Genomic DNA, 56,292 nt, shown 5'->3' with positions numbered 1-56,292 from the left:
ACGCGGTCGGCGGCTTCTTCCTGCACGCACAGCACGCGCAGGGCGGAGCAGCGCTGGCCGGCGCTGTCAAAGGCGGACGACACGGCATCGCCCACCACTTGTTCGGCCAGGGCGGACGAGTCCACGATCATCGCGTTTTGCCCGCCGGTTTCGGCAATCAGCGGAATGGGGCGGCCTGCGGCGTCGAGCCGACCCGCCACGGCGCGCTGCAGGATGCGCGCCACTTCGGTGGAGCCGGTGAACATCACGCCCATCACGCGCTCATCGCCAATCAAACGCGCGCCCACGGTTTCGCCCTGGCCGGGCAGCAGTTGCACTGCCGCGCGCGGCACGCCAGCCTGCCACAGCAGGCGCACGGCCTCGGCGGCGATCAGCGGGGTTTGTTCGGCGGGCTTGGCCAGCACGGGGTTGCCTGCGGCCAGCGCGGCAGCCACCTGGCCCATGAAGATGGCGAGCGGGAAGTTCCAGGGGCTGATGCAGGCCACCGGGCCCAGCGGGAGGTGGGTGGCGTTGTCGAAGGTGCTTTGCACCTGGGCGGCGTAGTAGCGCAAGAAGTCCACGGCTTCGCGCACTTCGGCCACGGCGTTGCTGGCGCTTTTGCCCGCTTCACGCATCAGCAGGCCCAGCAGGGGCTGCATGCGCTCTTCCAGCAGGTCGGCGGTGCGCAGCAGGGCCGCTGCGCGCTCGGCGGGCAGCGTGGCGGCCCAGGGGGCGGCGGCGGCCTGGGCGTGGGCCAGGGCCTGGTCCACGTCGGCGGTGGTGGCCTCTTGCACCTGGCCCACCACATAGCTGTGGTCGGCGGGGTTGCGCACGGGCTGGGTGAGGCCTGCGGGTGCATCGGCGCCCAGCAGGGGCGCTGCCGTCCAGGCGTGGCCAGCCGTGGCTTGCAGGGCAGCGGTCAGTGCGGTCAGCGTGTTTTCGTTCGATAGGTCCAGCCCGCGTGAATTGGTGCGGTGCGTGCCATACAGGCCCTGGGGCGTGGCAATGCGGGGGTGGGGCAGGCCAGCGGTGCCTTCCAGCGCAGCTTGCTGGTCCACCACTTGCACGGGGCTCTTTACCAGCTCATCCAGTGCAATCGTCTCGTCGGCAATGCGGTTCACGAACGAGGTGTTGGCGCCGTTTTCCAGCAGGCGGCGCACCAGATAGGCCAGCAGGGTTTCGTGCGTGCCCACGGGGGCGTAGATGCGGCACGGGCGCCCCAATTTACCGGCGGTGATGGCGCCCACCACCTGCTCATACAGGGGTTCGCCCATGCCGTGCAGGCACTGGAACTCGTACTGACCCGCGTAGTAGTTGCTGCCCGCCAGTTGGTAGATGGTGGCCACCGTCTCGGCGTTGTGCGTGGCGAACTGGGGGTACACGGCCTCGGGCGCGGCTAGCAGTTTCTTGGCGCAGGTGATGTACGAAATGTCGGTGTGCACCTTGCGGGTGTAGACGGGGTAGTCCTCCAGGCCTTCGACCTGGGCGCGCTTGATTTCGCTGTCCCAGTAGGCGCCCTTGACCAGGCGCACCATCAGGCGGCGCTGGGTGCGGCGGGCCAGGTCGACCACGTAGTCGATGACGAACGGGCAGCGCTTTTGGTAGGCCTGGATGACAAAGCCAATGCCGTTCCAGCCCGCCAGGGTGGGCTCGTGGCACAGGCGCTCCAGCAGGTCCAGCGACAGCTCCAGGCGGTCGGTTTCTTCGGCGTCGATGTTCAGGCCAATGTCGTACTGCTTGGCCAGGGCCGTGAGGCGCAACACCAGCGGGTACAGCTCGTCCATCACGCGGCCAAACTGTGCGCGGCTGTAGCGCGGGTGCAGGGCCGAGAGCTTGATGGAGATGCCCGGCCCTTCGTAGATGCCGCGCCCGGCAGAGGCCTTGCCAATCGCGTGGATGGCCTGCTCGTACGAGGCGTAGTAGTGCTTGGCGTCTTCGCTGGTCAGCGCGGCTTCGCCCAGCATGTCGTACGAATAGCGAAAGCCCTCGGCTTCCATCGTGCGGGCGTTGCGCAGGGCTTCGTCAATGGTCTCGCCTGTCACAAACTGCTCGCCCATCATGCGCATCGCCATGTCCACGCCCTTGCGGATCAGGGGCTCGCCGCCCTTGCCGATCAGGCGGCCCAGCGATGCCCCCAGGCTGCCCTCGCTGTGCGTGGCCACCAGCTTGCCGGTGATGAGCAGGCCCCAGGTGGCGGCGTTGACGAAGAGCGAGGGGCTCTTGCCCAGGTGGGCATCCCACTGGCCGTGGCTGATCTTGTCGCGGATGAGCGCATCGCGCGTGGCCTTGTCGGGGATGCGCAGCAGTGCCTCGGCCAGGCACATCAGCGCCACGCCTTCTTGCGACGACAGCGAGAACTCCTGCAGCAAGCCCTGCACCAGGCCAGCCCGGCCGGCGCTGGCCTTGCGCTCGCGCAGAGCCCTGGCAATGCGCAGCGCCAGTTGCTGCGACGCCGTGGCCAGCTCTTGCGGCAGGCGGGCCTGGGCCAGCAGGGGGGCCAGGGCCTCGGGCTCGGGGCGGCGGTAGGCGGCGGTGATGGCTGCGCGCAGCGGGTTGCTCAGCGGCGTGCGGGGCGCGAAGTCGGCAAATGGAGCGGAGGGCTGGGCGTTGGTCTGCTGCGTCATGGCGGTGTCTTTCGGTGGTTTGGAGGGCCAAACAAGGGGTTCGGCGCGTTACTGGCGATGATCCTTGGGTTGTTGATGAATAAATGGTCGAAAATTGGCCTTATCAACGAATAAATTACTAATCAAAATGCAAACAGAACCCGATCTGGGCCGCATTGACCGCAAGATCCTGTCAATCCTGCAGGAGGACGGGCGCATTGCCAATCTCAAGCTGGCCGAGGCAGTAGCCCTGTCGCCCACGGCCGTGCTGGCGCGGGTGCAGCGCCTCACGCGCGATGGCTTCATCCTGGGCTACGAGGCGCGGCTCAACCCCCTGAAGCTGGGCGCGGGCATGCTGGTGTTTGTGGAGGTGCTGCTGGACCGCACCACGCCCAATGTGTTCGACCAGTTCAAGGCCGCCGTGCAGGTGCACCCCGAGATCATGGAATGCCACATGGTGGCAGGTGGGTTCGACTACCTGCTCAAGACGCGATCTGCCGACATGAACGCCTACCGCGTGTTTGCGGGCAATGTGCTGTGGCAACTGCCGGGTGTGCGCGAGACGCGCACCTATGCGGTGATGGAGGAGGTCAAGCACACCAACCACCTGCACCTGCGGTGATGTTGGGATGCCGGGTGGGCGTTGACTGAGGGGCATCGCCGCATAATGGCTGCACATTCCAGCCAGAGCGAGGAGAAGACCATGTCCATGTTGCCCTATGCCGCCATTGCCTTGGCGGGCGCCTTTGCCAGCCAGTCTGCGGCAGCCGCCTGCTATCGGGTGTATGCCCCCAATCAGGAGATTGTTTACCGGGCGTCCACGCCGCCGGTGGACATGTCGCGCGAAATCCATGAAACCCTGCCCCGGGTGGCTCCGGGCGGCACGCTGGTTTTCTCTTTGGATGAGCAGGGCTGCGAAATCACCATCAACAAGCTGCCGCTGACCGCTGTGTCAGCGCCCGGTGGCATGCGGCCCGCGCGCGCGGACCGGGGCTGATCCGCACGCGCTCTGCGCCGGCATGGTCGGTGGGCGTGCCGCGCCTGAGACAATCGGGGGATGAGCGAACCGAAAGAACTATCCCCCTCGTTTGAACCGACCGAGCAAAACTCCCAAGGCGATCTGCCCGAGGGCTGGCTGCAGGTGCAGTCCATGGACCTCGACGCCCAGGGCGTGGCCCGCAAGCCCGACGGCAAGGTCGTTTTCATCGACGGTGCCCTGCCATTCGAGCTGGTCACCGCCAACACCCACCGCAAAAAGAACAACTGGGAGCAGGCCAGCCTGGTGGCGATCCACCGCGAATCGTCGCAACGCGTGCGCCCCGGCTGCCCGCACTTTGGCTTGCATGCCGGCGCCTGCGGCGGCTGCAAGATGCAGCACCTGCACATCGGCGCCCAGGTGGCCGTCAAGCAGCGGGTGCTCGAAGACAACCTCTGGCACCTGGGCAAGGTCAAGGCCGAGACGGTTCTGCGCCCCATCGAAGGCCCGGCCTGGGGCTACCGTTATCGTGCCCGGCTGTCGGTGCGCCATGTGATCAAGAAGGGCCAGGTGCTGATTGGTTTTCATGAGCGCAAGAGCCGCTATGTGGCCGACATGCAGCAATGCCCCGTGCTGCCGCCCCATGTGGACGCCATGCTGATGCCCTTGCGCGCGCTGATTGCCGGCATGGATGCGCGCGATACCTGCCCGCAGATCGAGCTGGCCTGCGGCGACACCGTGACCGCCCTGGTGCTGCGCCACCTGGAGCCCCTGAGCGCGGGCGACATCGCCCAGCTGCGCGCCTTTGCGGCCGAGCACCATGTGCAATGGTGGCTGCAGCCCAAGGGGCCTGACACCGTGAAGCTGCTGGATGAAGGTGGTGAGCAGTTGTCGTACGCACTGCCCGATTTCGGCATCACCATGCCCTTCAAGCCCACCGACTTCACCCAGGTGAACCCGCACATCAACCGCGTGCTGGTGTCGCGCGCGCTGCGCCTGCTGGACGTGCAGCCGCACGAGCGCGTGATCGACTGGTTCTGCGGCCTGGGCAACTTCACGCTGCCCCTGGCCACGCAGGCGCGCGAGGTGCTGGGCATTGAGGGCAGCGAGGCGCTGGTAGCCCGTTCGCGCGAGAACTATGCATTGAATCAGGCTGTAGCGCATGACCATAAAGCGCTTGCAGCTACAAATTTTGTAGTGCGTAATCTGTTCGAAATGACCCCTGAGATGCTGGTGGCCGACGGCGCGGCCGACAAGTGGCTGGTCGATCCGCCCCGCGAAGGCGCTTTTGCGCTGGCCAAGGCACTGGCCGACATCGAGCAGTCGCGCATCGGCGCCGAAGGTGCGGGCCCCTTGCCTGCAGGGGCCGAAGGCTGGACGCCGCCGAAACGCATCGTGTACGTGAGCTGCAACCCCGCCACGCTGGCGCGCGATGCCGGGCTGCTGGTGCATCTGGCCGGCTACCGGTGCACGGCGGCTGGCATGGTGAACATGTTTCCCCACACGGCGCATGTGGAGAGCATGGCGGTATTTGAGCGGGATTGAGGCACGGCGCGGGCTGGAGGGCTTGCCATCCCCTGGCCGGCTTTTGCTGCGCTGCAGCCGGGCGTCAGCTGCGGCTGCGGCCGGTAGCGGCGTCGCTGGGTTCGGTTTCGATGTCGGTGGCGCGTTCGCTGCGTTCCGGCTTGTCTATCTTGCCGAGCACCGAGGGCGTGCCCTCGATCTTGTTTTCGCGCATGTAGCCGTCCATGTCCTTCCAGCCGGCAAACACCGAGGCCTTGGCGGCCTTGGGGTTGAGCGTGTAGCAGTCTTCCAGCCCCCGCAGCGCATGGCGGCAGGCGCCGCCGATGGCTTGGGCCTCGGCTTCGCGCTGGGCAATGCGCGGGTCAGGGCCCAGGCCGGGAATCTCGCAACCGGCCAGCAGCAAAACGGCTGAAGCAGCAAGCAGGCGCAGTGTGGTGGAAGAGGGGAATGGATGCATGTACTTGCATTATCGACACGCCCGCCGCGCAATGGAGGGTTGATCTCGGTAACCAGGCAAGAAAAAAGGCTCCCTGGGGGCTGATCGCTTACACGCTGCGGAGGCGATGGATGCGTCTGATGGCCGAGCATGAAGGGTTGCGCCGACCCGCCAACGAAAAAATGCCAGTCAGTGGGTTAACTGACTGGCATTGGCCCTTGGGCGCGTTTTTCTGGATCCGCCGGCGTTCAAGGCGGATGCCGCTACGGCCTTTTTATTCCACCTTGGCCTTGGCGCGCAGATCTTCCTGGAACTTCGCCAGCTTCTGCTGCTGCAACTGTTGCGCCACCTGGGGCTTGACCTCGTCCAGCTTGGGCAACTGGGCCTGGCGCGTATCGTCCAGACGGATCACATGCCAGCCAAACTGGCTTTTCACGGGGGTGTCGGTCATCTTGCCCTTGCTGAGCTTGATCAGGGCTTCGGTGAATTCGCTCACGTAGCTGGCGGGGTTGGCCCAGTCCAGATCGCCACCCTTGGCGCCAGAGCCAGGGTCCTTGGATTGCTTCCTGGCGATATCTTCAAACTTGGCGCCCTTCTTGATGGACGCGATGATGGCCTTGGCATCGGCTTCCTTGTCTACCAGGATGTGGCTGGCCTTGTATTCCTTGCCGCTGTTGGCTGCCGCGAATTTGTCGTATTCGGCCTGGATTTCGGCGTCGGTAACGGGGTTTTTCTTCTGGAAGTCGGCGAACAGTTCGCGGATCAGAATGGTCTGGCGGGCCAGTTCCATTTGCGCCTTGTATTCGGCCGAGGCTTCGAGGCCGCGCTTTTGTGCTTCTTGCAGGAAGATTTCGCGGGCGATCACTTCTTCCTTGATCTGACCTTCCATTTCGGGCGTCACGGGGCGACCGGACCGCTCTACCTGCTGGCGCAGGACTTCGGCGCGCTCTTTGGGCACGGCCTTGCCATTCACGATGGCAATGTTCTGGGCGGATACGGGCAGGGCCATCGTGCCCAGCACGGCAGCGGCCACGAGGCCGGACAGGAGCTGTTTCTTCATGCGGAATCCAAAAAATGAGAAGGTGGTTGCTGGCTGAAGGCCAGCAACCCGAAAGATGGTGGCGGGCTCAGAGAACTTCAATGGCGATGGCGTGAACGCCCTGGTCAATAAATTCTTGCAGCGCATCATACACAAGGCGATGTTGCGCCACGCGGCTGCGGCCGGTAAACAAAGGTGACGCAATGCGCACCCGGAAATGGGTGCCGAAACCCGTGCCGTTGGCCCCGGCATGGCCCGCATGGGCGGCGCTTTCGTCGATGACATCCAGGGCGGTGGGCGTAAGCCGGTCCGCCAGGGCTTGGTGCATTTGCTGCGCGAGGGTGGTCATGGAGGGTGTTCCTTCAGGCCGCGGGCTCGTCGCCTTTGAGGTGCGGCGCCACATAGATACCCTGGCCGACCAGGAAGACCAGCGGGAAGATATAGCCCCAGAGCTTGAAATCCATCCAGGCCTCGGTGCTGAAGTTGACGACGACATACGCGTTGACGGCCGACATGAGGGCGCAATAGACGATCCAGGCGACGTTCAGGCGGTGCCACACGCCCTCTGGCAGGGTCATCTGGCTGCCCAGCAGCATCTTGAGGAAATTTTTCTTCAGGGCCCACACCGCCACGGCGAGGGCGATAGACATGGCGCCATACAGCACGGTGGGTTTCCACTTGATGAAGCGATCGTCCTGCAGCACCAGCGTGAGTGTGCCAAACAGAAGTATCAGTGCCAGGGTGAGCTTGTGCAGGGTCTGCAGGCGCCGGTCGATGGCGTAGATCAGGGCCATCTGCACGACCGTGGCTCCCATGAGCACGGCCGTGCCCACATAGATGCCGTACAGCTTGTAGGCCCCGAAGAACAGCAGGATGGGGAAGAAGTCGATGAGAATTTTCATGGGTTCCGTCGCGGGTCGCGGGTCGCGGGTCTCGGGGCGCGAAGTTCAGTCCTTGCCGGATTCGAAATCGAGCGATGCCGAATTCATGCAGTAGCGCAGGCCTGTCGGGGCCGGGCCATCTTCGAACACATGGCCCAGATGTGCCCCGCATTGTGCACATACGGTTTCGGTGCGCACCATGCCATGGCTGCGATCGACGATTTCAGCAATGGCGCCGGGCTCTGCCTGCGAGAAGCTGGGCCAGCCGCAGCCGGCATCGAATTTGGTGACCGCATCAAACAACTTGGCACCGCAGCAGATGCAGTGGTAGCTGCCGTCGGCCCAGTGGGCTTCGTATTTGCCGGTAAAGGGGCGCTCGGTGGCCGCATGGCGCGTGACCTGCAAGGCCCCCGGTTCGGCGCCCTTTTCCTGGAGCAGCGCTTGCCATTCGGCGTCGGTTTTCTGGATGGGGAAGCTCATGATGAACAGCTGATTTCTATGGAAGAAGCCCAGTCGGGCGGAAAGTCGGCCCAGGCGTCGTGGCCGGGATGTTCGTCAAACGGATGCTCCAGCAGGCGCTGCAGGGTTTGGAGTTCGGAGAAATCGCCCTGCTTCGCGGCCCGTATGGCCTGCTCGCCCAGGTGGTTGCGCAGCACATACTTGGGATTGATTTTTAGCATCAAATGTGCCGATAGCGCTTTATCGGTAAGCGCAAGCAGCTCTGAATAAGATAGCAACCACTGGTCCCAGCCAGCCCGGTCAGCAAACAGGTCGCGCACGGCTTCGAAGTGGTTTTGCGCCACGGCGTGCGACAGGCGCCGCCAGAAGATGGTGTAGTCCACGCCGTTTTGGGCTAGCAGCCGCAAGATGGCGTCGATCAACTCGGCGTCGCCGGCACGCTCGGTGGTCAGACCCAGCTTGGCGCGCATGCGGGCCATGAAGTCATCGGAGAAAACACTTTTGTACGACGCGAGCGCCGCCTGGGCCAGTTCTTCGTCACCGATCAGCGGCAGCAGCGCCTGGGCCAGGCAAAACAGGTTCCAGTACGCCACATTGGGCTGGCGGTTGTAGGCGTATCGGCCCTGGGTGTCGCTGTGGTTGCAAACATGGCCGGGCACAAACGCATCCAGGAACTGGAAGGGGCCATAGTCGATCGTCAGGCCCAGGATGCTCATGTTGTCGGTGTTCATCACGCCGTGGCAAAAACCCACGGCCTGCCAGTGGGCCATCAGCGTGGCGGTGCGCTCGCTCACGGCCTGCAGCAAGGCGGCGTAGGCGTTGCCGCCGGGTTGCGGTGTGGTGCGGCAGGCGGGGTAATAACGGTCGATCACATAGTCGGCCAGCGTGCGCAGCTCGTCCAGTTGGCCGCGCGCAGCGAAATGCTCAAAATGGCCGAAACGGACGAAGCTTTGCGCCACCCGGGTCACCACGGCGGCGGTTTCTATTGCTTCGCGGCGCACGGGGGCTGGCGATCCGGTAACGCACAGGGCCCGCGAGGTGGGGACGCCCAGCGCGTGCATGGCTTCGCTGCACAGAAATTCGCGGATGCTTGAGCGCAGCACCGCGCGCCCATCGCCCATGCGTGAATACGGGGTGCGGCCGCTGCCTTTGAGCTGCACTTCCAGCCCGCCCGTGGTTTCGCCCAGCAAGATGGCCCGCCCGTCGCCCAGCTGCCCGGCCCACACGCCAAACTGGTGGCCGCTGTAAACACTGGCCAGGGGGCTGCTGCCCGGCAAACGGGCGTTGCCGGTGAAAACCTGCAGCGCTTCGTCAGAAGCCATCCAGCCGGCATCCAGGGCCAGCAAATCCGCCACGTTGGTGCTGGTCCCGATCCAGTGCGGCTGGGGCAGGGGGGTGGGTTGCAACGCAGTAAAGAATGCGGGGCCCAGGTTTGCGAATCCCCCCTGACCAGTCAGATCCAGAGGCGAGGCGGTAGCAGTGCGGGCGGCAAGCGGGTTCATCGCTGCATTGTCTCGCAGCCGCGATGCCCCGGCGCCCGCAGGGCCTTGCCTGCGCTGGCCTTTGGGGCAGTGTGGCTCCGCCCTTTTGTTGGGCCCTGCGGTTGGGGGCGGCTGCATCGGCCGTTGGGGTCAGCCGGTATCTGGCGCGGCATTGCCGGCAGCATTGTTTGACCCCTGTGGACGGCCGCCAGAGGGTGATGAAACCCTCTGCCCCTGTCAGGCGCGCGACACGGGGTGGGCACGTTGGTGGGCGCCGTGGCACGCCGCGCGGGGCGCGGGGCGCACGCAGGCTCGCATCCCGGCGGGTTGGCCCTATGTGCGGTGGTGGCAGGGGATCGGTCGCCGGGCCGGGCCGCAAGACCGGTTGCCTGGCCCCTGCCACGGTAGGATAAGAACTCCAACCAACACAATATTCAAGGAGCGCACATGCTGGGTCTGATGCAAAGTCAACCACTGCTGATTTCTACGCTGATCGAGTTTGCCGAGCGGCACCACGGCGATGCAGAAATCGTTTCCCGCAGGGTGGAGGGAGACATCCATCGCTACACCTACCGCGACCTTGCCCGGCGTGCCAGGCAGCTGGCCAATGTGCTGGACGGCATGAAGCTGCAGTTCAGCGACCGCGTGGCCACGCTGGCCTGGAACGGCTACCGCCACATGGAGATGTACTTTGGCGTAAGCGGATCGGGCCGCGTGCTGCACACCGTCAACCCGCGCCTGCACCCCGATCAGATTGCCTGGATCGTCAACCATGCAGAGGACCAGGTGATGTGCTTTGACATCACCTTCCTGCCGCTGGTGCAGGCGGTGCATGCGCGCTGCCCCACGGTCCAGAAGTGGGTGGCCCTGTGCGATGCCGACAAGCTGCCGGAGGACACGGGCATTCCGGGGCTGGTGAGCTACGAGGCGTGGATTGGCGGCGCCTCCAGCGACTACGCCTGGCCCGTGTTTGACGAAAACTCGGCATCGAGCATGTGCTACACGAGCGGCACCACCGGCAACCCCAAGGCGGCGCTCTACAGCCATCGCTCGACCACCTTGCATGCTTATGCGGCCGCATTGCCCGATGTGATGAACCTCTCGGCGCGCGACGCGGTGCTGCCCGTGGTGCCAATGTTCCACGTCAATGCCTGGGGCATTCCTTATTCGGCGCCGCTCACCGGTTGCAAGCTGGTGTTTCCGGGGCCGGCGCTCGATGGCAAGTCGGTGTATGAGCTGATCGAATCGGAAGGGGTGACTTTTGCCGCCGGTGTGCCCACGGTCTGGCAGATGCTGCTGAACCACGCCAAGGCTGGCGGCCTGAAATTCAGCACCCTCAATCGCACGGTGATTGGCGGCTCGGCATGCCCGCCCGCCATGATCCATGCCTTTCAGGATGAGTTTGGCGTGTCGGTCCTGCACGCCTGGGGCATGACCGAAATGAGCCCGCTGGGCACGCTGTGCACACTCAAGAACAAGCACCTGGCCTTGCCGCGCGACGAGCAGATGAAGATTCTGCAAAAGCAGGGGCGCGCCATCTGCGGGGTGGACATGAAGATCGTGGACAGCGCCGGTGCCGAGCTGCCCTGGGATGGCAAGACCTACGGCGACCTGCTGGTGAAAGGGCCATGGATCGTGGCCGATTACTACAAGAGCGAAGGCGGCAGCCCCCTGGTTGCGGACGCACAGGGACGCGGCTGGTTTCCCACGGGGGATGTGGCAACGATCGACACCGATGGCTACATGCAGATCACCGACCGCAGCAAGGACGTCATCAAGTCCGGCGGCGAGTGGATCAGCTCGATCGACATCGAGAACATCGCCATGGCGCATCCAGCCGTTGCCATGGCGGCCTGCATCGGCATGCCGCACCCCAAATGGGACGAGCGACCGATCGTTGCGGTGGCGCTCAAACCCGGCGCCCAAGTGAGCCGCGAAGAGTTGCTGTCTTTCTACGAAGGCAAGACTGCCAAGTGGCAGATTCCCGATGATGTGGTGTTTGTTGATGCCATTCCCATCGGTGCCACGGGCAAGATGCTCAAAGCCAAGCTGCGCGAGCAGCTCAAGGACTACCGGCTTCCCGGCCTCTGATCCGGGGCGGATGCGGCGCGGGGGCGCGCCGCATCCATGCCATGCCAGTCGCGCACCAGTCGCCTGCGCGATAGCTGCTAGGGGCAATCCCTGAGCGATGGCTTGTTGCAACGCGGTACGCTGCATCCGGTTGATACAACAGGAGACAAGAGATTATGAAATTTGCTATCAAAGCAGTAGCTGCATCCGCCCTTCTGGTAAGCGCTGGCGGCGTATTTGCCCAAAATGGCGAGATCGTCAAGATCGCCTGGCTGGATCCGCTCTCGGGTCTCATGGCCGCAGTCGGAACGAACCAGCTCAAGAGCTTTCAGTTTCTGGCCGAGGAGTTCAGCAAGAAGAATGCCGCCGGTGTCAAATTTGAAATCATCGGCATCGACAACAAGCTCAGCCCGCAGGAAACCACCAGTGCACTGCGCTCGGCGATGGACCAGGGGGCCCGCTATGTGGTGCAGGGCAACGGCTCAGGCCCCGCGCTGGCCATCATCGATGCGCTGGAAAAGCACAACGCCCGCAACCCCGGCAAGGAAGTGCTGTTCCTCAACTACGCCGCGGTGGACCCCGACCTCACCAACAGCAAGTGCAGCTACTGGCATTTCCGTCTGGATGCCGATACCTCCATGAAGATGGAAGCGCTGACCACCTACATGAAGGATCTTCCTGAGGTCAAGAAGGTCTATCTGATCAACCAGAACTATTCGCACGGCCACCAGGTTTCCAAGTTCGCCAAGGAAATGATGAAGCGCAAGCGCCCCGATGTGCAGTTTGTCGGCGACGACCTGCACCCGCTGGCCCAGGTGCGTGACTTCTCGCCCTACATCGCCAAAATCAAGGCCTCGGGCGCCGACAGCGTGATCACCGGCAACTGGGGCTCCGACCTGGCGCTGCTCATCAAGGCAGCCAACGATTCGGGCCTGAACAACGTCAACTTCTACACCTACTACGGCTCCGTCACCGGCAGCCCCACTGCCATGGGCGCCGCCGCAGCGGGTCGTGTGTACATGGCGGCATACGCTCACATGAACCTGCCGGGCCCGCTGAACCAGATCGTTGTGGACTACAAGAAGAAGTTCAACGACGACATGTACACCGGCGCCGTGTACCACGCCTTCTCGATGTTGTCCGAAGGCTTTGTCAAGGCCAAGTCAACTGACCCCGTCAAGGTGGCTACCGTGCTCGAAGGCATGAAGTTCAAGAGCTTCAACGGCGAGGTCGAGATGCGCAAGACCGATCACCAGCTGCAGCAAGGCCTGTTCATCTCGAAGTGGGAAAAGGCCGGCGGCAAATATCCGATCGATTCCGAGAGCACTGGCTACACATTCGTTCCGGTGAAGTACTACGAGCCCTATGTGGCCAGCACGCCCACCTCGTGCCAGATGAAGCGTCCGTAACCTCGCCTCCATCGCTTTGAGGCCCGACCCACTCGGGCCTTTTTTTACCCAGCAATGAAAAATTCCCATGAATCCTGAGTTTTTCGTGATCTCTTTGCTCAACGGCGTCAGCTACGGGCTGCTGCTGTTCATGCTGAGTTCAGGCCTCACGCTCATCTTCAGCATGATGGGTGTGCTCAACTTTGCGCACACCAGCTTTTACATGCTGGGGGCCTACTTTGCCTACACCATCTCCAACGTGGTGGGGTTCTGGCCCGCGCTGGTGCTTGCTCCGTTGGCGGTTGGCGCACTGGGGGCCGTTTTTGAACGCTACAGCCTGCGTCGTGTGCACAAGTTCGGCCATGTGCCAGAGTTGCTGGTGACCTTCGGGCTGTCCTATCTGATCCTGGAGCTGGTGCAACTGGTGTGGGGGCGCTCCACCGTTCCCTATGGCCTGCCTGCGCAGCTGCAGGGGCCGCTGTTCACGCTGTATGGCACGCAGTTTCCCAAGTCGCGCTCGTTTGTGATGCTGGTGGCGTTGCTGATGCTGGTGTCGGTGTGGCTGCTGCTCACGCGCACCCGCATTGGGCTGGTCATTCAGGCGGCCCTCAAGCACCCTGAGATGGTGGAAGCCCTGGGCCATAACGTGCCTCGCGTTTTCATGCTGGTGTTTGGGGGGGGATGCGCACTGGCGGGCCTGGCCGGGGTGATTGGCGGCAATACCTATGTCACCGAGCCTGCCATGGCCGGCTCGGTGGGCTCCATCATCTTCGTGGTGGTGGTGGTCGGCGGCATGGGTTCGCTGGCCGGGGCTTTTCTGGCGTCGCTGCTGATCGGCCTGGTGCAGACCTTTGCCGTGGCCATCGATTACTCGCTGGCGTCAGCGCTGCAAGGCATGGGCGTGGCAGTGTCAGAGGCCACCTTCGGCTGGCCTTTGCTCAAGCTCACGGTCTCGCAGGTGGCGCCCATCCTGCCGTATCTTTTTTTGGTTCTGATTTTGATTTTCCGTCCCAAGGGCCTGCTGGGTACACGGGAAGACTGACGCCATGAAGTCCACCACATCATCTGTTTCTCCGGCCACGCAGTACTACCGGTTCAAGCCCTGGAACGTGGGCCGTCTGGTCGTCTGGAGCCTGTTTGCGGTCATGCTCATCGTGGCGCCCATGCTGTTTCGCAGCAGCCTGGCGCTGACCATGCTTTCGCAGATCGGCTATCTCATCATCATCTGCCTGTCCTACAACATGCTGCTGGGGCAGGGCGGTATGCTGAGCTTTGGACATGCGGTGTACACGGGCCTGGGCTCGTTCATCGCCATCCATGCGATGAATCTGGCTGGCAAAGGCGCGCTGTCTGTGCCGCTGGTGCTGATTCCCCTGGTGGGCGGCCTGGCCGGCATGTTCTTCGCCATCCTTCTGGGGTTCGTGACGACCAAGAAATCGGGCACGACGTTTGCCATGATCACGCTGGGTATTGGCGAGCTGGTCGCCTCGATGGCGCTGATGTTTCCCGAGTTTTTTGGCGGGGAGGGCGGCATCACCACCGACCGTGTGTATGGCCAGTCGTTCTTGGGCATCACGTTCGGCCCGGCTATTCAGGTGTATTACCTGATCGCGGTGTACTGTTTCATCTGCACCGCGGCCATGTTCGCCTTCACGGGCACGCCGCTCGGCCGTATTCTCAATGCCGTGCGCGATAACCCTGAACGCGTCGAATTCATCGGCTACAACACCCAGCGCGTGCGCTATTTCGCCTTCATCATTGCCGGCTTCTTTGCCGGCATCGGGGGCGGGCTGGCGGCGATCAATTTCGAAATCGTCACGGGCGCTGACAGCGTGAACGTGCTGCGCTCGGGGAGCTATCTGCTGTTCACCTTTCTGGGCGGCGCCACCTTCTTTTTCGGGCCCATCATCGGCGCGGTCTTGCTGGTACTGGCGTCGGTGCTGCTGTCCGAGCTGTCCAAGGCCTGGCTGCTGTATCTGGGGCTCGTCTTCCTGTTCATGGTGATGTATGCGCCCGGCGGCATTGCCAGCCTGATCATGATGAATCTGCGCCTGGCGAAGTTTGGCAAGCTGCGCACCCTGTTGCCTTCCTACATGGCGCTGGGCGGCACGGCGCTGGTGGCCGTGCTGGGGGCGGCCGCCATGGTGGAGATGACCTACCACCTCCAGCTCAATGCGGCCCTGGGGCCACAACTGAGTTTTCTGGGGGCCACTTTGCAGGCCAACTCGGTGGGCAGCTGGTTTGGCGCGGGGTTCGTGCTGGTCACAGGGCTGGGGCTGTTCGAGTTGTGCCGGCGCCAGTTTGTGCGCCAGTGGGGATTGATTCAGGAAGAGATCGAACACGAAATCAAGCGGGGGGAAGCGCTGTGACCATGGCGACAAACGCACTTTGTGCGCTCGAACTGCGTGATCTGCGCAAGAGTTTTGGCAAGACGGAAATCATCCGTGGAGTGAACCTGGCCGTGCAGCCCGGCGAACGGGTGGCCATCATCGGCCCCAATGGCGCGGGCAAGTCCACGCTGTTCAACCTGATCAGCGGGCGCTTTGGTCCCACCAGCGGCGAAGTGCTGCTCAATGGCCAGCGCATCGATGGCAAGGCGCCCTACGAGATCAATCGCATGGGGTTGTCACGCAGCTTTCAGATCACCAACATCTTTCCCAAGCTGAGCGTGTTCGAAAACCTGCGCTGCGGCGTGCTCTGGAGCATGGGCTACAAGTACACTTTCCTGCGTTTTCTTTCGAGCCTGGACGACGCTAACGAGCGCGCCAAGCAGCTCATGGAAATGATCCAGCTCGACAAGAAACGCGACACGCTGGCCGTGAACCTGACCTATGCCGAGCAGCGTGCGCTGGAGATCGGCGTCACCATTGCCGGCGGGGCCAATGTGGTTCTGCTGGACGAACCCACGGCCGGCATGAGCCGCAGCGAAACCACGCGCTTCATCCATCTCATCAAGGAAGTGACCGAAGGGCGCACCTTGCTCACGGTGGAGCACGACATGGGCGTGGTGTTCGGCCTGGCCGACAAGATTGCCGTGGTGGTGTATGGCGAGGTCATCGCCTTTGACACCCCCGACAAAGTGCGCGCCAATGCGCGCGTGCAGGAGGCCTATCTGGGATCCGCCGTTGCCGATGCCCAGGCGGGGGGACACTGACATGCTGAAAATCGACAATCTCCACGCCTATTACGGCAAAAGCCATGTGCTGCATGGCGTCTCTTTCGATGTCCAACCTGGTGAAATCGTGGCCCTGCTGGGGCGCAATGGTTCGGGCCGCTCCACCACCGCCAAGGCCATCATGGGCCTGGTGGAGTGGGAGGGAAGCCTGCAATGGAAGGGGCAGGCACTCAAGGGCAAGAAGGCCTACGAGATTGCGCACCTGGGGTTGGGCTATGTGCCCGAAAGTCGCGACATCTTCCCCAACCTCACGGTGCACCAGAACCTCATACTCGGGCAAAAAGGCAAGGGCAAGAGCAGCCGCTGGTCGTTTGACGACATGTACAACATGTTTCCCCGCCTCAAGGAGCGCCAGCACATCGAAGCCGGTGTGATGTCGGGCGGCGAGCAGCAGATGCTCACGCTGTGCCGCACCCTGATGGGCGACCCCGACCTCATCATCATTGACGAACCTACCGAGGGCCTGGCCCCCAAGATCGTCGAGTTGGTTGGGCAATACCTGCAGACCATCAAGTCGCGTGGCATTTCGGTGCTGCTGATCGAGCAGAAGCTCACTATCGCCATGACCATTTCCGACCGCACGCTCGTCATGGGGCATGGGAGCATTGTTTTCCAGGGCACGCCGGACACCTTGCGGGCCGACAACCATGTGCGCAAGGAATGGCTGGAAGTCTGATGGGGCGCGCCGCAGTGCCCGCAGTGTGGCAGGCAAGGGATTGCCTGCAAAGAATTCGCAGACCTGTGCCAACGGGTGGTTTTGTCCAGGTTTGCATGGCCCGCACGCTGATGTCCCGGGCGGGACAAATCAGTGCAGGCTAGGCGGCCAGAACTCTCTACAATCAAAATGGCACGACCGTTCTTTTTCTAATTTCCAAGGAACAACAGCATGACCGCTGAATACAAAGTCCACGGCTCCGTTGCCGTGATCACGCTGGCCAATCCTCCCGTCAACGGGCTCGGCCTGTCCACCCGTCAGGGCGTTGTGGACGGTTTGACCCGTGCCAATGACGATGCCGCAGTGACGTCCATCGTCATCACCGGCGCGGGCGGTGCGTTTTCTGGCGGTGCCGACATCAAGGAGTTTGGCACCGACAAATCCCTGCAAGAGCCCAACCTGCACTCCGTGATTTCCGCCGTCGAGAATTCGCCCAAGCCCGTGGTGGCTGCGATCCACTCGGTCTGCATGGGCGGCGGGCTGGAGCTGGCCTTGGGTTGCCACTACCGCATTGCTGCCCCTGGCTGCAGCGTGGCCTTGCCCGAGGTCAAGCTGGGCATCCTGCCCGGCGCAGGCGGCACGCAGCGCCTGCCGCGCGTGGTGGGCGTGGAAGCGGCCCTGAACATGATCGTGAGTGGCGAGCCGGTCAAGAGCGAACTGATTGGTTCCATGCCGGGCCAGAAGCTGTTCGACAAAATGGCTGCATCGCCCGAGGCGCTGGCTGCCGAGGCCCTGGCTTTCGCGCAGAGCGTGGCTGACGTGCGTCCGCTGCCGCTGGTGCGCAACCTGCCTTGCAAGCACCCCCAGGGCGATGCGTACTTCCAGTTCGCGCGCAACATGGTCAAGGGCATGAGCAAGAACTTCCCGGCGCCCGCCAAGTGTGTGGACGCCGTCGAGGCTGCCACCAGGCGCAAGTTTGCCGACGGCCTGCTCTTCGAGCGCGAGCTGTTCATCAACCTGATGTGGACGCCCGAGTCGCGTTCGCTGCGCCACCTGTTCCTGGCCGAGCGCGCGGCGAGCAAGATTCCCGACGTACCGTCCGACACGCCCAAGCGCGATATCCAGGCCGTGGCCGTGATCGGCGCCGGCACCATGGGCGGCGGCATCGCCATGAACTTCCTGAACGCGGGCATCCCCGTGAAGATGCTGGAGATGAAGCAGGAGGCGCTGGACCGTGGCATCGCCACCATCAAGAAGAACTACGAAGCCCAGGTCAAGAAGGGCAAGCTGAAGGCAGACAAATACGAGCAGCGCATGGCCCTGCTGACCACCACGCTCAATTACGCCGACCTCAAGGACGCCGACCTCGTGATCGAAGCCGTGTTCGAAGAACTGGGCGTGAAGGAAGCCGTGTTCAAGCAGCTTGATGCCGTGATGAAGCCTGGCGCCATCCTGGCCTCCAACACCTCCACGCTCGACGTGAACAAGATCGCCCACTTCACCCAGCGTCCGCAGGACGTGGTGGGCCTGCACTTCTTCAGCCCCGCCAACGTGATGAAGCTGCTCGAAGTGGTGCGCGGCGATGCCACCGCCAAGGACGTGCTCGCCACCGTGATGGCCACCGCCAAGAAGATCAAGAAAACCGCCGTGGTCTCGGGCGTGTGCGACGGCTTCATCGGCAACCGCATGATCGAGCAATACGGCCGCCAGGGCGGCTTCTTGCTCGACGAAGGCTGCACGCCCGAGCAGGTGGACAAGGCGATGGAAAAATTCGGCATGGCCATGGGCCCGTTCCGCATGGGCGACCTGGCCGGCAACGACATCGGCTGGGCCATCCGCAAGCGCCGCTACACCGAAAAACCCGGCATGAAGTACAGCAAGACCGCCGACCTGCTGTGCGAAAAAGGCCGCTTCGGCCAGAAGACCGGCGCGGGCTGGTACGACTACGTGCCCGGCAAGCGCGATGCGATCCCGAACGCCGAGGTGGTGAAGATGATCGAAGACCACCGCGCCTCGCTCGGCATCATCCCGCGCAAGATTTCCGATGAAGAAATCGTCCAGCGGCTGGTGTTCAGCCTGGTCAACGAAGCCGCCCACATCCTCGAAGAGGGCATTGCCAACAAGGCCAGCGATATCGACGTGGTCTATATCTTTGGCTATGGCTTCCCGGTGCACCGTGGCGGCCCGCTGAACTACGCCAACGAGGTCGGCCTGTTCAACGTGGTGCAGGCCATGAACCGCTTTGCCAAGAACCCGCTGGACGATGCCGCGTTCTGGAAGCCCGCGCCGCTGCTGGCCAGGCTGGCTGCCGAAGGCAAGGCGTTCAACTGATTGATGCGAAGCCGCACCGCATGCGCGCGAAGCCTGCCTGAGCAGGCCGCCCACGGTGCGTTCCACCCCTGAAAGGATTTTCCATGACTTCCGCAGTGATTGTTTCCACCGCCCGCACCCCGCTTGCCAAGAGTTGGAAGGGTTCCTTCAACATGACCCACGGCGCCACGCTGGGCGGCCACGCCGTGCAGCATGCCGTGCAGCGCGCCGGAGTTGACCCGGCCGACATCGACGACGTGCTGATGGGCTGTGCCACGCCCGAAGGCGCCACCGGCGCCAACATCGCGCGCCAGATCGCCTTGCGTGCCGGCCTGCCCATCACCGTGTCGGGCGTCACCGTCAACCGTTTCTGTTCGTCCGGCCTGCAGACCATCGCCATGGCCGCGCAGCGCATCATTGCCGGCGAGGCCGATGTGTTCGTGGCGGGCGGCGTGGAAAGCATCTCCTGCGTGCAGCAGGAAATGAACACCCGCATGCTGCAAGACCTGGCGCTGGCCAAGGCCAAGCCCGAGATCTACTGGAGCATGCTGCAGACCGCCGAGCAGGTGGCCAAGCGCTATCACATCGGCCGTGAAGCCATGGATGAATACGGCGCCGCCAGCCAGCAAAAGGCCTGCGCCGCCCAGGCTGCTGGCCTGTTTGACGCCGAAATCGCCGCCATCACCGTGACGGCTGGCGTGGTTGACAAGGTCATGGGCCTCACCACCAGGCAAGTCACCGTGAGCCGCGACGAAGGCACGCGCGAAGGCACCACCGTAGAGGCCATCAGCGGCCTGCGCCCGGCCCTGCCGGGCGGCCTGATCTCGGCCGGCAACGCCAGCCAGTTCAGCGACGGTGCCGGCGCCTGCGTGCTGACCAGCGAAGACTACGCCAGCAAAAAGGGCCTCAAGCCCCTGGGCCGCTTCCTTGGCTTCGCCGTGGCCGGTTGCGAGCCCGACGAGATGGGTATCGGCCCCGTGTTCGCCGTGCCCAAGGTGCTCAAAAAGCTGGGCCTCACGGTGCAGGACATCGATCTGTGGGAGCTGAACGAAGCCTTTGCCGTGCAGGTGCTGTACTGCCGCGACAAGCTGGGCATCCCCGCAGACCGCCTGAACGTCAACGGCGGCGCCATTGCGCTGGGCCACCCCTACGGTGTGTCGGGCCAGCGCCTTACGGGCCACGCCCTCATCGAAGGCAAGCGCCGCGGTGCCAAGCGCGTGTGCGTGACCATGTGCATCGGTGGTGGCATGGGCGCGGCCGGCGTGTTTGAAGTGCTGTAAGCGCTGGCGACGCGCTGAAGATCAACGCCCCGCACAGGTCGAAAGGTTTGTGCGGGGCGTTTGCTATCTTGTTGATAGCTGTAGACGCTTTGTGGGTGCTCGCTAGAGGTCAAAAACGCTGCTTTTTAGTTCGTCGGGCAATCAAAACAGCTGATCTCCAGGACCGCTAAACCACAGCAGCGCTGAACGACTCGGGCCGCTGCGCAAGCAGATGGGACAGCCGTTGAAGACCCGCCTGCAAGCGGCCACGGTCCTTGATGCTGCCCAAAGAGATGCGAATGGCGTTCACCGATTTGCTGCTCGTTGCGCCCGTGGCGAATGCCTCCGCCGGTGTGACGGCGATGCCGGAGCTAGCGGCTGCATGCGCAAGCTGCGAGGGGTTCCAATACCCCGGCAACTCGAGCCATACATGCAGGCCGTCTCCAGCGCCGCTGTACCGCCCCGCCAGAATATCCCTGGCCATCCGGTGGCGCAGACGCGCCTCCTTGCGTACGCCTTCCATCAATCCGGCAGCCGAACCATCAAGGATCCACTGCGTGGCCAGTGCGGCCGTCACAGGCGCGACCATCAGCGCAAAGGATCTGAGCGCGACCAGGAAACGTTCGCGCTCAATCGGGTCCCGTATGAGCACGAAGGCGACACGCAAGCCGGGCGTCAGGCATTTTGACAAGGTGGAGATGTAGTACACCTGCTCCGGGGCCAACGTGGCAATCGGTGGTGGCGGGGCATCGGCAAGCAGCCAGTAGGGATCGTCCTCGACGATGCGCACATGGCAGCGCATGGCGATGCTGGCGAGTTCCTGGCGCCGGTGTTCCGGCATGGTGATGGTGGTCGGGTTCTGCAATGTCGGGTTGAGGTAGACCAGCGCAGGCTGGTGCTGGCGGCACGCTTGGCTGAGCATGTCAGGCACCATCCCGTGCTGGTCCGCTTCCACCGCAACGATGCGACGGCCGAGCTGGGTTGCTGCGGCACGCAAGCCGGGATAGCTCGTTGGTTCTGTCAATATCACATCGCCAGGCTCCGTCAGCGCAAGGATCAATGCGGCGATCGCCGCTTGCGCGCCCGGACAGACAAGCACCTGCCCTGAATCCAGATAGCCAAACATCGGTGCGAGCCATTGGGCTCCCGCCTTGCGGTCAGAGTCGCTTCCCCCGCCCAGGTGGTAAGTCATCAGCAATTCAGTATTTGCCCGCATCAACACTTGAGACAAACCTTGTTTCAGCATGTCGTCGAAGTCCACGCCATCCGGCGGCGGTGGGGTATTCATGCTCAGATCGAGGATGGCGGTCAGTTCGACTTTCGGCGCCGCGACATAAGTGCCTCGGGCGCCGCGTCCTTCCAGCAAGTGGCGGCGTCTGGCTTCGTCGTATGCGCGCGTGACCGTCGTCAGGTCGACCTCCAGCCGTGCTGCCAACTGGCGCTGCGGAGGTAGACGGTCGCCCGGGGTCAAAGATCCGTCTGCCACCGCCGCCTGCAACGCATCCGCGATCTGCAAAAAACGTGGTCCGCCCTGCGCGGCCAATCGCGGCAACCAGATGGGCAAATTGTCATCTTGCATGGTTTTCAACGGGGACAGCTTGTCTCAATGTATGGAAATTGCTTTTAAGTAGTATGTCCCTGAACCTACAGCAACACCATTCTTGTATGGCCGTCGCTGCACGTTTTTGCCTCTCTCATCCAAGAGGCAGCGCTCCTCACGATAGACGGTGTCAAGTCATAGGCTGGAAATTCTCAAAATGATCGATTGGGTCCCTGTAGTCTTCGTTACGTTCAAGGTTCTCATCTTCGGCGCGGGCATGTTCTTCGCCATCAAGTGGCATTACGACCAAGGGAAGAAGGGGATGAACAAGCGCGCGCTACTGCGCACGGGCTGCAAGGTGGCTGCCGTCTTCATGCTGGCACTCCTGGGCGTGCTGTTCTTCACCTTCGGCCTTGCCAGGATGCTCGGAATGGACTTGAGCCTCCCATGATGGCAAAGGCTGGGCGGCCGATTCCAGGCATGTGGGAATCCACTTGCTTCAGATGACGAAGTTGAAGCCAGGGATTTCGAGCAGAAACCTTGACATGGGCAGATGTCTGCTATGGGCTGGCTGCCGAATCTCGTGGCTGACCGCTTCACAAGTGTCTGACCAACCGTCTCATCGCGTCGCGCAGTGGACATGCCTTGCCAGGTGCAGCCACCCATAATTTGCCGCATGACGACCTCTCTGCGCTCCACCCTCGATTTCCTGCTCTACAACTGGCTGCAAGCCGAAACGCTGAATACGCGCGAGCGCTTTGCCGACCATTCGCGCGAGACCTTTGATGCGGTGCTTGACACCTGCGAGCGCATTGCGCGCGAGAAATACGCGCCGTTCAACCGCACGGTGGACACGCAAGAGCCGCATTTCGACGGCGAGCGCGTCACGCTGCCCCAGGCCACCAAGGACGCCTACGACGCTTATGCTGCCTCGGGCATGCTCAGTGCCGCGCAGGACTACGCCATTGGCGGCATGCAGCTGCCCTATACGGTAGACGCGGCGGCCAATGCCTTTTTTGCCGTGGCCTCGATCAGCATCAGCTCCAGCCTGCTGAGCGTGGGCAATGCGAACTTGCTGATGGTGCATGGCACGCCGCTGCAAAAGAAGGTGTTCGCACTCAACGAGTTTTCGGGGCGCTTCTCGGGCACCATGTGCCTGTCAGAGCCGCAGGCCGGCTCCAGCTTGAGCGATGTGGCCACGCGGGCTGTGCCGGATGGTGACGCGTTCGAAAGCGATCCGCTCGGCCCGCGCTACCGCCTGACGGGCAACAAGATGTGGATCTCGTCGGGCGAGCATGAGCTGTCTGAGAACATCGTCCACCTGGTGCTGGCCAAGATTCCGGGGCCGGACGGCAAGCTGGTGCCCGGCACGCGCGGAATTTCGCTGTTCATCGTGCCCAAGAAGCTGGTGGATACCGAAGGCAAGCTGACCGGCGTGCGCAACGACGTGGCGCTGGCCGGCCTCAACCACAAGCTGGGCTGGCGCGGCACCACCAACACGCTGCTCAACTTTGGCGAAGGCAAATACCCGGTGCAGGGCAGGGCGGGCGCCGTGGGCTACCTTGTGGGCGAGGCCGGCCGTGGCCTGGCGTGCATGTTCCACATGATGAACGAGGCGCGCATCGGCATCGGCATGGCGGCCACCATGCTGGGCCTGGCCGGCTATTACGCCAGCCTCGACTACGCCAAGAACCGCCCGCAGGGCCGCCCCATGGGTGCAAGTGGCAAGGACGCCGCGCAGCCGCAGGTGCGCATCATTGAGCACGCCGACGTGCGCCGCATGCTGCTGGCGCAAAAGAGCTACGGCGAGGGCGCGCTGGCGCTCAACCTGTTCTGCGCCCGTCTGGTGGACGAGCAGCACACCGGCCAGCCCGACGCTGCCGACGAGGCGCGCCTGCTGCTGGAGGTGCTTACCCCCATCGCCAAGAGCTGGCCCAGCGAGTTTTGCCTGGAGGCCAACTCGCTGGCCATCCAGATCCACGGTGGCTATGGCTACACGCGCGACTTTCCGGTGGAGCAGTATTGGCGCGACAACCGCCTGAACATGATTCACGAGGGCACGCATGGCATCCAGGCCGCAGACCTGCTGGGCCGCAAGGTGCTGATGGAAAACGGCCGGGGCATGCAACTGCTGGCCGCGCGCATGCAGGCCACCATGGCGCGGGCCGCCGCCGAGTCCGAACTGGCGCCGTATGCAGCGCAGCTGGGCGATGCCTTGCAGCAGGTGGCCGCCGCCACGCAGGCCGCCTGGGCTACAGGCAACCCCGCCGAGGCGCTGGCCAACGCCGTGCCCTACATGCAGGCCTTCGGCCACACGGTGCTGGCCTGGGTGTGGCTGGATGTATTGCTGGCCACGCTGCGCGCGGATGCTACGCTTTCAGTAGCTGCTAGCGCAGGCAGGATGGGCGCTGCACGCTATTTTTACCATTACGAGCTGCCCAAGATCACGGCCTGGCTGAACGTGGTGAACCGCCGCGATTTGATCTGCGCCGCGCTCAGCGAAGAGGCGTTTTAGTCCGCGCGAGCACCCACCCACGCACCCACTTGGCGTGGTCTGCGCGCTGCGGTGCATGCCGACAGCAGCCAGCCCATGCCGATGGCCAGCAGCACCGAGGTGATCTCGGCCGTGCGGGTGGGCAAATAGCGCTGCGTCCATTCGCATGCCAAGGCCAGCATGGCCGTGCAGACGGTCATGCCCCCCGGCAAGGCGCCGTTGCGCACCGTGCTCCACACGATCGCGCCAAAGCACAGGCTTTCAAATGCGCGCGGCGTGATCGCAGACTGCACCCAGGTCGAGAGCGTGGAAGCAAACGGCATCCATTCCATGTCGGCCGGCGGCGTGCGCCACGCCCAGGGCCAGATCGCGTCGAGCAGGTAAGTGGCCAGCGCCACCCATGCCGTGGCCGCCCAGCGCGCCCCTGGCGACCACGCATCCAGCCAGCGCCACAGCAACCAGCCGACCGCCATGCCCAGCACCACCGCCATGCCTGGCGACTGACCCACGACCACGAATTTGCCCACCAGTACCGCCAACGCGGCCACCAGTGCCAACGCCCGCGCGCGGTGCGCCAGATGGGCGGTGCGGGCCAGGTGCGCCACGGCCGCCAAGCCGATCACCGCCATGCCTGCATGCAGCAGCATGCGCCGCGGCTGCCACAGGTCTTGCTGCCACAGCGACTTGATGTTTTGCGCCACCGAGGAAACGTCCAGCGTCGGGATCAGTGGATACAGCTCTGCCACCCACCACAGGGCGATCAGCACCAGCGTGAACCGGTCTGCGCCGGCCCAACCCTGGTGCCGGTTCAGCAGGTGCCCCACCCGCCACCGCGCGACAAACCCGGCGCCCCAGCCCAGCGCATACCCCGCCATGTTGAAGATGACGTCTGAAAGGGCAGGGGTGCGGGGCAGGAATTTTTGCAGCCATTGCAGCGCGCTGGCCAATACCGTGGCCGCCACCAGCCAGCCGGCAAAAAAGGCCCACTTGCGCGGCCGCCCCTGCCCAGCCCAGCCCAGCAGCCCACCGAGGGGAACAAACAAAACGATGTTTTCCACCAGGTCCACCAGACCGATGCGGCCGCTCCAGATGAAAGCCTGCGGCGCAGTGAAGTTCCACTGGAAGGGGAACAGCGAGCCATACACAATGAGCAGCAAAACCAGCGCCAGCGCGACCGGGAGGGTGCGCGAGCGGTCATCGACAGATTTCATGGGCGCCTCGGGTCACTGAATCCGGGATCACACCATACAACACCGTGTGGTGACTCTTGGCGCTGGTCGCCCTGAGCTCAGGTGCTTTTAAATTGATAGCTGTCAGCGCTTTATGGATGGGCGCTACACGCTGTTTTTGCCTTGATGAAAGGCCAATAGTCGATGTAGCTGGCGGCCATGGGTGCCATGGGTGAATGCGCCCGGCAGTGTCTCGCACGCCGGGCGGTCACGCAACCGGTCAACGCTGGTTGCGGCGGCGGATCGAGGCGAGCCCTGCGAGGGCAGCGCCGAGCAGGGCCAGCGAGCCGGGCTCGGGCACATTGTTGGGATCTTCAGGGTTGTTGGCCGAGCGGCCGAAGCGCAGGTCGTCAAACCCAAGAATGTCGTTTGTCGCATTGAAAGTCACGCTGGCGATCAGCTGACCGTAGTCAATGAAGCCAACGAATGCGCCGCCACCGTTGATCGCAGAGGGCATGTTGATGGTCTGGGTAACCGAGGAACCATCCACGTAATTGATGGTTTGCTGTGGGACGAGATCTGTCTGCAGGCCATTCACGAAAAAGCCGAAAGCATCCACTGGGTTGACGAAAGAAAAAGTGACCGAGCCGCCACTTACGGTCCGAAAGAGTGCGCCACCCGCAGTGGTATTGAATCCGCACACGGCGCCACATCCGGGGGTTCCGGTGTTGGTCGTGCCGCCGGTGATGGTGAGGTTGGCTGGCAGGGCCGATTCGAAATCCACGGTGTTCAGGCTGCCTGCGACCGAGAGGAACGATGCCGCGGCTGCGGTCGAGTTCACCATTTGCGCGAGTGTGGACACGTTGTTGTCTGCGGCCAGATAAGTCACGGGCGCAGCCTGCACAGCAAGGCAGGCACCCGACAGAATGCTTGCGATGGCGAGTTTGTTTGTCATTGACATAACGGTTTCTCCTGGGGTGGGTTTTGGATCCACTGTTACAAAGCACGCTTTGTGCCATCAATGAAAATCGTTATAAATCAATGACTTGCTGATTTTTCTGGCTGCGGTAACGTCTCAGGTGTAAATAAATTCGACGGATCAACAGGGTGATCCAGCCGCTTCGGGACGAAGGGCTGGCGGCGACGCTTTGGCAGCGGCATTGCGACCATGCAATGCGCGGATGCCCTGTGCTGGGCGTGGCACAGGTGTGTTGGCTGTTCTCGTCCGCGTTTCCCAATCGCCCAGGCGACAGACCCCGCCGCCGCGCCCACGCACAATGCATCGCAATGCAGTGCCAGGCTGGTTGCTGGCCTTGGCCCCATTCAAACCAGGAGACGACGACATGACCCGCACCATCCAACAATTGTTTGACCTCACCGGCAAGACGGCCCTTGTCACCGGTGGCTCGCGCGGGCTGGGCCTGCAGCTGGCGCATGCGCTGGGGGAGGCTGGCGCCAGGATCATGCTGAGTTCGCGCAAGGCGTCAGACCTGGAAGAGGCCACGGCCGACCTGCAGGCCGCCGGCATCGATGCGCGCTGGATCGCCGCCGACTGCGCCCAGGAGGCCGACATTCGGCAACTGGCCGATGAAACCCTGCAGCGCATGGGCAATGTGGATATCTTGGTCAACAATGCCGGCGCGGCCTGGGGCGCGCCCGCCGAAGACCACCCGGTCGAGGCCTGGGACAAGGTGATGAACCTCAACGTGCGCGGCTACTTCATCCTCAGCCAGCACATCGCCAAGCACAGCATGATTGCGCGGCGCAGCGGCAGCATCATCAACGTGGCGTCCATCGCGGGCCTGGGTGGCAACCCGAGCGGCATGAACACCATTGCCTACAACACCTCCAAGGGTGCGGTCATCAATTTCACGCGGGCGCTGGCCGCCGAATGGGGCAAGTACAACATCCGCGTCAATGCCATCTGCCCGGGGTTCTTTCCCAGCAGGATGACGGTGGGCACCTTGAAGGCCATGGGCGAGGAAGCGCTGGCCGCCCACGCCCCGCTGGGTCGCCTGGGCGATGACGAAGACCTCAAGGGCCTGTGTGCCCTGTATGCATCGGATGCGGGCAAGCACATCACCGGCCAATGGCTGGCGGTGGATGGCGGGGTGAGCGTGGTGACCGGCGGATGAGTTGGCGGGCGCCGGCTTTTGAGGGCGGCGCGTTCTGCTTGGGGCTGTCTGGATGGCTTGGAGGCCAGTCCTGCGGCGTGCAAATGCCGTGGGCAAGCGGTCAAGCCCCCAAACCCCGCAGCAGTGCAACAAGGACTATCCTTTCTGCCTTTTCATGAACCCTGGAGTTGCCTGTGTTGAATTTTGGTGCCGAAATCCCGTTTGTCAGCCATCTTGGTTTCACGCTGCACCGCATGTCGGGGGGCGAGTCAGAGTTGCATTACGAAGCGCGCCCTGAGCACCTGAACTCATTTGACGTCACCCACGGTGGTGCGTCGATGACCTTGCTGGACGTGACTCTGGCCACGGCGGCACGCAGCGATACGCCCGACTTTGGCGTGGTCACCATCGAGATGAAGACCAGCTTCATGCGGCCCGCGCGCGGGCCGTTGGTGGCCAAGGGTCGGCTCATCCACCGCACCGCCAGCATGGCTTTCGCTGAAGGCACAGTGTTCGATGCCGAGGGCCGCGTCTGCAGCCACGCCACCGGCACGTTCAAGTATGTGCGACGCCAGCCTGCTGAAGCCGCCGACGGGCAGCGGGTGATTTCGACGGATTGAAGGGCGCTCCGGCACAAGGATGTACTGGAGCCGTTTTTGAGCCAAATCGGGCTCTTGCGCAGTATTCATAAGCGCAAGCAGCTATTAAAACAGTAGTAAAAAGGAGTCTTCCATGCCCCGCAACCAACAAATCGTTCTCGACAACCGCCCCCAGGGCGAGGCCGTGACCAGCAACTTCAAGCTGGTCGCCACCGACACCCCCGCGCTCCAGGATGGTGAGGTGCTGGTGCGCCACCACTACTTGAGCCTGGACCCCTATATGCGCGGCCGCATGAACGAGAGCAAAAGCTATGCGGCCAGCCAGCCGCTGGGCGAGGTGATGATTGGCGGCACGGTGGGTGAGGTGGCCGAGAGCAAGAACCCCAAGTTCGCTGTGGGTGACAAGGTGGTGGGCATGGGCGGCTGGCAGGAATACAGCGTGGTCGATGGCAATGCCGTGGGCGCGCTGCGCAAGGTGGACACCACCCATGTGCCGCTGTCGCACTACCTGGGCGCCGTGGGCATGCCCGGCGTGACGGCCTGGTATGGGCTGGTGAAGATCATTGCGCCCAAGGCGGGCGACACCGTGGTGGTGAGCGCTGCCACCGGCGCCGTGGGCAGCGCCTTTGCCGCACTGGCCAAGGCGCGTGGCTGCCGCGCGGTGGGTATTGCGGGTGGCACCGAAAAGTGCAAGTACGCGGTGGAAGAACTGGGCTTTGACGTGTGCATTGACTACAAGGAACACAGCGACGTGAAGGCCATGTCCAGGGCCTTGAAGGAAGCTTGCCCCAACGGCATCGACGGCTACTTCGAGAACGTGGGCGGCTGGATCATGGACGCCGTCATGCTGCGCATGAACGCCTTCAGCCGCGTGGCCCTGTGCGGCATGATCGCCGGCTACGACGGCGCGCCATTGCCCATGGCCAACCCCGCGCTGATCCTTATCAACCGCATGAAGATCGAAGGCTTCATCGTCAGCGAGCACATGGAAGTGTGGCCCGAGGCCCTCAAAGAGCTGGGCACGCTGGTGGGCACCGGCAAGCTGCGCCCGCGCGAGACCATTGCGCAGGGCATTGCCGCTGCGCCCGAGGCCTTTTTGGGCCTGCTCAAAGGCAAGAACTTCGGCAAGCAATTGGTGCAACTGATCTGAGCATGAGCACCTCGCCGTCCGCACTGCGCTGGACTTGGGCCCGCTTTGACGACCTGGGCGTGCACGCCCTGCATGACACACTGGCCTTACGCTGCAAGGTGTTCATCCTGGAGCAGGGGCCTTACCAGGACCCGGACGGCGCCGACAAGCAATCGTGGCACCTGCTGGGTTACGACGAGGCTGGTGTGTTGCAAGCCAGCCTGCGGGTGGTGGACCCGGGGGTGAACTACCCCGAGCCGTCCATCGGGCGCGTGGTCACGGCGCGCGAGGCGCGCGGCGGCGGTGTGGGGCGCGCGCTGATGGAGCAGGGGCTGGCCCGTTGCTTCCAGGTGTGGCCGGGCAGGGCAGTGCGCATCAGCGCGCAGGCGCATCTGCAACGCTTTTACGGCAGCCTGGGGTTCGTGGCGGTGTCCGCGGTTTACCTCGAAGACGACATTCCCCACATCGAGATGCTCTGGAGCCCGCCCTGAACGGGGGCGCGGCGTCCGAGCAGTTCGTTTTCGATCATTTATGAGGAGATTGCCCATGACCGCCTTGATCCTGCACCATTACCCCTCATCGCCCTTCTCGTAAAAGATCCGGCTGGTGCTGGGTTTCAAACAGTTGCCCTGGAAGTCGGTGGTCGTCCCCAGCATTGCGCCCAAGCCTGATGTGGTGGCCCTGACGGGCGGCTATCGCAAGACGCCGTTCCTGCAGATCGGTGCCGACATCTATTGCGATTCCACGCTGATCAGCGAAGTGCTCGAACACGAGCATCCCGAGCCGGTGCTGTATCCGCCCCACCTCAAGGGCGTGGCGCGCGTGTTTGCCCAGTGGGCTGACAGCACGCTGTTCTGGGCCGCCATGGCCTACAACCTGCAGCCGCGCGGGGCCGAGGCGCTGTTTGCCAATGTCGCCCCCGAAGCCGCCCAGGCCTTTGGCGAGGACCGGCGCCAGATGAGCGCCGGCATGCAGCGCCTGCGCCCCGCCGATGCCACGGCGGCCTACCGTTCGTACCTGCGGCGCCTGGCGCACATAGTGGAAGAGCATGACTTCACGTTCGGAGCCGAACCCTGCGTGGCCGACTTTGCCGCCTACCACCCGCTGTGGTTCACGCGCCAGTGCGTGCCGGTGATGGCCGACATTTTCCAGGCCACGCCGGCCGTGCTGGAGTGGATGGACCGGGTGGCCGCACTCGGGCATGGCCGCATGGAGAAATTCAGCGCGGCCGATGCCATCACAGTGGCTGCGGGCGCCGAACCCATGCCGGTGGTGAGTGACGTCTTTCAGGACGAACACGGCATCGCGCTGGGGAGCGAGGTCACGGTGGCTGCCGAGAGCTTTGGCACCGAGCCCACGGCGGGAACCCTCATCGCCGCCACGCGCACGCGCTACACCTTGCGCCGCACCGATCCGCGTGCCGGCACGGTGCATGTGCACTTTCCGCGCATTGGTTACGTATTACAAAAGGCAGAGACATGATTGAAAATTTTCAGGGCAAGACGGCGGTATTGACGGGTGCAGGCTCGGGCTTCGGGCTGGAGTGCGCGCGCATTGGCGCCCGCCTGGGCATGAACCTGGTGCTGGTGGATGTGCAGCCGGACGCGCTCGACGCCGCCGCGGCCGAGATGCAGGCCGCAGGCGCCCAGGTGCTGGCCCGCCAGGTGGATGTGTCGAGCGCCACCCAGATGGAGCAACTGGCCGCAGAGGTGGCGCAACGCTTCGGCGCCCCCCACCTGGTGTTCAACAACGCGGGCGTGGGCGCGGGCGGCCTGGTGTGGGAGAACTCCGTCAAGGACTGGGAATGGGTGCTGGGCGTCAACCTCATGGGCGTGGTGCACGGCGTGCGGGTGTTCACCCCCTTGATGCTGGCGGCTGCGAAGAAGGACCCGGCGTGGCGCGGCCACATCGTCAACACGGCCAGCATGGCGGGCTTGCTGGCGCCGCCCAACATGGGCATCTACAACGTGAGCAAGCACGCGGTGGTCAGCCTGTCGGAGACGCTGTACCAAGACCTTTCGCTGGTGACGGACCAGGTGGGCGCCAGCGTGCTGTGCCCTTATTTCGTGGCCACGGGCATCAACGACAGCCAGCGCAACCGCCCTGGCGGCCTGGCGGGCGACCAGCCTACCAAGAGCCAGCTCATTGGCCAGGCCATGATCGGCAAGGCCGTCAGCGCTGGCAAGGTGACGGCCGCCGAAGTGGCGCAAAAGGTTTTTGACGCCGTGGCGACCAACCAGTTCTACATCTACAGCCATCCCAAGGCAATAGGCTCTGTGCAGACGCGCATGCAAGACATTCTGCAGGCTCGCAACCCCACCGATCCCTTTGCCGACAAGCCCGAGCTGGGGGCGCAACTGCGCGCGGCCTTGCGCGTCGAGTGAATGGGGTGGTAAACCGGGGCGCCGAGCTTGGCGCCGTGCAGTGGCGTCTGAACTGATGATGGATCACGTCAACAAAGCCAGCCAGGCCGCCGGCGAGCCAGGCGACGGACTGCCCCAGCCGGCGCGCAACCGCGCCATGCTGGTCATCATCTTGGGTATCGCGATGGCGGTGCTCGATGGCAGCATCGTCAACCTGGCGCTGCCCGGCATTGCGCGCGATCTCAACGCCAGCGCGGCGCATGCGATCTGGGTGGTCAACGCTTACCAGATCGCCACGCTGGTCATGCTGCTGCCGCTGGCGGCGCTGGGCGAGCGCCTGGGGTATCGGCGCGTGTATTTTGCCGGCATGGCGCTGTTTGCTGTGTCGTCCGTGGGGGCTATGCTGGCCGATTCGCTGGCCACGCTGATTGCGGCGCGGGCCCTGCAGGGCCTGGGCGCGGCCGGCATCATGAGCGTGAATGCCGCTCTGGTGCGCCTGACCTACCCGCGCGCGCAACTGGGGCGTGGCCTGGCGATCAATTCGATGGTGGTGGCGCTGGCTTCGGTGGCCGGCCCCTCGGTGGCGGCGGGCATCCTGTCCGTGGCGCCCTGGCCCTGGCTTTTTGCGCTCAATCTGCCGCTGGGGGCCTATACGCTGTGGCTGGGCTGGCGGGCGCTGCCGTTCAATCCACCCCGTGCGGTGCTGCAACCCCGTCCGGCGGCGCTGGACGTGGTGCTCAACGTGCTGATGTTCACGCTGATCTTCGTGGGCGGCGAGCGGCTGGGTGCCGCCACCAGCAACGGGCGGGGCGTGGCCTCTCCCACAGCTTGGGCCTTGCTGGCAGCCGGTGTGGCGGTGGGCTGGGTGTATCTGCGCCGCCAGTTGCGCCTGGCAGCGCCCCTGTTTCCGGTGGATTTGTTGCGCATTCCCGTGTTTGCGCTGTCCATGGGTTCGTCGGTGGGGGCGTTTTGTGCCCAGACCCTGGCTTATCTGGCGCTGCCCTTTTTGCTGCTGGAGGGGTTTGGCCGCAGCCCCCTGGAGGCGGGGTTGCTGATCACCGCCTGGCCCCTGGCCATTGTGGTGACGGCACCCATCGCGGGCCGCCTGATCGGCCGCTATGCCGATGGCTTGCTGGGGGCCATTGGCATGGGGGTTTTCGCCTGCGGCCTGTTGCTGCTGGCGGCCTTGCCGGCAGATCCATCCCCCATCGACATGGTCTGGCGCATGGCCCTGTGCGGCGCCGGTTTTGCGCTGTTCCAGTCGCCCAACAACCACACCATCGTTACCTCGGCGCCGCTAGAGCGCAGTGGCGCGGCCAGCGGCATGCTGGGCACGGCCCGTTTGACGGGGCAGACCTTGGGGGCGGTAATGCTGGCCGCCATCTTTACCGTGTGGCCCTCGCACGATGGCACGGGCGAGTGGGTGGCCTTGCTGCTTGCGGCGGCCTTTGCGGTGGTGGCCGGCGTGTGCAGTTCGCTGCGCATGCGCACGGTGCACTGAGGCATGGGTATGCAACCCGTGTGACCATCGACGAACCTCGCTGCAATCCGGCAATTTCACCTGTAACTTATGAAACGTATGTAAATTGCCATTTTTGGGTGTAGATGTTTGCTGCTGTTTCTTTTAGTGTCGGTATCTGCATTTCGCGCGCAATCGTGCCCCTTCTCGGGGCTTCTGCCCCAATTTGGAGGTTTTATGACTGTTATTCCTGCTGAGCCCCGCATGGCTGGGCTTTCTTCCAGGTCGCAGGACAGTGGCGCCGGTGAGGGATACCTGGGCGGGCAAGGCAGTCCGTCATCCATATGGCCTGATTTCCTGGTCGGTCAAACCGATCGCCCGGTGCGGGTGCTGCTCGTGGATGACGATGCGCACATCCGCCTGGTGATTGCGCAAGAGCTCATGGCAGACCCCCGCACCCTGGTGGTGGCGCAGGCGTCGAGTGTGCGCGAGGGGCGCAAGGCCATCAAACAGCATGAGTTCGATGTCTTGCTGGTGGATTTGCATCTGGGCGACGGCGAGGGGTTTGAGCTGCTGGATTACCTCAAGACCGTGCGCCCGTCGGCCGAGGCCGTGGTGATTTCCGTCATGGAAAACGACGACGAGGTGTTGCGCGCCTTCGAGTTGGGTGCCACCGGGTACCTCAGCAAGAACTCGTGGTTTGGCAACTATCCGCAGGCCGTGCTGCAGGTGGTCAACGGCGGGGCGTCCATCACGCCCAATCTGGCGCGTCGCCTGCTGCAGCGGTTTGACAAAACCCATGCCGATCTCCCCAAGCGCCAGGAGCCTGCCGAGGCCGACCGGTTGTCCGACCGCGAGAAAGAAGTGTTGCGCATGGTGGCTGGCGGTTACACCACTGCCGAAATTGCCTCCCGCATGGAGATCAGCAACATCACCGTGAATACGCACATTCGTAACATCTATCGCAAGCTGCAGGTGCGCACCCGTGCCCAGGCCGTGCGGTTTGCGTCTTTGCGGGGGCTGTTCTAGGCACATCCATGGGTTGCCGGGGCCGCCGCGCAATGAGCTTTCATGTTTCGTAACCACCCGCCCCATTTCGCCCTGGCCTGCCTTGCACTCTGTGGGGTGCAACTGGTCTTGAGCCTGCTGCTGGTTCGATATTTTTGGGCCTCAAGTTCACCCGCCATGCAGTGGCTTGCGGGCACTCTGATCGTCACCCAAACCTTGCTGGGCTTGCTGGTCCTGATGCAGCTTCCGCGTGCCCTGCAGTGGCGCCCACGGCGCAATCCCCGCCCCAGCGCCGAGCTGCAGGCCGAGCGCCAGCGCATCGCAAGGGAGTTGCACGACAACGTCGGCTCGCAGTTGGTCAGCACCATGGGGTTGCTGGACCCCCAGTTGCCCGCCCATTCGCAGGCGCTGCGTGCTTTGGAGCAGTGCCTGCTCGATCTGCGCCTGGTCGTGGATTCGATGGACAGTGCTGCCGACTCGCTGGCCCTTCGCCTGGCGCGCCTGCGCCACCGCATCCAGCCGGTGCTGGACCGGCGCGGCATTCAGATGGCCTGGAATGTCCAAACCGCAGATGGCGTTGAAACCCCGTGTGCCGAGCGCGCCCAGCACATGGTCTCTATCGTGCAGGAAGCCCTGAGCAATGTGCTGCAACACGCGCAGGCCACGCAGGTGAGGGTGAGCGTGGAGCATGACGCCGGGCAGGACGCATGGTGCCTGGAGGTCTGCGACAACGGGCGTGGCCTGCCCGAAGAATCCTCGGCCTTGCGCGCCCGGCCATCGGGCTTTGGCATGGAGGGCATGCACCGCCGTGCGCGGCAGATGGGCGGTGCTCTGGAGCTGATCCGGCCCGTGGACGGCGGCACCTGCATTCGCGTGCTGGTGCCAGACCAGGGCGCGCCTGGGCAGGCGCTGCCTGTGCTGTAAAGCCATCGCCTCTGAGGGGTGAGTTGCGTGCGTGTGCTGCACCTTCTGGCGCCGCAAAGTCTGGTGCGATTTTATGAATAAATGGGCTCAAGCGATTTACTGGTAAGCGCTTGTAGCTATCAAAAGAGTAGTGTTTTGCAGCCAATCCCCTGGCGGTTCCGGACCGGCCTGATCTGCAGCATGTGGCAAACTCGCCGGCTTTTCCAAGTGCCCGCAGGATAGAACGCAATGCAAAAGATCGTCCGGCAGATTGCCGAAGAAATCCGGATCACCGAGCAACAAGTCAAGGCCGCCGTCGAGTTGCTCGATGGCGGTGCCACCGTGCCCTTCATCGCACGCTACCGCAAGGAGGTGACCAACGGGCTTGACGACATCCAGCTGCGTGAGCTGGAAGCACGCCTGTCGTACCTGCGCGAGCTGGAAGACCGCCGCGCCGCCGTGCTCAAAAGCATTGACGAGCAGGGCAAGTTGACCGACGCATTGCGCGTGGCGATTGCCGCCGCGCCCACCAAGCAAGAGCTGGAAGACCTCTACCTGCCCTTCAAGCAAAAGCGCCGCACCAAGGGCCAGATGGCGCGCGAATTTGGCATCGAGCCGCTGGCCGACAAGCTCTTCGCCGACCCCACGCTGGACCCGGCCGCCGAAGCCGCCGCGTTCACCCGCCCCCCCGAAGTGCTGGACGACGGCAAGCCGGGTGCTGATTTTTCCACCGTGCCTGCCGTGCTCGATGGTGTGCGCGACATCCTCTCCGAGCGCTGGGCCGAAGACGCCGTGTTGGTGCAATCCTTGCGTGAGTGGCTGTGGGCCGAGGGCCTGCTGCGCAGCAAGAAGGTCGAAGGCAAGAACGAGAACGAACCCGAGGTGTCCAAGTTTCGCGATTATTTTGAATACGACGAGCCCATTGGCCGCGTGCCATCGCACCGCGCGCTGGCCGTGTTTCGTGGTCGTGGCCTGGAAATCCTCGAAGCCAAGCTGGTCTTGCCGGTAGAGCCTGAGCCCGGTAAACCCAGCATTGCCGAGGGCAAGATTGCCCTGCACCTGGGCTGGAGCCACGCGGGCCGCCCCGCCGACGACCTGATCCGCAAGTGCGTGGCCTGGACCTGGCGCGTGAAGCTGAGCCTTTCGACCGAACGCGACCTGTTCGCCCGCCTGCGCGACGACGCCGAAAAAGTCGCCATCAAGGTGTTTGCCGACAACCTGCGCGACCTGCTGCTGGCCGCCCCGGCCGGCCCGCGCGTGGTGATGGGCCTGGACCCCGGCATCCGCACCGGTGTGAAGGTGGCCGTGGTGGACGCCACCGGCAAGCTGGTGGAGACCGCCACCGTGTATCCGCACGAGCCGCGCCGCGACTGGGACGGCGCGCTGCACACCCTGGCCAAGCTGGCCGAAAAGCATGGCGTGAACCTGATTGCGATTGGCAACGGCACCGCCAGCCGCGAGACCGACAAGCTGGCGGCTGAGCTGATTAAATTAATGGCAAAAGTGCCTGTAGCCCACACTGGTAAAGCGCTGACAGCTATCGAAAAGGTAGTTGTCAGCGAGGCCGGCGCCTCGGTGTACAGCGCCAGCGAATACGCCTCGCAAGAGATGCCCGATGTGGACGTGAGCCTGCGCGGCGCGGCCAGCATTGCGCGGCGCCTGCAGGACCCGCTGGCCGAGCTGGTCAAGATCGACCCCAAGAGCATTGGCGTGGGCCAATACCAGCACGACGTGAACCAGAGCGAACTGGCGCGCACGCTGGGCACGGTGGTGGAAGACTGCGTGAACTCGGTGGGCGTGGACCTGAACACGGCCAGCGTGCCGCTGCTCTCGCGCGTATCGGGCCTGTCGGGCAGCGTGGCCAAGGCCGTGGTGCGTTGGCGCGAGGCCAATGGCGCGTTCAAAAGCCGCAAGCAACTGATGGATGTGGCCGGTCTGGGCGCCAAGACGTTTGAGCAGAGCGCGGGTTTTTTGCGCATCCGGGGCGGCGAGAACCCGCTGGACATGACCGGCGTGCACCCCGAAACCTACCCCGTGGTCGAGCAGATCATGCAAAAAACCGGCAAGCCCGTGGCCGAGCTCATGGGCCGCGCCGACATGCTCAAGACCCTCCAGCCCGAGCTGTTCGCCAACGAAAAATTTGGCGTGATCACCGTCAAGGACATCCTGGCGGAGTTGGAAAAACCCGGCCGCGACCCGCGCCCGGACTTCAAGGTGGCGCGCTTCAACGACGGCGTGGAAGACATCAAGGATTTGAAGGAAGGCATGATCCTGGAAGGCACCGTGAGCAACGTGGCCCAGTTCGGCGCCTTCATCGACCTCGGTGTGCACCAGGACGGCCTGGTGCATGTGAGCCAGCTGGCGCACAAGTTTGTGAATGACGCGCGCGAAGTGGTCAAGACCGGCGACATCGTCAAGGTCAAGGTCATGGAGGTGGATGTGGACAGGAAGCGCATCGGCCTGTCGATGAAGCTGGGCGATGCGCCTGCGCGACACAGTGGTGAGCGCGGCGATCGGGGGGCACCCCGCGACAATCGTTTTGAAGGGGCCGGGCGCGGCTACCAGCAAGCGCAGCCCCAGCGCCGCGCGCCCGAGCCTGCGGCGCAATCGGCCATGGCCTCGGCTTTTGCCAAGCTGCAGCAGACCAAAAATCGGTAACAACCGGGTACATAATCGCCAGCATCTCAACCGGAGGCGCTGTACCCCATGGAGCTGAACGCACTGCTGGCCCACCCTGTGGCTTTGCCCAGTCTTCCGCGCGCCGTGGCGTTGCTGATGACCGAGCTGGCCCATGATGAGCCCAGCCTGCGTCGGGCCAACCAGCTCATGGGCACCGATCCGGCACTGGCCGCCCGGCTGCTGGAGCTGGCCAATGCGCCAGCGTTCCAGATGCAGCGCCAGATTGTCGGCATCCCCGAGGCGCTGGCGTTGCTGGGCGTGGCTCAGTTGCGCTCACTGGTAAGTTCCGCACCGCTGGGCACCACTTCGCGTTCGGTGCCGGGCATCAACATGCAGCAGTTCTGGCGCTACAGCCTCAACACGGCCAAGCTGGCCCGTTCCCTGGCGGGCATCGGCCACCACAACCAGGTTGCCGCTTATACGGCGGGGTTGATCCACGCGGTGGGAGAGCTGCTGATGCACCTGGCCGCTCCTGACATTGTTTTGCCGATCAACGCACTGGTATCGCCATTCGATTTGCGGCGGGCCAAGATTGAGCAGCGCATTCTGGGCTATTGCTACGGCAACGTGAGCGCCGGTTTGGCTCAGCGCTGGCAGTTTCCCGAAGTGGTGGTGGATGCGCTGCAGCACCAGAGCGCCCCGCTGGACAACAACGCCTACGAGCCGCTGGCAGGGGTGATCCACCTGGCCTCGTGGCGCGCCCGTGCCCGCGAGGCCGACATGGGCGAAAAGGAAATGGCCGTTTCCTTCCCCGGCGAGGTGGGGCTGATGCTGGGCCTGGACATCGACATGGTGCTCCAGCAAGACCCCATCGACTGGACGGCCCGGCCCGAGGCGTCCGACTACGTGGTTTGAACGCCGGCAGGGCGCCAGCGGCCGATATGCGCGCGGAGCATCCCCTGCAGCCTGTCGGTGGCGACTCCACACGCAGGATCAGAGCGACTGGGTGAGCATGTCCCGGTATTCCTCAGGGGTGGCAACGCGCGGGTTGGTCTTGTGGCAGTGGTCGGCCATGGCGCCCTGGATGATGTCGTCAAACATGTCTGCAGTCACACCCATCGCGGCCAGGCCGGTGGGCAGGCCCAGGCGGGCGTTCATGTCGCGGATGGCCTCGGGGATGTCGCCCGCAGATGCCAGGCCCATGGCGTGGGCCATGCGTTCCAGGCGCTTTTCCTTGCGCACCGATTCGGCAGTCGCGTTGAAGCGGATCACGGCGGGCAGGAACATGGCGTTGAGCGTGCCGTGGTGCAGGCGCGGGTTGACGCCGCCCAGGCTGTGGCTGAGCGAATGCACGGCGCCCAGGCCTTTTTGGAACGCCATGGCGCCTTGCATGCTGGCGCTCATCATGTGCAGGCGCGCGTCGCGGTCGCTGCCATTTTTGGTGGCTTGTTCGATATTCGCCCAGCCACGTTCCAGCCCATCGAGCGCAATGCCGTCGGCCGGCGGGTTGAAGGCGGCGGACATGAAAGTCTCCATGCAGTGCGCGATGGCGTCCATGCCGGTGGCAGCGGTGAGCATGGGGGGCAGGCCCAGGGTGAGTTCGGGGTCGCAGATGGCGGCCTTGGGCACCAGGTTCCACGAGTGAAAGCCCAGCTTGCGGTGGTCATCCACAATGAGGATGGCGCCGCGCGCCACCTCGCTGCCCGTGCCACTGGTGGTGGGCACGGCGATCAGCGGTGCGGCGCGGTCGGTGATGCGTGGCGAGCCGCCTTCGATGGTGGCGTAGTGGGTGAGCGGCCCTTCGTGCGTGGCGGCAATCGCAATGCCCTTGGCGCAGTCGATGGCCGAGCCGCCGCCCACGGCGATCAGGCCGTCGCAGCCCTGTGCCTTGTACACCGCCACGGCGGCGCGCACGGCGGCCTCGGTGGGGTTGGAAGGCGTCTGGTCGAACACGGCCACGGTCATGCCGGGCAGGGCGTCCAGGGCCTTTTGCAGCACGCCTGCGGCTTTCACGCCGGGGTCGGTCACGATGAGCGGGCGCGTGATGCCTACGCGCTCGCACTCCTGCTGGAGAAGCTGGACGGCGCCAAACTCGAACTGGATCTGGGTGACGTAGTAGATGAAAGCCATGGCGGTGGGGGAAGTTGCGTTTACGATTGCTCCAAACACTTTACAACCCGGAGACATCCATGGCCATAAAGCAAACCCTCATGGCCCTGGCCGGCCTGCAGGTGGCGGCTGGCTATCACGGTTTTACCGGTGCTGCGCCCGTGCAGCTGCGCTTCAAGTAAACCCTTTATCCGCCTGCGCGCACCGCGTGGGCGTTCACTCCAGAGACTTTGACCGTTGACTGACCTGCACATCCACCACACCCGCCTCACCCCCCAGATGCGCAGCGTGCTTGAACGCATGGCCCGCGCCGGGCACCCACCGCTGCATACCCTCTCGCCCCAGCGCGCCCGCGTGGCTTACGACGCCGGGGCCGGCGTGCTGGAGGTGCCCAAGGCCACGTTGGCGCGGGTGGAAGACCTGCACATCCCGGCCCGCGACGGCCACGCGCTGCCTGCGCGGCTGTATGCGCCATCCACGGGCGCCGGGCTGCCGCTGCTGCTGTACCTGCATGGCGGTGGCTTCACCATTGGCAGCATTGCCACGCACGACATCCTGTGCCGCGAGCTGGCTCGCCTGGCCGGGTGCATGGTGGTGTCGCTCGACTACAGGCTGGCGCCCGAGCACCGCTTTCCCACCGCAAGCAACGATGCCTGGGATGCGTTGCGGTGGCTCGCCGCAAACGCTGAGAGTCTGGGCGCAGACCCCGAGCGCCTGGCCGTGGGCGGCGACAGCGCAGGCGGCACCCTGGCTGCGGTGAACGCCATCCTGGCGCGGGACGCGGGCCTGCCGCTGGTGCTGCAATTGTTGATTTACCCCGGCTGCGCGGCCCACCAGGACACGCCATCCCATGCCACCTTCGCGCGCGGCCTGGTGCTGGAAGAGCCCGCCATCAGCTGGTTCTTTGGCAACTATGTGAACAGCCGCGAAGAGCGCGAAGACTGGCGTTTTGCCCCGCTGCTGGCGCCCGATGTCGAGGGGGTAGCACCCGCCTGGGTGGGCCTGGCCGAATGCGACCCGCTGGTGGACGAGGGCGTGGACTACGCCGACAAGCTGCGCCTTGCCGGTGTGCCGGTGGATCTGGAAATCTACCGCGGCGTGACCCACGAATTCATCAAGATGGGCCGTGCCATCCCCGAAGCCCGCAAGGCCCATGCCGATGCGGCCCGTGCGCTGCGGCTGGCTTTTCACCTGGAGTAAACGAAGCCATGCAACGCAGTGATTTCCGTTGTTTCCACCGCCTGCGCGTGCGCTGGGCCGAGGTGGACATGCAAAAAATCGTGTTCAACGCGCACTACCTCATGTACATCGACACCGCCATGTCCGAATACTGGCGTGCCTTGGCCCTGCCGTATGAGGCGAGCATGCTGACCCTGGGCGGCGAGATGTATGTGAAGAAGGCCACGCTCGAATACCACGCCTCGGCGCGGCTCGATGACACGTTGGATGTGGGCCTGCGCTGTGCCCGCGTGGGCCATTCGTCGAGCCTGTTCGAGGCGAGTATTTTCAGTGGCGACCAATTGCTGGTCTCGGGCGAACTGGTCTATGTGTTTGCCGACCCCGCTACACAAACCTCACGCCCCGTGCCGCCTGCGTTGCGCGCCATCTTTGAAGGTTTCGAGGTCGGCGCCGAGATGGCCGAGGTGCGCACCGGCGACTGGAATGCCCTGGGCCGCGACGCGGGCCGCCTGCGCACCGCCGTGTTCGTGCGCGAGCAGGGCATTGCGGCCGACATTGAAGCCGATGCGCTGGATGCCACGGCGCGGCACGCGGTTGTCTACAACCGCCTGGGTATGCCAGTCGCTACCGGCCGACTGCTGCAGCAGGCGCCGGGTGTGGGACGCATCGGCCGCATGGCGGTGGACCGTTCGGTGCGCGGCGCGCAGTGGGGGCGGCAATTGCTGGACGCACTGGTCGAGGCCGCCCGTGCCCGCGGTGACAGCGAGGTGCAACTGCACGCACAGCGCCGTGCGGAAGGGTTTTATCGCCGGGCGGGGTTTGCGGTGGTGGGCGAACCGTACGAAGAGGCTGGCATTCCCCACATCGCCATGGCTCGGCAGTTGTAGTGAATTGCTATAAATAAATGAGCTTTTGGCGCTTGTCTGACAAGCGCCAGAGCCCATTTTGACTTAGATATCTTCAAGCAAAGGGTAGGGTAGGGGCAACAGGGTCAGCGCCACGCCGTCCGCCGTTCCCACCTGCAAGCTGGCCTCGTGCGCCGCCGATATCTGCAGAGAAACGATGGCATCAAAGCCGCCGCCTGGGGCTGGCGCCACCTGCACTACGGTGCCGCAGGGCTGCTCCAGGTCGGTGGTGCTGAACACTTCTGCACCCACGGCCACGTCGGCGTCAACGTGCGCCACATAGGCCCGCCGCTTGAGCGTGCCGCGAAACTGGCTGCGGGCCACCACTTCCTGGCCGGGGTAGCAGCCTTTCTTGAAGTTCACGCCCCCCACCGACTCGTAATTGAGCATTTGCGGCACAAAGGCTTCCACCACGGGGGCGGTCAGCGTGGCCACGCCGCTGCGTACCTCGCTCCACAGCCACAGCACCGGGTCGAGTGCGGGGCCGGCGGGCGGCGCTTCTGACACGGGTGCCACCCACAGCGCGCGGGGTTGACCGTCAGCGGGGTAGAGGTGTACCACGGTTCTAGAGTCAAAATCGGCCTTTGTCCAGGTGGGCTGTGCGCTAACAGCTACTGATTCAATAGCATATCCAGCCACGCCGTACAGCGCGTAATCCGCCGTGGCGTCGCTCAATTTGGCCTTGGCGCGCAGCACGAACATCGACAGGCGCTTGAGCGTGGGGGCCAGCAGGTCGCGGCTGCAGACCAGCAGCACCTCGGTGGCGCTGCGCTTGAAGCCGATGAAGCTGGCCTGCATGCGGCCCTTGGCCGACAAAAAGGCGGCCAGGCGGGCCTGGTCCATGCCGAGCAGGGCGAAATCCTGGGTGAGCTGGCCGTGCAGAAACTTGGCGGCGTCTTCGCCTTCCACGCGAATCACGCCGAGGTGGGACAGGGGGGCAATGCCATTCAAGGGGTAGGTCATCGCTGAATTATGATGCCCTGTTTCATACATACAGACGGCAGGGTTGTGCGACGTTTACTGGCTTTGATCGTGTTGGTGGGGATCGCACTGGGCGGCGCTGCGTATTGGTGGCTGCACCAGCCACTGGACCTGGGCGACCAGCCGCTGGAGCTGGCCATCGAACCCGGCACCACGCCGCGCGGTGTGGCCCGCGACGTGGTGGCGGCGGGGGTGAATACCGACGCACGCCTGCTGTATGCCTGGTTCCGCTTGTCGGGGCAGGACCGTGCCATCAAGGCGGGCAACTACGAAATCCCGCCGGGCACGACACCCATCGGTTTGCTGCGCAAGCTGGCGCGGGGCGAGGAAGCCCTGCGCGCACTCACGCTGGTGGAGGGCTGGAACTGGCGCCAGGTGCGCCAGGCGCTGGCCAGGGAGGAGCAGCTCAGGCACGACGCTGCCCAGCTCACCGACGACGCCCTGATGGCCCAGCTGGGCCGCCCCGGCGTTGCGCCCGAGGGGCGGTTTTTTCCGGACACCTACGCCTATGCCAAGGGGTCGAGCGACATCGCGTTGCTGCGCCGCGCCTTGCACGCCATGGACCGCCGCCTGGAGGCCGCCTGGGCGCAGCGTGCCACCGACACGCCGCTCAAGTCAGCGGATGAAGCGCTGATTCTGGCCAGCATCGTCGAAAAGGAAACCGGCAAGGCCAGCGACCGTGGCCAGATTGCGGGCGTGTTCACCAACCGGCTGCGCGTGGGCATGCTGCTGCAGACCGACCCCACCGTGATCTATGGTCTGGGCGACAAGTTTGATGGCAACCTGCGCCGCCGCGACCTGCAGACCGACACGCCCTGGAACACCTACACCCGCGCGGGCCTGCCGCCCACGCCGATCGCCATGCCCGGCAAGGCCGCGTTGCTGGCCGCCGTGCAGCCCGAGCCCACGCGCGCCCTGTACTTTGTGGCCAAGGGCGATGGCACCAGCCATTTCAGCGCGTCGCTGGACGAGCACAACCGCGCCGTCCATCGCTACCAGCGGGGCCAGTGAGCGGCCTCCGTGCGCGCCCGTGCACCCTGATTCAACCAAGGATTCCATGTCACGACCCGGTCTGTTCATTACCTTTGAAGGCATCGACGGTGCCGGCAAGTCCTCGCACATCGAGGGCCTGGCCCAGGCCTTTCGCGCCCAGGGGCGCACGGTCACCGTGAGCCGCGAGCCGGGTGGCACCCCGCTGGCCGAAAAGCTGCGCGCCATGGTGCTGAACGACCCCATGGATGCGCTCACCGAGTCGCTGCTGATTTTTGCCGCGCGCCGCGACCACCTGCGCAATGTCATCGAGCCCGCCCTGGCGCGGGGCGATGTGGTGCTGTGCGACCGCTTCACCGACGCCACCTTTGCCTACCAGGGAGCAGGGCGGGGGTTTGACCTTGGGGTGCTATCAACTTTGGAGCACCTTGCGCAGACGGGGCTTGCGCCTGATGCCGATTTGATGCGTGAACCTGATTTGACCGTCTGGTTCGATCTCGCTCCCGAGGTCGCCGCCGAGCGCCTGGCCGGAGCGCGCGTCCCTGACCGTTTTGAGGCGCAGCCCGTCGAATTTTTCCGCCGCGTGGCGCAGGGCTATGCGGACCGGGCCGCCGCAGCGCCCCAGCGCTTTGCACGCCTGGACGCCGCGCAGGACCGCCACCGCGTGTGGCAGCAGCTCACCAGCGTGTTCGTGCGCAAGGGCTGGCTGGCGATCATGGTGGCCAGCCAGGGAGGCCCGCAATGAGCGGATCTGCCGTGGCGTTGGCGCCGTGGATTGCCGCACAGCGCACCAGTCTGCTGGCCCAGCGCGGCCATGCGTGGTTGCTGCAGGGGCCATCGGGCCTGGGGCAGTACGCATTGGGGCTGGAGTTGGTCCGCGCATGGTTGTGTGATGCGCCGACAGAGCAGGGCGCCTGCGGCCAGTGCGGCAGCTGCCACGCCATTGACGTGCGCACCCACGCCGACCTGTGCGTGTTGATGCCCGAGGTGCAGATGATGGCCCTGGGCTGGCCGCTGTCGGAAAAAGCCCAGGCCGATATTGACGACAAGAAACGCAAGCCCAGCCGCGAGATCCGAGTGGAGGCCATGCGCGATGCGGTGGAGTTTTCGCAGCGCACCTCGGCCCGTGGGCGGGGCAAGGCGGTGCTGGTCTACCCGGCCGAGCAGATGAACCACGTCACGGCCAATGCGCTGCTCAAAACGCTGGAGGAGCCGCCGGGCGACGTGCGCTTTGTGCTGGCCAGCGAAGCTGCGCACCAGTTGCTGCCGACCATTCGCAGCCGCTGCCTGGGCCACACCATGGTCTGGCCGGCCGAGGCCGACAGTTTGCAGTGGCTGGCCGGGCAGGGGATTGAGCCGGCAGCCGCCGCCGCGCATCTGCGATCCACCGGTGGCCGGCCGGATGACGCCCTGGCGCTGGCGCGGTCCGGGCGCAGCCCGCAGGCCTGGGCGGCACTGCCCCAGGCCATGGCGCGCGGCGACGTGGCGGCGCTGGGCGATTGGGCGCCCGCCCAGGCGATCGACGCACTTCAAAAGCTGTGCCACGACCTGCTGGCTGCTGGCGTGGGCGCGGCACCGCGCTATTTCGCGCCGGGTGATTTGCCCAAGCCGCCGCCGCTGGGAGCCCTCACGCGCTGGTCGCGCGCCCTGGCCAAGGCGGCACGCACGGCCGAGCATCCCTTCAATGCGGGCCTGATGCTGGAGGCGCTTGTCGCCCAGGCGCGAAACACCCTACACTCCCGACACTAAGCCGCAACCTCCACCCATGAGCAGTCCATCCACCGCGCCCCGTCCCAGCGTCATGCAGCTGGCCATCAAGGAAAAGGCAGCCTTGTACGCGGCCTACATTCCCTTTTTTGTGGAAGGGGGCATTTTTGTTCCCACGCCGCGCGACTACAAACTGGGTGACGATGTGTATGTGCTGCTGACCCTGCCCGACGACACCCAGCGCTATCCTGTGGCCGGCCGCGTGGCCTGGGTCACCCCGCCGCGCGCAGCGGGCAACCGCACGCAGGGGGTTGGCATCCAGTTCCCCAAGGACGAAAAATCGCGCCAGCTCAAGGCCAAGATCGAGGAACTGCTGGGCACGGCCCTGGGTTCGGAGCGACCCACGCAAACCATCTGATGGCGTGGTGTGATCCTGTGCCGACCCGCGCTGGCTGGTCGGTTTTTTTGTTTTGAAATTGCATGTTTACTGATTCGCACTGCCACCTCAACTTTCCGGAACTGCTCAGTCAGTTGCCCGCCATCCGCCAGGCCATGGCCGACGCCCAGGTGGAGCGGGCCTTGTGCATTTGCACCACCATGGAGGAATTCGATGGCGTGCATGCGCTGGCGCTGGCCCACGACAATTTCTGGAGCACCGTGGGCGTGCACCCCGACAACGAAGGCGTGACCGAGCCATCGGTGCAAGATCTCCTGGACCGCGCCGCGTTGCCCCGCGTGGTGGCTATTGGTGAAACGGGCCTGGACTATTACGGCATGGAAGACCGCAAGGGCGGGCGCAGCATTGCCGACCTGGAATGGCAGCGCGAGCGCTTTCGCACGCACATCCGCGCTGCGCGGGCCTGCGGCAAGCCCCTGGTGATCCACACCCGCAGCGCCTCGGACGACACCCTGGCCATCCTGCGCGAAGAGGGCGAAGATGGTGCGGGCAATCTGGCGGGCGGTGTGTTCCACTGCTTTACCGAGTCGATGCAGGTGGCGCGGGCCGCGCTCGACCTGGGCTACTACATCTCGTTCTCGGGCATCGTCACGTTCAAGAGTGCGCAGGAATTGCGCGATGTGGCGGCCTATGTTCCCCTGGATCGCATGCTGATTGAAACCGACAGCCCTTATCTCGCGCCCGTGCCTTACCGGGGCAAGACCAACAACCCGTCGTATGTGCCCCTGGTGGCGCAGCAGATCGCGCTGACGCGGGGGATCGAGGTGGACGTGGTGGCCCAGGCCACCAGCCGCAACTTCGAGGCATTGTTCAAAGGAGTGGTGGCATGAGCCTGCAACGCCGTTCCGTGGTGGCCCTGGCGCTGGTGGCAGCGAGCGCGGTGGCGCACGCCGGCTCCTACGACGACTTTTTCACCGCCATCCGGCGCGATGATGGCGCCGCGATTGCAGCGCTGCTGCGGCGCGGTTTTGACCCGAACACGCGCGATCCCAAGGGGCAGGTTGGGCTAACGTTGGCGCTGCAGCTCGATTCCCGCAAGGCCTTTGACGCACTCATGGGCGCGCGGCAGCTGGATGTGGAAGCACGCAACGCGCAGGACGAAAGCCCGCTCATGCTGGCCGCCATCAAGGGCCACGTCGAGGTCGTCAAGGCCTTGATTGCGCGGGATGCCGATGTGAACAAGCCGGGCTGGACGCCTTTGCACTATGCCGCCTCGGGCACCATGCCCGAGCACGCGCGCATCATCGCCCTGTTGCTGGAGAACCATGCCTACATCGACGCGGCGTCGCCCAACGGCACCACGCCCTTGATGATGGCGGCGCAATATGGCACGAGCGATGCCGTGCAGCTGTTGCTGGACGAAGGGGCCGATCCTTCACTGAAAAACCAGCTGGGGCTGAGCGCCAGCGATTTTGCGCTGCGGGTCAGTCGCAAGGAGACGGCAGAAACCATTGCCGCCGCCATTCGCCGCCGCCAGCCCAACCGCGGCAAGTGGTAGCCGACGGTGCAGGGCGCAGGCCCTAACCAGCGGCAGGGCGATTTTGCAGGCGGGCATACAGCCCGCCGCTGGCCAGCAAGGCGCTGTGCGTGCCTTGTTCCACTACGCGGCCCCGCTCCATCACCACCACGCGGTCGGCGTGTTCGATGGTGGACAGGCGGTGCGCAATGACCAGCGTGGTGCGGCCGTGCATGAGCCGTTGCAGGGCATCCTGCACCAACCGCTCTGATTCGGTGTCCAGCGCGGAGGTGGCTTCGTCCAGGATGAGGATGGGCGCATCCTTGTACAGGGCCCGTGCGATGGCCAGGCGCTGGCGCTGTCCACCCGAAAGCTGCGTGGCGTTGTGCCCCACCACCGTGTGGATGCCCAGGGGGAGGGCGGCCACATGTTCTGTCAGATTCGCAGCCGCCAGGCACGCGTGCACCCGTTGCTCATCCACGCTGCTGCCCAAGGCCACGTTGGCGGCGATGGTGTCGTTGAACATCACCACATCCTGGCTGACCATGGCGAATTGCGAGCGCAACGCATCGAGGCGCCATTCGTCCAGGGGGTGGCCGTCCAGCAGGATCTGGCCCGACGAGGGGCTCACGAAACGGGGCAGCAGGTTCACCAGGGTGGTCTTGCCCGCGCCCGACGGGCCCACCAGGGCCACGATTTCGCCCGGTTGAACGGACAGGCTCACGCGGTCCAGGGCGGGTGCGTGCTCCGGGCCGAAGGACACCGTCACGTCCTGCAAGGTCAGGGCGCCTTGCGCCCGCTCGGTGGTGTATTGGCCGCCGGTTTCTGCAGCCGCATCGTTGAGCAGTGCAAGCCCACGCTCCAGCGCCGCCAGGCCCCGGGTGATCGGGTTGGCTACATCGGCCAGCCGGCGGATGGGGGCAATCAGCATGAGCATGGCCGTGATGAACGCGACAAAGCCGCCCACCGTCACATCCCGCGTGTCCACCGCGCCCCGGTTTTGCCACAGGGCGATGCAGATCACCGTCGACAGGGCGGCAGCGGCCAGCAACTGGGTCAGGGGCGTCATGGATGACGATGCGATGGTCGATTTGATGGCCAGGCGACGCAGGTTCCGGCTCAGGCTGCCAAAGCGCTCGGCCTGACCGGCTTGTGCCCCATGCAGGCGCACCATGCGATGCGCCAATACGTTTTCTTCCACCACATAGGCCAGTTCGTCCGTTGCCTGCTGGCTGCTTTTGGTCAGGCTGTACAGGCGCCGGGACAGGGTCTTCATGATCCACGCGACGCCGGGCACCACCACGGCCACGATCAGCGTGAGCTGCCAGTTCAGGAAAAGCAGATAGCCCAGCAAGGCAATGAGCGTGAAGCCGTCGCGCGACAAACCCATCAATGCCTGCACCAGCAGGGTGGAGCCTGTCTGCACCTCGTACACCACGGTGTTGGACAGCGCGCTGGCCGATTGGCGGCTGAAAAGGGCCATTTCCGCTGCCAATACGCGATCGAACAGCGCTTGCCGCAGCGCCAGCATGCCTTCGTTGGCAATGCGTGCCAGCGCATACTGGGCCACGAACTGGGCCATTCCGCGCACCAAAAAAACGCCCAGAATGGCCACCGGCACCATCCACAGCTGCAGCGTGCCCTGGGTGAAGCCGCGATCGAGCAGCGGTTGCAGCAACGCGGGAATGAGCGGCTCGGTGGCGGCGCCCACCAGGGTCGCCACGATGGCAACGACCCAGGCGAGGCGATGGTGGCCGAAATAGGCCGAGAGTCGCGCCAGGCGGGCGCGCAGGCTGGGCGGGGATGACGGCGCGGCGGAAGCCGCCTGGGCGTTCGTATCGGTGGCGTGCATGTGGGGCGGATTCTACGTTTCGCTGCGTGCCCATTGCACAGTTTGTCACAGGGGTGCACGGATGGTGTGTAACATTCACGCCTGTCCACCGGCTTTCGCTCGGTTTCCGCTGGCTGCCAATGACCACTGATCGAACTCCTACCACCCTCCTTGCTGCGGCCCTGCCGCAACCCCTGCGCCGCAGCTTGCTGGCCGCGCTGATCTCCACCCCCGCACTGCCCGCCCTGGCGCAATTTCGCGTCGAGGTCACGGGCGTTGGGCTGACCCAGTTGCCCATCGCCATTGCCCCCTTTCGCGGCGAGGCGCAGTCCCCCCAGAAAATCGCCGCCATCGTTCAGGCCGACCTGGAGCGCAGCGGGCAATTTCGCGCTGTGGATGCATCGGGCTCTGCGCTCGATGAAACCTCGCGCCCCGATGTGGCGCTGTGGCGGCAAAAAAGCGCTGATTCGCTTGCTACTGGAAGCGTGACGCGTCTGGCCGATGGGCGCTTTGATGTGCGCTTTCGTCTGTGGGATGTGGTGCGCGGGCAAGACCTGGGTGGCCAGAGTTTTGTGGTGACCCAAGGCGATCTGCGCCTGGTGGCGCACCGCATTGCCGACTTCATCTACGAAAAACTGACCGGCGAGCGCGGTGTTTTCTCGACGCGCATTGTGTATGTCACCAAGACGGGCACGCGCTACAGCCTTTGGGTGGCAGATGCCGATGGCGAAAACGCGCAGTCTGCCTTGTCCAGCCCCGAGCCCATCATTTCACCGGCCTGGTCGCCCAATGGCGGGCAGATTGCCTATGTGTCGTTCGAGTCGCGCAAGCCCGTGGTGTATGTGCACGACGTGGCAACGGGGCGGCGCCGGCTCATCGCCAATTTCCGTGGCTCCAACAGCGCGCCCGCATGGGCGCCGGATGGCCGCACGCTGGCCGTGACCCTGAGCCGGGACGGGGCCTCGCAGCTCTACACCATTGACGCCAACGGTGGCGAGCCGCGCCGATTGATGCAAAGTGCGGGCATCGACACCGAGCCGGTGTATTCCAGCGACGGCCGCAGCATTTATTTTGTGAGTGACCGCGGCGGCGCCCCCCAGGTCTACAAGGTGCCTGCCACTGGCGGCAACGCCGAGCGCGTCACCTTCACGGGCACCTACAACATCTCGCCCAGCATTAGTCCGGATGGTCGCTGGTTGGCCTACATCTCGCGCGTCAGCGGGGCGTTCAAGCTGCATGTGATGGATCTGTCATCGGGAGCGGTTTCGGCCATTACCGACACCAGCGCCGATGAAAACCCCAGCTTCGCCCCGAACAGCCGCTTGATCGTTTATGCAACGCAGCAGCAAGGCCGCGAAGCCCTCATGACCACGACCCTGGACGGGAAAATCAAGGCGCGCCTTGCTGGGCAGGGCGGCGATATTCGCGAGCCCGATTGGGGTCCGTTTCAGAAACAGTGAACCTTCACATATTTTTTATACCCAGCCCAGGAGAATTTTGGATGATCAAACGCATTTCCCTCGCCATCACCGTTGCTGCCCTCATGGCGGGGTGCAGTTCGGGCGTCAAGCTGGACGACGTTCCGGTGGAAGACAAATCGGCAATCCCCACCACAGGCGCCAATGGCGGAGCCAATTCCGGCAATGCCGGGCAGAGCGGTGTGGCCGGTGTCAATCTGGGGCAATCCGGACGTGACGCGGCCGGCCCGGTCGGTGTCAGCCGTCTGGTCTATTTTGATTACGACAGCTATGTCATCAAGCCAGAATTCCAGTCGCTGATCGAAGCCCATGCCCGCTTCATCAAGTCCAGCGGCAACCGCAAGGTCATGGTGGAAGGTCACACCGACGAGCGTGGTGGCCGCGAGTACAACCTGGCCCTGGGCCAAAAGCGGGCCGAAGCCGTTCGTCGCTCGCTTGGCTTGCTGGGTGTTTCTGACGCCCAGGTGGAAGCCGTGAGCTTCGGCAAGGAGAAGCCGGCAGCCCAGGGTGGCAGTGAAGATGTGCACGCGCAAAACCGCCGTGCTGAACTGTCCTACCGTTGATGCGCACAACAACGCTTCCCACGCCCGCCAGGGCGCTGCTGGCGCTGGTTCTGTCGGGCGCCTTTGTTTCCACCGGCCACGCTGCGCTGTTTGAGGACGATGAGGCACGGCGTGCCATCCTGGAATTGCGGCAGCGGGCGGACGCGCTGCAGCAGCGGTCTGCGGAGGATATTCGCAAATCGGCTGATGAAAGTTCGCAGCTGAGGCGTGGATTGCTGGACCTGCAGACCCAGATTGAAGCGCTGCGCGTGGAGCAAGCCAAATTGCGCGGACAGAACGAACAGCTGTTGCGTGACGTGGGAGAGCTGCAGCGGCGCCAAAAGGATATCGCGCAAGGTGTCGATGAGCGTTTGCGCCAGTTTGAGCCCGTGAATGTCACGGTGGACGGACTGGAGTTTCAGGCCGATGCGGCCGAGAAACGCGATTTCGAGGCGGCCCTGGCGACTTTCCGGTCAGGCAAATTCGCCGAGGCCAATACGGCGTTTGCCGGGTTTGTTCGGCAATACCCGCGTAGCGGCTATGTGCCGTCGGCGCGCTTCTGGCTGGGCAATGCCCAGTACGCGGCGCGTGAATACAAGGAGGCCATTGGCAACTTCAGGCTGTTGTTGTCAGGCTCACCTGGCCACGCGCGTGCGCCCGAAGCCGCGTTGTCCATCGCCAACTGCCAGATCGAGCTGAAGGAAACCCGCGCGGCCCGAAAGACCTTGGAAGATCTGTTGCGGGCCTATCCGCAATCCGAGGCCGCCGTGGCTGCCAAAGAGCGCTTGTCGCGTCTCAAATGACAGCATTGATCGTGCCCGCAGCTTTCGCTGTGGTCGAGGGCGATGCGGGTTTCGATGCCGATCCGCAGCGCCGTTTTGGCGGCCTGGAGCGCTTGTATGGTGTTGCCGGCGCGCAGCGCATCCGGCAATCCCACGTCGTTGTGACGGGCATTGGCGGCGTGGGGTCCTGGGCGGCCGAGGCCCTGGCCCGCAGCGGCGTCGGGCGCATCACCCTGATCGACCTGGACCATGTTGCCGAGTCCAACATCAATCGGCAAATTCACGCACTGACCACCACTGTCGGCCAGGCCAAGGTGGTGGCAATGCAGGAGCGCATTGGGCTGATCAATCCCCATTGCAAGGTGCTGTGCATTGAGGATTTCGTCACGCCAGAAAATTGGCCCAGCCTGCTGACAGAACCGGTGGATGCAGTGGTTGACGCCTGTGACCAGATCAAGGCCAAGACCGCCATGGCAGCCTGGGCCCGCGACACGGGTACGCTCTTTGTAAGCGTGGGTGCTGCGGGCGGCAAGCGGCATGCGCACAAGATCGATATCGAAGATCTCAGCGCAACAACGCACGACCCCTTGCTGGCTCAGTTGCGCTATCGGCTGCGCAAACACCATCAAGCCCCTCGGGAAGGGCGCAAGATGGGCGTCACCTGCGTGTTCAGCCGAGAGGCCGTGGCTGCGCCCGATGCCTCATGTGCAGTGGAAGGCGACGGCACCTTGAATTGCCACGGTTACGGTTCTGTCGTGGCCGTGACGGCAACCTTTGGGCAGTGTGCCGCTGGTTGGGTGCTCGATAAACTGGCGGCCCACACCAAGAAGCGCGATAAAATCACGCTATAATTCGAGGCTTTGCAGCAGTTAATAAAATTTCTGCTGCAAGTTGGGACGTTAGCTCAGTTGGTAGAGCAGCGGACTTTTAATCCGTTTGTCGTGGGTTCGACCCCCGCACGTCCCACCAATATTTGGTTATGAATCAAGCACTTAGCGCAGAAATGCCTAAGTGCTTTTTTCTTGCCAGAAGCTCATTGCCAGATCGTTGCCAGAATTTGGTTAGATGCAGATGTACTTTGTTGGACAACTGGCAATGAAATCTTGTCGTTCGCCTCGTACATTAGTCGGGCTCGGGCCTCAATTTTGATGGCAGACCAGTCCTTGGCAAGCTCATACACATCCGGCATCCACGCCTCTCTGCTGGAGAGAGCACCAGAACCATCCGGTCGCTGCTGTAGTACCAGCCAGTGCGCGGACCACCCCAGCCAGAAGCCCATGCCGTGCCCGGCAGCGTGGCGTTTTTAGTTCGGATCAGGTAGCCATACCCACCGAACATCCGTCCATGCTTGCGGGCTGCAGAGTCGCGGTCATTGCCGATCTGTGTGGCCATTGCCGCCTTCACAAAGTCGCCGATCTGGCTACCCGCGATGGATGCGTGCGAGCCTGCGAGTAAGGCGGCCATGCCGGTCAAGGCGCGGCGGCGTGTCAACGAATGGGTGATGGACAGGGGGGCTCGTGATGGAATGCCTACTTCAGTTCGTCGGGGCTTTGATCCAGTTGGCCATCAGATCGACCGCCTCGCGCTCCATGCCAATGAAGCCATGCCAATGCAGAGCCTCGCAGACGTTGCCCGTGGGATTCTCGCCGCCGCTGACCATGATCTCCTTCTTGGTCTGCGCGTTCTTCAATCCGCGCAGGATGGCCGGCACCTCGTGCGGTTGACACAAAGTGCAGGCGTCCTTGGCGTGGTGCAGCACCAGCACAGGCACCTTGATTCGCTCCAAATCCTGTTTGGGCACGGCGCCGGGCTTTTTGTAACTGATCACGCTGGAAGTCAGCACCACTCCCGCCATCTCGCCAGGCATGGTGATGGCAGCGGCCGTTACTGAAATTGTGCCCCGGCTGGTGCCAACCATCCAGACCGGCACTTCGGCCTTACGTTTTACGAATTCCAGCACTTTGCGCACGTCGGCCATGTGCGTCTCGCTGATGCGGTCGGCGTAGTCCAGATCCTGAGAATCGCTGGGGCGGCCGAAGATGGCGACGTTGAAACCGCTGGCGATGAAATAGGGCTCGGAGCGAACGAGGAAGTTGAGCCCCATAGCCTTGCCCGCTTCAACCTTGCCGAAACCTCCTGCACCACCAGGGAACAGGAACACCGTGGCTTTGGCATCTGGAGCAGGTTCCCAAAACAGCGTTGTGGTCACGCCATCGCGCGTTGGCACCTTGAACACGGTACCTTCGGCATGGCTCATGAAGGCAAGAGCCCATAGGGCAACGGCAGTGAAAATTCTCTTCATTGAACTCTTCCCAAATCGTTCTTTCGGCAGGCAAACCGACGCCGAAGGTCTATGGTCTGCGTGGCCCAGCCCTTAGTGCTGCCGGTCACCCGGCATGCTAGTCGGACTCTTTGTTAGGGTGTAGAGAACGAGTGTTTTGTTATTGTTGATCTCACACAGAAACAGGATTTCTGAGCTGATTTCTACGGTTGAGACTATTGCACTCTGGGCAGGTGCCGTTCGACAAAGGCAAGAATGTCGCTGCGCATGATTTCCGTGTACTTGTTATTGCGGCAGACCGGAAACTGGTTGTACTTGTTCAGTGCCTTGGAGCAGTCTCCGTCTACCCCTGGCTTGCCGATGCCGCCACTTGGTGAGTCCCACGAGTGAGTCGCACCTTCAAAGTTGGTCCACTTCTCAACGCCTTTGAACACCTTCTCGACATTGCACTGTGACAAAGGCGTTGCTGAGTCATTCGTGCCGGTAAACGCAATCACAGGCGCGACGTAGTTGCCAAGAGGTGGGGCAAACTGCTTGTCAGTGGTGCCGCTTGGGGATCGGCCAAAGATCGACTCCTTGACGTAGCAATTGGGGTACAGCGATGCACCGCCGACCAGCAAGGATTTCACCTCACTGCTGAGGTTGTGATTGCTGAAAGCTCGCAGCACTGTCCAGCCGCCTTGGCTGCCACCGATCACGAAGGTCTTCTTCGGATCAGCGCCTTGGCTTTGCGTAAAACGCGCTGCTGCGATCAGATCGAGCACGCGCATGTTGGCACCGTACTCCGTCCATGCGAGCCAGTTCTCCGACTTTCCACGAGACCAATAGGAATCCAAGATCAGGACGTTGGCCTTGAGTTCTTTGCGCAGCCAGACGGCCATGTCTATGTTGGCAGGGGATACGCCATGTCCACCGTGAACGAGGATGACGGTGGGGCGGTCAAAGACTTTTCCGAGCTGTGGAGACCAACTGGAAATCAGTTTTCCCCTACCATCGTAGGAGGGCACGTTGGCAGCAAATAAATTCATGCCATAAGCCGCCATTGGCCGCTCCAACTCCCAGCCGTTTGGTCGCTCTGGCGCGAACTGCACCGTGATTGCAGGCTGAAACTTTTCGATTGGGATTACATCGTCGCTTGCGTAGCAACTCATCGAAGCCGCGCCGATAGCAATCAAGGCAGCAACACGACAAAAAGCATTTTGTAAACGTGTGGTCATCAGAGAGTTTTTCATTGGACACTTTTCAGAAAATCCAGAACATCTTTCACGGCTTGCTCTCGCGCTTTATCGTTGCTTTCCACAGTAACCCACAATGAGGCTGCGCACTGCTTAACGGCGGCGTCTCGTTCCTCAGGTGTTAGTAGCGGCTTGTTGGTCGCACGATTGAAAGCTGGCCCCCACGATCCAACGTCGCGAGTATTGGAGGGCATGACCACATCAATGGCGCAGTTGGCAAATGTGCCTTCTTTGACTTTTCGCCATGGCTGATTCACTCGATCAAACACATGGTAGGCACCTGGATAGACTTTGTAGGTGATCGGATTGCCATCTGCGGCAAGCAGTTGAGCCTCTTCCACACACGCTGCCGCTGGTGTCATGTCGTCCTTCTCGGCAAGCAAATAGAGCACCGGCGAGGTTATTTTGAGCGTCGGATTTTGATAGCGCTGATTGCAGCCCGGATAAAGCGCAACGCTGGCTGCCCATTTGATGTTTTCAGATTTTGTTATTGGTAAACGGTAATTGGGCCACATGGCGCCGGTGACTGCATTCCCGCCGCGCGACCAACCCATGTGATAGATGCGGGATGCATCAATCTTTGGGTGTGTGCTCAGTAGCTTGAGTGCATATACAGCGTCAGAAATATTAACGGTGGTATTCCACGTAAGTTGCCCGCCGGTGCCAGCAATCTTTGCGCTATTGCGGGGCGTGAAGCTGTCCACCATAAACACCGCGTAGCCAGCTT

At 63.8% G+C, this 56,292-nt stretch carries 53 protein-coding genes and 1 tRNA gene (2 of these 54 running past the window's edge); 37 read left to right on the top strand and 17 right to left on the bottom strand.

Annotated features, from left to right (window positions below):
* Positions 1-2,603, bottom strand: the 5' portion of a protein-coding gene (gene putA, locus CCX87_RS10850) for a trifunctional transcriptional regulator/proline dehydrogenase/L-glutamate gamma-semialdehyde dehydrogenase (protein ID WP_087746232.1). Its footprint begins 1,159 nt before the window's first position; the window shows 2,603 of its 3,762 coding nt (coding positions 1-2,603); its start codon is at positions 2,601-2,603; its stop codon lies beyond the left edge, outside the window.
* A 127-nt stretch (positions 2,604-2,730) separates the two neighbouring features.
* Here putA and CCX87_RS10845 point away from each other — a divergent pair, with 127 nt between their 5' ends.
* The 3 genes from CCX87_RS10845 to rlmD all read left to right on the top strand — a co-directional run bounded on the left by CCX87_RS10845 (position 2,731) and on the right by rlmD (position 5,103).
* Entirely contained in the window at positions 2,731-3,204 is a 474-nt protein-coding gene (locus tag CCX87_RS10845; protein WP_087746230.1) for an Lrp/AsnC ligand binding domain-containing protein, read from the top strand.
* A gap of 81 nt (positions 3,205-3,285) precedes the next feature.
* Complete coding sequence (locus CCX87_RS10840; RefSeq protein WP_087748295.1) at positions 3,286-3,579, top strand: hypothetical protein; 294 nt, start codon at positions 3,286-3,288, stop codon at positions 3,577-3,579.
* 60 nt (positions 3,580-3,639) lie between these two features.
* Complete coding sequence (gene rlmD, locus CCX87_RS10835) at positions 3,640-5,103, top strand: 23S rRNA (uracil(1939)-C(5))-methyltransferase RlmD (RefSeq protein ID WP_087746227.1); 1,464 nt, start codon at positions 3,640-3,642, stop codon at positions 5,101-5,103.
* Positions 5,104-5,167: 64 nt separating this feature from the next.
* On the opposite strand, the gene CCX87_RS10830 is transcribed toward rlmD, so the two are convergent.
* From CCX87_RS10830 to CCX87_RS10805, 6 genes are all read right to left on the bottom strand, one after another.
* The gene (locus CCX87_RS10830) at positions 5,168-5,539 is read right to left on the bottom strand and encodes a hypothetical protein (RefSeq protein ID WP_087746224.1); all 372 of its coding nucleotides are present in this window, start codon (positions 5,537-5,539) and stop codon (positions 5,168-5,170) included.
* Positions 5,540-5,792: 253 nt separating this feature from the next.
* Positions 5,793-6,578: a foldase protein PrsA gene (locus tag CCX87_RS10825; protein WP_087746222.1), complete on the bottom strand. Its 786-nt coding sequence runs from the start codon at positions 6,576-6,578 to the stop codon at positions 5,793-5,795.
* 67 nt (positions 6,579-6,645) lie between these two features.
* Entirely contained in the window at positions 6,646-6,906 is a 261-nt protein-coding gene (locus CCX87_RS10820; protein WP_087746220.1) for a BolA family protein, read from the bottom strand.
* A 13-nt stretch (positions 6,907-6,919) separates the two neighbouring features.
* Positions 6,920-7,459, bottom strand: a complete 540-nt coding sequence (locus tag CCX87_RS10815; protein ID WP_087746218.1) for a septation protein A — start codon at positions 7,457-7,459, stop codon at positions 6,920-6,922.
* A gap of 45 nt (positions 7,460-7,504) precedes the next feature.
* Positions 7,505-7,918, bottom strand: coding sequence for a peptide-methionine (R)-S-oxide reductase MsrB (gene msrB, locus CCX87_RS10810; protein ID WP_087746216.1), 414 nt, complete (start codon positions 7,916-7,918; stop codon positions 7,505-7,507).
* A complete protein-coding gene (locus CCX87_RS10805; RefSeq protein WP_087746214.1) occupies positions 7,915-9,399 on the bottom strand; it encodes a protein adenylyltransferase SelO in 1,485 nt (494 codons plus the stop codon). Before CCX87_RS10805 ends, msrB begins: the two co-directional genes overlap by 4 nt.
* Positions 9,400-9,825: 426 nt before the next feature.
* Between CCX87_RS10805 and CCX87_RS10800 the strand changes: the two genes are divergently transcribed.
* The 8 genes from CCX87_RS10800 (at position 9,826) to CCX87_RS10765 (ending at position 20,256) form a co-directional block, all read left to right on the top strand.
* Positions 9,826-11,469, top strand: coding sequence for a 3-(methylthio)propionyl-CoA ligase (locus CCX87_RS10800; protein ID WP_087746212.1), 1,644 nt, complete (start codon positions 9,826-9,828; stop codon positions 11,467-11,469).
* 155 nt (positions 11,470-11,624) lie between these two features.
* Entirely contained in the window at positions 11,625-12,857 is a 1,233-nt protein-coding gene (locus CCX87_RS10795; RefSeq protein ID WP_087746210.1) for a branched-chain amino acid ABC transporter substrate-binding protein, read from the top strand.
* A 67-nt stretch (positions 12,858-12,924) separates the two neighbouring features.
* Complete coding sequence (locus CCX87_RS10790) at positions 12,925-13,878, top strand: branched-chain amino acid ABC transporter permease (RefSeq protein WP_087746208.1); 954 nt, start codon at positions 12,925-12,927, stop codon at positions 13,876-13,878.
* A gap of 4 nt (positions 13,879-13,882) precedes the next feature.
* Positions 13,883-15,205 carry a branched-chain amino acid ABC transporter permease gene (locus tag CCX87_RS10785; RefSeq protein ID WP_087746205.1) on the top strand — a complete coding sequence of 441 codons (1,323 nt, stop codon included), beginning with the start codon at positions 13,883-13,885 and terminating at the stop codon, positions 15,203-15,205.
* 2 nt (positions 15,206-15,207) lie between these two features.
* A complete protein-coding gene (locus tag CCX87_RS10780) occupies positions 15,208-15,990 on the top strand; it encodes an ABC transporter ATP-binding protein (protein ID WP_087746204.1) in 783 nt (260 codons plus the stop codon).
* 1 nt (position 15,991) lies between these two features.
* Entirely contained in the window at positions 15,992-16,687 is a 696-nt protein-coding gene (locus CCX87_RS10775; RefSeq protein WP_087746201.1) for an ABC transporter ATP-binding protein, read from the top strand.
* A gap of 210 nt (positions 16,688-16,897) precedes the next feature.
* Entirely contained in the window at positions 16,898-18,997 is a 2,100-nt protein-coding gene (locus CCX87_RS10770; protein WP_087746199.1) for a 3-hydroxyacyl-CoA dehydrogenase NAD-binding domain-containing protein, read from the top strand.
* 83 nt (positions 18,998-19,080) lie between these two features.
* On the top strand, positions 19,081-20,256 hold the full coding sequence (locus CCX87_RS10765) for an acetyl-CoA C-acyltransferase (protein WP_087746197.1): 1,176 nt from the start codon (positions 19,081-19,083) through the stop codon (positions 20,254-20,256).
* Between the two features lie 166 nt (positions 20,257-20,422).
* Here the strand turns inward: CCX87_RS10765 and CCX87_RS10760 are convergent, their stop codons facing one another.
* Positions 20,423-21,814, bottom strand: coding sequence for an aminotransferase-like domain-containing protein (locus tag CCX87_RS10760; RefSeq protein ID WP_087746195.1), 1,392 nt, complete (start codon positions 21,812-21,814; stop codon positions 20,423-20,425).
* Positions 21,815-21,992: 178 nt separating this feature from the next.
* Here CCX87_RS10760 and CCX87_RS10755 point away from each other — a divergent pair, with 178 nt between their 5' ends.
* Positions 21,993-22,226 (top strand): hypothetical protein, encoded by a 234-nt coding sequence (locus CCX87_RS10755; RefSeq protein WP_087746193.1) that lies wholly within the window; start codon positions 21,993-21,995, stop codon positions 22,224-22,226.
* Positions 22,227-22,451: 225 nt separating this feature from the next.
* Positions 22,452-24,290 carry an acyl-CoA dehydrogenase gene (locus CCX87_RS10750; RefSeq protein WP_087746191.1) on the top strand — a complete coding sequence of 613 codons (1,839 nt, stop codon included), beginning with the start codon at positions 22,452-22,454 and terminating at the stop codon, positions 24,288-24,290.
* Here the strand turns inward: CCX87_RS10750 and CCX87_RS10745 are convergent.
* On the bottom strand, positions 24,287-25,480 hold the full coding sequence (locus tag CCX87_RS10745; RefSeq protein WP_087746189.1) for a VanZ family protein: 1,194 nt from the start codon (positions 25,478-25,480) through the stop codon (positions 24,287-24,289). The genes CCX87_RS10750 and CCX87_RS10745 overlap by 4 nt on opposite strands.
* A gap of 238 nt (positions 25,481-25,718) precedes the next feature.
* A complete protein-coding gene (locus CCX87_RS10740) occupies positions 25,719-26,399 on the bottom strand; it encodes a PEP-CTERM sorting domain-containing protein (protein ID WP_232476383.1) in 681 nt (226 codons plus the stop codon).
* Between the two features lie 382 nt (positions 26,400-26,781).
* On the opposite strand from CCX87_RS10740, the gene CCX87_RS10735 reads away from it, so the two are divergent.
* The 11 genes from CCX87_RS10735 (at position 26,782) to CCX87_RS10685 (ending at position 38,547) form a co-directional block, all read left to right on the top strand.
* Positions 26,782-27,573: an SDR family oxidoreductase gene (locus CCX87_RS10735; RefSeq protein WP_087746184.1), complete on the top strand. Its 792-nt coding sequence runs from the start codon at positions 26,782-26,784 to the stop codon at positions 27,571-27,573.
* 173 nt (positions 27,574-27,746) lie between these two features.
* Complete coding sequence (locus CCX87_RS10730) at positions 27,747-28,172, top strand: PaaI family thioesterase (protein WP_087748294.1); 426 nt, start codon at positions 27,747-27,749, stop codon at positions 28,170-28,172.
* A gap of 112 nt (positions 28,173-28,284) precedes the next feature.
* Positions 28,285-29,301, top strand: a complete 1,017-nt coding sequence (locus CCX87_RS10725) for an NADP-dependent oxidoreductase (protein ID WP_087746182.1) — start codon at positions 28,285-28,287, stop codon at positions 29,299-29,301.
* A 2-nt stretch (positions 29,302-29,303) separates the two neighbouring features.
* Complete coding sequence (locus tag CCX87_RS10720; RefSeq protein ID WP_087746180.1) at positions 29,304-29,771, top strand: GNAT family N-acetyltransferase; 468 nt, start codon at positions 29,304-29,306, stop codon at positions 29,769-29,771.
* A gap of 106 nt (positions 29,772-29,877) precedes the next feature.
* On the top strand, positions 29,878-30,762 hold the full coding sequence (locus CCX87_RS10715) for a glutathione S-transferase family protein (RefSeq protein WP_232476577.1): 885 nt from the start codon (positions 29,878-29,880) through the stop codon (positions 30,760-30,762).
* On the top strand, positions 30,759-31,664 hold the full coding sequence (locus tag CCX87_RS10710; protein ID WP_087746178.1) for an SDR family oxidoreductase: 906 nt from the start codon (positions 30,759-30,761) through the stop codon (positions 31,662-31,664). Before CCX87_RS10715 ends, CCX87_RS10710 begins: the two co-directional genes overlap by 4 nt.
* Before the next feature lie 58 nt (positions 31,665-31,722).
* Positions 31,723-33,144 carry an MFS transporter gene (locus CCX87_RS10705; RefSeq protein ID WP_087748293.1) on the top strand — a complete coding sequence of 474 codons (1,422 nt, stop codon included), beginning with the start codon at positions 31,723-31,725 and terminating at the stop codon, positions 33,142-33,144.
* A 195-nt stretch (positions 33,145-33,339) separates the two neighbouring features.
* A complete protein-coding gene (locus CCX87_RS10700; RefSeq protein WP_087746176.1) occupies positions 33,340-34,131 on the top strand; it encodes a LuxR C-terminal-related transcriptional regulator in 792 nt (263 codons plus the stop codon).
* 156 nt (positions 34,132-34,287) lie between these two features.
* Positions 34,288-35,034 carry a sensor histidine kinase gene (locus CCX87_RS10695; protein ID WP_232476382.1) on the top strand — a complete coding sequence of 249 codons (747 nt, stop codon included), beginning with the start codon at positions 34,288-34,290 and terminating at the stop codon, positions 35,032-35,034.
* A gap of 228 nt (positions 35,035-35,262) precedes the next feature.
* Positions 35,263-37,671 (top strand): Tex family protein, encoded by a 2,409-nt coding sequence (locus CCX87_RS10690; protein ID WP_087746172.1) that lies wholly within the window; start codon positions 35,263-35,265, stop codon positions 37,669-37,671.
* Between the two features lie 48 nt (positions 37,672-37,719).
* Entirely contained in the window at positions 37,720-38,547 is an 828-nt protein-coding gene (locus CCX87_RS10685) for an HDOD domain-containing protein (RefSeq protein WP_087746170.1), read from the top strand.
* A gap of 78 nt (positions 38,548-38,625) precedes the next feature.
* Here the strand turns inward: CCX87_RS10685 and CCX87_RS10680 are convergent, their stop codons facing one another.
* Positions 38,626-39,762 (bottom strand): iron-containing alcohol dehydrogenase, encoded by a 1,137-nt coding sequence (locus tag CCX87_RS10680; RefSeq protein WP_087746168.1) that lies wholly within the window; start codon positions 39,760-39,762, stop codon positions 38,626-38,628.
* 216 nt (positions 39,763-39,978) lie between these two features.
* Here CCX87_RS10680 and CCX87_RS10675 point away from each other — a divergent pair, with 216 nt between their 5' ends.
* Together CCX87_RS10675 and CCX87_RS10670 are read left to right on the top strand one after the other, a co-directional pair.
* A complete protein-coding gene (locus tag CCX87_RS10675; protein WP_087746166.1) occupies positions 39,979-40,941 on the top strand; it encodes an alpha/beta hydrolase in 963 nt (320 codons plus the stop codon).
* Between the two features lie 8 nt (positions 40,942-40,949).
* Positions 40,950-41,807, top strand: a complete 858-nt coding sequence (locus CCX87_RS10670; RefSeq protein WP_087746164.1) for a YbgC/FadM family acyl-CoA thioesterase — start codon at positions 40,950-40,952, stop codon at positions 41,805-41,807.
* Between the two features lie 63 nt (positions 41,808-41,870).
* On the opposite strand, the gene ygfZ is transcribed toward CCX87_RS10670, so the two are convergent.
* A complete protein-coding gene (gene ygfZ, locus CCX87_RS10665) occupies positions 41,871-42,788 on the bottom strand; it encodes a CAF17-like 4Fe-4S cluster assembly/insertion protein YgfZ (RefSeq protein ID WP_087746162.1) in 918 nt (305 codons plus the stop codon).
* A 45-nt stretch (positions 42,789-42,833) separates the two neighbouring features.
* On the opposite strand from ygfZ, the gene mltG reads away from it, so the two are divergent.
* The 6 genes from mltG to CCX87_RS10635 all read left to right on the top strand — a co-directional run bounded on the left by mltG (position 42,834) and on the right by CCX87_RS10635 (position 47,458).
* Positions 42,834-43,817 (top strand): endolytic transglycosylase MltG, encoded by a 984-nt coding sequence (gene mltG, locus CCX87_RS10660; protein ID WP_369825270.1) that lies wholly within the window; start codon positions 42,834-42,836, stop codon positions 43,815-43,817.
* A 46-nt stretch (positions 43,818-43,863) separates the two neighbouring features.
* Positions 43,864-44,541 (top strand): dTMP kinase, encoded by a 678-nt coding sequence (gene tmk / locus CCX87_RS10655; protein WP_087746157.1) that lies wholly within the window; start codon positions 43,864-43,866, stop codon positions 44,539-44,541.
* Positions 44,538-45,545, top strand: a complete 1,008-nt coding sequence (locus CCX87_RS10650; RefSeq protein WP_087746156.1) for a DNA polymerase III subunit delta' — start codon at positions 44,538-44,540, stop codon at positions 45,543-45,545. Before tmk ends, CCX87_RS10650 begins: the two co-directional genes overlap by 4 nt.
* Positions 45,546-45,561: 16 nt before the next feature.
* Complete coding sequence (locus CCX87_RS10645; RefSeq protein ID WP_024814905.1) at positions 45,562-45,921, top strand: PilZ domain-containing protein; 360 nt, start codon at positions 45,562-45,564, stop codon at positions 45,919-45,921.
* A gap of 62 nt (positions 45,922-45,983) precedes the next feature.
* A complete protein-coding gene (locus tag CCX87_RS10640) occupies positions 45,984-46,790 on the top strand; it encodes a TatD family hydrolase (protein WP_087746154.1) in 807 nt (268 codons plus the stop codon).
* Complete coding sequence (locus tag CCX87_RS10635; RefSeq protein WP_087746152.1) at positions 46,787-47,458, top strand: ankyrin repeat domain-containing protein; 672 nt, start codon at positions 46,787-46,789, stop codon at positions 47,456-47,458. Before CCX87_RS10640 ends, CCX87_RS10635 begins: the two co-directional genes overlap by 4 nt.
* Positions 47,459-47,480: 22 nt before the next feature.
* Here CCX87_RS10635 and msbA read toward each other — a convergent pair whose 3' ends face one another.
* Positions 47,481-49,268 carry a lipid A export permease/ATP-binding protein MsbA gene (gene msbA / locus CCX87_RS10630; RefSeq protein WP_087746150.1) on the bottom strand — a complete coding sequence of 596 codons (1,788 nt, stop codon included), beginning with the start codon at positions 49,266-49,268 and terminating at the stop codon, positions 47,481-47,483.
* A gap of 119 nt (positions 49,269-49,387) precedes the next feature.
* Between msbA and tolB the strand changes: the two genes are divergently transcribed.
* The 5 genes from tolB to CCX87_RS10605 all read left to right on the top strand — a co-directional run bounded on the left by tolB (position 49,388) and on the right by CCX87_RS10605 (position 53,018).
* Positions 49,388-50,707 (top strand): Tol-Pal system beta propeller repeat protein TolB, encoded by a 1,320-nt coding sequence (gene tolB / locus CCX87_RS10625; protein WP_087746148.1) that lies wholly within the window; start codon positions 49,388-49,390, stop codon positions 50,705-50,707.
* 41 nt (positions 50,708-50,748) lie between these two features.
* Positions 50,749-51,288, top strand: a complete 540-nt coding sequence (pal, locus tag CCX87_RS10620; RefSeq protein WP_087746146.1) for a peptidoglycan-associated lipoprotein Pal — start codon at positions 50,749-50,751, stop codon at positions 51,286-51,288.
* Positions 51,288-52,070 (top strand): tol-pal system protein YbgF, encoded by a 783-nt coding sequence (gene ybgF, locus CCX87_RS10615; protein ID WP_087746144.1) that lies wholly within the window; start codon positions 51,288-51,290, stop codon positions 52,068-52,070. Before pal ends, ybgF begins: the two co-directional genes overlap by 1 nt.
* The gene (locus CCX87_RS10610) at positions 52,067-52,900 is read left to right on the top strand and encodes a tRNA threonylcarbamoyladenosine dehydratase (protein ID WP_087746142.1); all 834 of its coding nucleotides are present in this window, start codon (positions 52,067-52,069) and stop codon (positions 52,898-52,900) included. Before ybgF ends, CCX87_RS10610 begins: the two co-directional genes overlap by 4 nt.
* A 42-nt stretch (positions 52,901-52,942) precedes the next feature.
* Positions 52,943-53,018, top strand: a tRNA-Lys gene (locus CCX87_RS10605).
* A 153-nt stretch (positions 53,019-53,171) separates the two neighbouring features.
* On the opposite strand, the gene CCX87_RS20840 is transcribed toward CCX87_RS10605, so the two are convergent.
* From CCX87_RS20840 to CCX87_RS10590, 4 genes are all read right to left on the bottom strand, one after another.
* Positions 53,172-53,522 (bottom strand): hypothetical protein, encoded by a 351-nt coding sequence (locus CCX87_RS20840; protein ID WP_157667122.1) that lies wholly within the window; start codon positions 53,520-53,522, stop codon positions 53,172-53,174.
* 61 nt (positions 53,523-53,583) lie between these two features.
* Positions 53,584-54,306 (bottom strand): alpha/beta hydrolase, encoded by a 723-nt coding sequence (locus tag CCX87_RS10600; protein ID WP_087746140.1) that lies wholly within the window; start codon positions 54,304-54,306, stop codon positions 53,584-53,586.
* 239 nt (positions 54,307-54,545) lie between these two features.
* On the bottom strand, positions 54,546-55,562 hold the full coding sequence (locus tag CCX87_RS10595) for a dienelactone hydrolase family protein (RefSeq protein WP_232476381.1): 1,017 nt from the start codon (positions 55,560-55,562) through the stop codon (positions 54,546-54,548).
* On the bottom strand, positions 55,559-56,292 hold the 3' portion of the coding sequence (locus tag CCX87_RS10590) for a dienelactone hydrolase family protein (RefSeq protein ID WP_087746138.1). The gene runs 319 nt beyond the window's last position; the window shows 734 of its 1,053 coding nt (coding positions 320-1,053); its start codon lies beyond the right edge, outside the window; the stop codon is at positions 55,559-55,561. The genes CCX87_RS10595 and CCX87_RS10590 overlap by 4 nt, the downstream gene beginning before the upstream one ends.

Origin of the sequence: Acidovorax sp. T1 (genome assembly GCF_002176815.1) — a bacterium.
GTDB lineage: Bacteria > Pseudomonadota > Gammaproteobacteria > Burkholderiales > Burkholderiaceae_C > Acidovorax.
This window is presented reverse-complemented; position numbering and strand designations above follow the sequence as displayed.

Excerpts from the sequence above, each read along its gene's own strand:
- CCX87_RS10845 (WP_087746230.1), top strand. The coding sequence starts at position 2,731 with ATGCAAACAGAACCCGATCTGGGCCGCATTGACCGCAAGATCCTGTCA.
- CCX87_RS10830 (WP_087746224.1), bottom strand. The coding sequence starts at position 5,539 with ATGCATCCATTCCCCTCTTCCACCACACTGCGCCTGCTTGCTGCTTCA.
- CCX87_RS10640 (WP_087746154.1), top strand. The coding sequence starts at position 45,984 with ATGTTTACTGATTCGCACTGCCACCTCAACTTTCCGGAACTGCTCAGT.
- CCX87_RS10685 (WP_087746170.1), top strand. The coding sequence starts at position 37,720 with ATGGAGCTGAACGCACTGCTGGCCCACCCTGTGGCTTTGCCCAGTCTT.
- CCX87_RS10825 (WP_087746222.1), bottom strand. The coding sequence starts at position 6,578 with ATGAAGAAACAGCTCCTGTCCGGCCTCGTGGCCGCTGCCGTGCTGGGC.
- CCX87_RS10720 (WP_087746180.1), top strand. The coding sequence starts at position 29,304 with ATGAGCACCTCGCCGTCCGCACTGCGCTGGACTTGGGCCCGCTTTGAC.
- msbA (WP_087746150.1), bottom strand. The coding sequence starts at position 49,268 with ATGCACGCCACCGATACGAACGCCCAGGCGGCTTCCGCCGCGCCGTCA.
- CCX87_RS10815 (WP_087746218.1), bottom strand. The coding sequence starts at position 7,459 with ATGAAAATTCTCATCGACTTCTTCCCCATCCTGCTGTTCTTCGGGGCC.
- CCX87_RS10700 (WP_087746176.1), top strand. The coding sequence starts at position 33,340 with ATGACTGTTATTCCTGCTGAGCCCCGCATGGCTGGGCTTTCTTCCAGG.
- CCX87_RS10840 (WP_087748295.1), top strand. The coding sequence starts at position 3,286 with ATGTCCATGTTGCCCTATGCCGCCATTGCCTTGGCGGGCGCCTTTGCC.
- msrB (WP_087746216.1), bottom strand. The coding sequence starts at position 7,918 with ATGAGCTTCCCCATCCAGAAAACCGACGCCGAATGGCAAGCGCTGCTC.
- ygfZ (WP_087746162.1), bottom strand. The coding sequence starts at position 42,788 with ATGACCTACCCCTTGAATGGCATTGCCCCCCTGTCCCACCTCGGCGTG.
- CCX87_RS10785 (WP_087746205.1), top strand. The coding sequence starts at position 13,883 with ATGAAGTCCACCACATCATCTGTTTCTCCGGCCACGCAGTACTACCGG.
- CCX87_RS10795 (WP_087746210.1), top strand. The coding sequence starts at position 11,625 with ATGAAATTTGCTATCAAAGCAGTAGCTGCATCCGCCCTTCTGGTAAGC.
- CCX87_RS10805 (WP_087746214.1), bottom strand. The coding sequence starts at position 9,399 with ATGAACCCGCTTGCCGCCCGCACTGCTACCGCCTCGCCTCTGGATCTG.
- CCX87_RS10760 (WP_087746195.1), bottom strand. The coding sequence starts at position 21,814 with ATGCAAGATGACAATTTGCCCATCTGGTTGCCGCGATTGGCCGCGCAG.
- CCX87_RS10595 (WP_232476381.1), bottom strand. The coding sequence starts at position 55,562 with ATGAAAAACTCTCTGATGACCACACGTTTACAAAATGCTTTTTGTCGT.
- CCX87_RS10800 (WP_087746212.1), top strand. The coding sequence starts at position 9,826 with ATGCTGGGTCTGATGCAAAGTCAACCACTGCTGATTTCTACGCTGATC.
- rlmD (WP_087746227.1), top strand. The coding sequence starts at position 3,640 with ATGAGCGAACCGAAAGAACTATCCCCCTCGTTTGAACCGACCGAGCAA.
- CCX87_RS10725 (WP_087746182.1), top strand. The coding sequence starts at position 28,285 with ATGCCCCGCAACCAACAAATCGTTCTCGACAACCGCCCCCAGGGCGAG.
- CCX87_RS10740 (WP_232476383.1), bottom strand. The coding sequence starts at position 26,399 with ATGTCAATGACAAACAAACTCGCCATCGCAAGCATTCTGTCGGGTGCC.
- tmk (WP_087746157.1), top strand. The coding sequence starts at position 43,864 with ATGTCACGACCCGGTCTGTTCATTACCTTTGAAGGCATCGACGGTGCC.
- CCX87_RS10735 (WP_087746184.1), top strand. The coding sequence starts at position 26,782 with ATGACCCGCACCATCCAACAATTGTTTGACCTCACCGGCAAGACGGCC.
- CCX87_RS10770 (WP_087746199.1), top strand. The coding sequence starts at position 16,898 with ATGACCGCTGAATACAAAGTCCACGGCTCCGTTGCCGTGATCACGCTG.
- CCX87_RS10650 (WP_087746156.1), top strand. The coding sequence starts at position 44,538 with ATGAGCGGATCTGCCGTGGCGTTGGCGCCGTGGATTGCCGCACAGCGC.
- tolB (WP_087746148.1), top strand. The coding sequence starts at position 49,388 with ATGACCACTGATCGAACTCCTACCACCCTCCTTGCTGCGGCCCTGCCG.
- CCX87_RS10820 (WP_087746220.1), bottom strand. The coding sequence starts at position 6,906 with ATGACCACCCTCGCGCAGCAAATGCACCAAGCCCTGGCGGACCGGCTT.
- CCX87_RS10755 (WP_087746193.1), top strand. The coding sequence starts at position 21,993 with ATGATCGATTGGGTCCCTGTAGTCTTCGTTACGTTCAAGGTTCTCATC.
- CCX87_RS10710 (WP_087746178.1), top strand. The coding sequence starts at position 30,759 with ATGATTGAAAATTTTCAGGGCAAGACGGCGGTATTGACGGGTGCAGGC.
- CCX87_RS10635 (WP_087746152.1), top strand. The coding sequence starts at position 46,787 with ATGAGCCTGCAACGCCGTTCCGTGGTGGCCCTGGCGCTGGTGGCAGCG.
- pal (WP_087746146.1), top strand. The coding sequence starts at position 50,749 with ATGATCAAACGCATTTCCCTCGCCATCACCGTTGCTGCCCTCATGGCG.
- CCX87_RS10690 (WP_087746172.1), top strand. The coding sequence starts at position 35,263 with ATGCAAAAGATCGTCCGGCAGATTGCCGAAGAAATCCGGATCACCGAG.
- CCX87_RS10780 (WP_087746204.1), top strand. The coding sequence starts at position 15,208 with ATGGCGACAAACGCACTTTGTGCGCTCGAACTGCGTGATCTGCGCAAG.
- CCX87_RS10790 (WP_087746208.1), top strand. The coding sequence starts at position 12,925 with ATGAATCCTGAGTTTTTCGTGATCTCTTTGCTCAACGGCGTCAGCTAC.
- CCX87_RS10600 (WP_087746140.1), bottom strand. The coding sequence starts at position 54,306 with ATGAGCCATGCCGAAGGTACCGTGTTCAAGGTGCCAACGCGCGATGGC.
- CCX87_RS10765 (WP_087746197.1), top strand. The coding sequence starts at position 19,081 with ATGACTTCCGCAGTGATTGTTTCCACCGCCCGCACCCCGCTTGCCAAG.
- CCX87_RS10705 (WP_087748293.1), top strand. The coding sequence starts at position 31,723 with ATGGATCACGTCAACAAAGCCAGCCAGGCCGCCGGCGAGCCAGGCGAC.
- ybgF (WP_087746144.1), top strand. The coding sequence starts at position 51,288 with ATGCGCACAACAACGCTTCCCACGCCCGCCAGGGCGCTGCTGGCGCTG.
- CCX87_RS10695 (WP_232476382.1), top strand. The coding sequence starts at position 34,288 with ATGCAGTGGCTTGCGGGCACTCTGATCGTCACCCAAACCTTGCTGGGC.
- CCX87_RS10745 (WP_087746189.1), bottom strand. The coding sequence starts at position 25,480 with ATGAAATCTGTCGATGACCGCTCGCGCACCCTCCCGGTCGCGCTGGCG.
- CCX87_RS10645 (WP_024814905.1), top strand. The coding sequence starts at position 45,562 with ATGAGCAGTCCATCCACCGCGCCCCGTCCCAGCGTCATGCAGCTGGCC.
- CCX87_RS10775 (WP_087746201.1), top strand. The coding sequence starts at position 15,992 with ATGCTGAAAATCGACAATCTCCACGCCTATTACGGCAAAAGCCATGTG.
- CCX87_RS10680 (WP_087746168.1), bottom strand. The coding sequence starts at position 39,762 with ATGGCTTTCATCTACTACGTCACCCAGATCCAGTTCGAGTTTGGCGCC.
- CCX87_RS10750 (WP_087746191.1), top strand. The coding sequence starts at position 22,452 with ATGACGACCTCTCTGCGCTCCACCCTCGATTTCCTGCTCTACAACTGG.
- CCX87_RS10670 (WP_087746164.1), top strand. The coding sequence starts at position 40,950 with ATGCAACGCAGTGATTTCCGTTGTTTCCACCGCCTGCGCGTGCGCTGG.
- CCX87_RS10610 (WP_087746142.1), top strand. The coding sequence starts at position 52,067 with ATGACAGCATTGATCGTGCCCGCAGCTTTCGCTGTGGTCGAGGGCGAT.